We start from the raw sequence: 56053 nt of genomic DNA on the forward strand, positions 1-56053 counted from the left end.
TGAAATGCAGGACGTTCTCGCAGACTGGGGCTGGAACGGACCAGCCGAAGAAAAGCCCGACTGGCTGACGATCTGATTTATGGGTTCACAGCCTAGGTCCGCTTTCGCCCATTTGCGGTCATTCCGTTGCGCCAGTAGATCGTGACTAGCCGCGTCGTTCGAACACGTAGTCGCGGCTATCATCCAAGCCAATGACGTGAAGCGATGTCGGATTTCCGATGGCTGGCAACGCGGTGCTGTCCCTGTTGAAATGCACGAACACGTAATTTCCGCCGAACTCGACCGCTCCATTACGAACACCAATACCAGCGGCAACGGTAATCTGATTTCCGAACTTGCTCTCTGACACGACGTAATTCGTCGCCCTGTTAGCTGTCGTGACTTTTCCATCACGCAAAAGCAGGGGCGCGCAACAAGCGTTGATGTAGGTGCCGTTCGCCCACGACTGCGACGGTAGTATATGGCGGGGCGAAACGGCGTAGATCAGCCCAAAAACAAAAAGCATCCCGGGAATTAGGATCAGACTGCTCCACCCCATAAGGGATGAGCGCATCGCTTCGTCAGCGGCTCTGCCAGAAGAAACCATGCACATACGATGACGGAAATACTCGGACGGAGCAATGTCTGGTTTCCACCAGACTCGGACTTTCGCTCGGCCGTCTCCCTTTTGGAAGCCGGGGCCTTGGAATGGCTTGGCGGGCGGTGGGGCACCACAAGGGAGGCCCCGGCCTGCGCCGGGGCGACGTATAGGCGTTAGGGCCGTTCCACCACATCCAGCCATTACGCCACGCGCCCGAGATTACCGCCGACGCCACACCGCGCGCACGCCGAGCGTCACCACGCCGAGCGTCAGCGCCGCCAGGATCGCCCAGCCGGCCATCACGCCGATGCCGCGCGCGAGTGCCCAGAGCAAGGCTTCGAAGAACCGTCCGATCGCGACGGAGAGATGTACCATGCTGTCCGCCTGTATGTCCGGTCCGGGAGTGGGATGGCGCAGTATCGCGGCCGACGATGGCGAAGTCGAGGCGGCTGTCCCTCGCGGTACGCGGACCGAGCGGTCGCACAACAGCGTTTCCGCAATCTTTCCGCACGCGTATGAGCGGGTGCCATGACCTCCGCTGATCGCCTCCCCGCCGACCTCACCCCCGATACCGAGCATCGCGGCCTCGTCGGGCTGCTCCCTGCCGCCGCGCGGCCGTTCGCGCTGCTCGCGCGGTTCGACCGGCCGATCGGGTGGTGGCTGCTGTTCTGGCCGGGCGCGTGGGGCGTGGCGCTCGCAGGCGGCGCGGTGACGCGCTGGGACCTGATCCTGTGGCTGTTGCTCGGCAGCATCGCGATGCGCGGGGCGGGGTGCGTGTTCAACGATATCGTCGACCGCGATCTCGACCGGCAAGTCGCGCGCACGCGCAGCCGTCCGCTGGCGAGCGGCGCGGTGTCGCTGAAGGCGGCGTGGGTGTGGCTGGTGCTGCTCAGCTTGATCGGGCTGGTCGTCTTGCTGCAGCTCAGCCTCTCTGCGGCGGTGGTTGCGGTGGCGAGCCTTGCGCCCGTCGCCGCCTATCCCTTCATGAAGCGGATCACCTGGTGGCCGCAGATCTGGCTCGGGCTGGTCTTTTCGTGGGCGGCGTTGGTCGGGTGGAGCGAGGTCACGGGCGCACTGAGCGCGCCGGGGCTGCTGCTCTATGCCGGGTCGATCTGCTGGGTGGTCGGCTATGACACGATCTATGCGCTGCAGGACCGCGAGGACGATGCGCTGATCGGCGTGCGATCGTCGGCGCTGCGGATGGGGCGGCGGGTGCGGCTGGGCGTCGGTCTGTTCTACGCCGCAGCACTGGTGTTGTGGGCGGCGGCGATCTGGGTGCTGCGGCCCGATGCGCTGGCGCTCGTCGCGCTGTTGCCGGTGGCGGGGCATTTCGTGTGGCAGGTGGCGACGCTGGCGCCCGACGATGGCGCGGGGGCGTTGCGGCGGTTTCGCTCGAACCGGTTTGCCGGGCTGCTGGTGTTTCTGGCGTGCGTCGTCGTCGGGACGCCGTGGCCGTATTGACCTACGTCAGTCACCCTCGCTTTCGCGGGGATGACGGGGGTGGGGTCGTGCCGCGGAGGCTTCGCCCGGTCCGAAGCGCCGGAGCGGGCATCGAGCCCGCTCCGGCGCTGCTCCACCCACCCCCGGCCCCTCCCCTGAAGGGGAGGGGAGCAGCGAAGGTTGCACGCGTGGCCGCCCGCACCTAAGTCCGCAGCTATGCTGACCCCAGACCAAGCCCGCGATCGCGCCGCCGATATCGTCACTCGTGCCAAGGCAGCGGGCGCCGACGCGGCCGATGCGGTCTATGCCGCCGATACCTCGCTCGATGTGGCCGTCCGGCTTGGTGCGCTCGAGGATGTCGGGCGATCGGAAAGCGCCGAGCTCGGCTTGCGCGTGTTCGTCTGCAAGCGCTCGGCGAGCGTCTCGACCTCGGACCTGTCGGTCGATGCGCTCGCGGCGCTGGTCGAGCGCGCGGTGGCGATGGCGCGCGAGGCGCCCGAGGACGCCTGGGCCGGGCTCGCCCCCGCCGACCGGCTGATGCACGGCGCGCCGCCACTGCTCGACCTCGACGATCTCGCGCACGGCGGCGAGGAAGCCTCGCCGAGCGCTTTGCGCGATGCGGCGCAAGCGGCGGAGGATGCCGCGCGCGCGGTCGCCGGCGTCACCAACAGCGAAGGCGGATTGGCGAGCGCGGCGCGCTCGATCTGGGCGCTTGCCACCAGCCACGGTTTCGCTGCGGCCTATGCGACGACCGGCTACGGCCTGTCGGCGAGCGTGCTCGCCGGCGAGGGCGGCGCGATGGTGCGCGATTACGCCTATAGCTCGAAGCGCCACCGCCGCGCGCTCGAGGATCCGACCGAGATCGGCACGCGCGCCGGCAACCGTGCGGTGGCGCGCGTCAATCCCGGACGGCTCGCCAGCGGTCCGATGAGCGTGGTGTTCGATCCGCGCGTCGGGTCGAGCTTGCTCGGGCATCTGATCGGCGCGATTGCGGGCCAGGCGATCACGCGCAAGACGAGCTTCCTGCTCGATGCGCTCGGCACGCAAGTGTTTTCGAGCGGCGTCACCGTGCTCGACGATCCGCATCTCCCGCACGGGCTGCGCTCGCGGCCGTTCGATGGCGAGGGGCTGCCGGTGTCGCCGATGGCGATCATCGAGGCGGGGATGCTCGAGAATTGGCTGCTCGACAGCGCATCGGCGCGGCAATTGGGGCTCGAGCCGACGGGGCACGCCGCGCGCGGTGTCGGCGGTGCGCCGGGCGTGTCGACGAGCAACCTCCACATGGCGGCGGGCGACGTTCCGCCCGCGACGCTGATTGCGGACATCGTGAGCGGCGTGCTCGTCACCGAGCTGATCGGGATGGGCGTCAACGGCGTGACGGGCGACTATAGCCGCGGTGCGGCGGGCTTCCGCATCGAGCATGGCGTCGTCACCGGGCCGGTCGCGGAATTCACGATCGCGGGCAATTTGAAGGACATGTTCCGCGAGCTGATGCCAGCAAACGACCTCGAATTCCGCTACGGGATCAACGTTCCGACGATCCGGATCGACGGGATGACGGTGGCGAGTGGCTGACGCGAAACTCGCCGATGCGGTGGCGGCGGTCGCGGCCGAGGCGGGCGCGCTCGCGCTGCGGCATTGGCGGACCGATTTCCATCGCTGGGAAAAGGCGCCCAACGATCCGGTCAGCCAGGTCGATCTCGACGTCAACACGCTGCTCCACACGCGGCTCTCGGCGCTGTTGCCCGATGCGGGATGGCTGTCCGAGGAGACCGCCGACAATGCCGACCGGCTTGCCTGCGGGCGGGTGTGGGTGGTCGATCCGATCGACGGCACGCGCGATTATATCCGCGGGCGCGATGGCTGGGCGGTGTCGGTGGCGCTGGTCGAACAGGGCCGCGTGACGATCGGCGTGCTCGATGCGCCCGCGCGCGGCGACATTTTCCGCGCGGCCTTGGGTCAGGGGGCGACACGCAACGGCGTTCCGATCCGCGTTGGTGACCGGCGCGAGTTCAGCGGGTCGCGCGTGCCGACCGACGGTTTGCCCAAGGTGGACAGCGATCTCGTCGTGGTCGCCAAGCCCAATTCGATCGCCTTGCGGATCGCGATGGTCGCGGCGGACGAGGCCGATCTCGTGGCCACCCTGCGCTGGGGCTATGAATGGGACATCGCGGCGGCGGCACTGATCGCCGCCGAAGCGGGCGCGAGCGTGACCGACGCGTTCGGCGCGCCGCTCGTCTTCAACACGCCGAGTGCGCAGGCGTTCGGCGTGCTTGCGACGACCCCCGGGATCCACGCCGCCGCGGTCGCGCGGTTGAGCGATCGCGCGCGGAGGTTGTCGGCGTGAGGCGGTCTGGCCCGGCGCTGTTGGTAGGTGCCGTCGCGCTCGTGCTGACCGCCTGTTCGTCGGGCGACGACAAGGAAGCGCGCCGTCGCTCCGCCGGGCCTTCACCTTCGCCCGCGGCGCTGTTGCGCGTCGCGAGCGCGTCGGCGGGCGAGACGGTGTTCGGTCAGTGCAGCGCGTGCCATTCAATCGGACGCGACGCCGCCGACCGGAGCGGGCCGAACCTGTTCGGGGTGATGGGCGCCGAAGTTGCCAACCGCCGGCCGCGTTTTCCCTATACCGGCGCGCTGCAAGCGTTCGGCGGGCGCTGGACGCCCGAGCGGATGGATGCCTGGCTCACCAACCCCAAGCGGCTGGTGCCCGGCACCGCGATGGGGTTTGCCGGGCTGGCCGATCCGCTCGATCGCGCCGACGTGATCGCCTATCTGCAGACGCAGCACTGATGGTGGCGCCCGTTACAGCGAGCGCCCGATCAACTCCTTCATGATCTCGTTGGTGCCGCCGAAGATCCGCGTGACGCGCGCGGCGCGCCACGCCCGCGCGATCGGATATTCGTTCATATAGCCCGCGCCGCCGTGGAGCTGGAGGCAAGCGTCCATCACTTCCCATTGCAGGTCGGTGTGCCACAGCTTGGCCGCAGCGCCTTCCTCGTTGGTGAGCTCGCCCTTCAAATGCCGCGCGATCGCCCAGTCGAGATGCGCCCAGCCGACCTGCAGCTTGGTCTTGAGATCGGCGAGCACGAAGCGGGTGTTCTGGAAATCGAACACCATGCCGGCAAAGGCTTTGCGCGTCTTGGTGAATTCGACCGTCTCGTCGAACGCCTTTTGCGCAGACGCCTGCACCGACACCGCGATCGACAAGCGTTCCTGCGGCAGCTGGCTCATCAGATAGATGAAGCCCTTGCCCTCTTCGCCGAGGCAATTTGTCATCGGCACGCGGACGTCTTCGAAGAACAGCTCCGAGGTGTCGGCGGCTTCCTGCCCGATCTTGTCGAGCTTGCGGCCCTTGCTGAAGCCTGCCCGGTCACTTTCGACGAGGATGATCGACATGCCCTTCCAGGCGGGCTTGGCGTCGGGATCGGTCTTGGCGACGACGAGCGTCAAATCGGTGTTCTGGCCGTTGGTGATGTAGGTCTTCGAGCCGTTGATGACGTAGTGGTTGCCGTCCTTCTTCGCTGTCGTGCGGATCGCCTGAAGATCGGACCCGGTACCCGGCTCGGTCATCGCGATCGCGGTGATCACGTCGCCCGACACCATCTTGGGGAGCCACTGCGCCTTCTGCTCTTCGGAGCCATAGGTCTCGATATAGCCAGCGACGATGTCCGACTGGAGCGAAAAGCCCGCGGGGACGCCGTTATACGCCATCTCCTCGTCGACGATGGCGTTATAGCCGAAATCGAGCCCGAGCCCGCCATACGCCTCGGGCGCGGTCGGGCAGAGCATGCCGATCTCGCCCGCCTTGCGCCAGAAATCCTTGGGGACGAGCCGGTCCTCCTCCCACTGCGTGACGTGCGGCACACCTTCCTTCTGGAGGAATTGGCGGACGGTCTGGCGGAACGCCTCATGATCCTCGGTATAGGCAAAGCGGCCGGCGACGGTGTCGAGCGAGGACATTTCGGACTCTCCTAGGTTTCACGTTGCAACGCGTTTTTTGACGGTGTGCGGTGTCTTTACGCGAGCGTCAATCCCTGGCGTCATCCGCACGAAAGCGGGATTCCCGCTTTCGCGGGAATGACGAAGGGGGCTATGGTCGGCGAAATTGTAGGAGAGCGCATGTGAAACTGGCCAGCCTCAAATCCGGGCGTGACGGCAAGCTCGTCGTCGTATCGAACGATCTCGCCTGGTACGCCGATGCCGGCCACATCGCGCCGACGCTGCAGGCGGCGCTCGACGATTGGGACCGCGTGCTGCCCGATCTGCAGAACCTCGCGATCGACCTCGAGCATGAGACGATCCCGATGCAGCGCTTCCACGAACACAAGGCGGCGGCGCCGTTGCCGCGCGCGTATCAATGGGCCGATGGCTCGGCCTATGTGAACCATGTCGCGCTGGTGCGGCAGGCGCGTGGTGCCGAGATGCCCGAGACCTTCTGGCACGATCCGCTGATGTATCAGGGCGGGTCGGACGGGTTCCTGGGGCCGCGCGACGCGATCCCGCTGGCGGACGCTGCCTGGGGCTGCGATTTCGAGGGCGAAGTCGTCGTCGTGACGGGCGACGTGGCGCTCGGCGCGAGCCGCGAGGACGCGCTGGCGGCAGTGCGGCTGATCGGGCTGACCAACGACGTGTCGCTTCGCAACCTGATCCCGGGTGAACTGGCGAAGGGTTTCGGCTTCTTCCAGTCGAAGCCTGCCAGCGCCTTCTCGCCGGTGTTCGTCACGCCCGATTCGCTTGGCGACTGGTGGCAGGAGGGCAAGCTCCACCGCACGCTGATGGTCGATCTCAACGGGCAGCCGTTCGGGCGCGTCGCGGCGGGGGCGGACATGACCTTCGATTTCGGCACGCTGATCGCACACGCCGCGAAGACGCGCGCGCTGGGGGCGGGGACGATCGTCGGGTCGGGCACCGTGTCGAACCGCGACGCCGATGGCGGGCCGGGCAAGGCGATCAGCGCGGGCGGGGTCGGCTATGCGTGTCTGGCCGAGCTGCGCACGGTCGAGACGATCGTTGGCGGCGCGCCGAGCACGGGGTTCCTCAAGGCCGGCGACACCGTGCGGATCTGGGCCGAGGACGACAAGCATCATCCGATCTTCGGGGTGATCGAGCAGACGGTCGGCGGCGCGGCGTAAAGCGCAAGGTGTCTGCCCCCCTCCGTGCGCGTCGGCGAGGGGGACTTCGACGGGCTCAGCCCGAACGGGCAGGGGCGGCGTCCTGGCAAGGGCTGCGCGAGATCAGTGCGCGCGGGTCGGCGCGTCGATCCGCTCGTACGGGAGCAGCAGCGGTTGCTCCCCCGTCGTCCCGCGCCAGGCGGTGATGCCATAGACGCTCGCGAGCGCTGCATCGGTGAGCACGGCATCGGGCGTTCCGTCGGCGACGAGGCGACCGGTGTCGAGCAGGAGCAAGCGATCGCAGAAACGCGCCGCGACCGACAGATCGTGCAGCACCACGACGATTAGCGCGCCACCGCGGGCTTGAGCGCGGAGCAGCGCCATCACGTCGAGCTGATGCCCCGGATCGAGCGCGGTGAGCGGCTCGTCGGCGATCAGCGCCGGCGCGCCGGTCGCAAGCGCGCGCGCTAGCATGACGCGCGCGCGCTCGCCGCCCGACAGATCGGTCGCGGTGCGATCGGCGAGATGCGCGGTCCCGGTATCGCGCAAAGCGGCGTCGATCGCGGCCTGATCGAGCAGACTAATCCGCGAGAACGGCCCGAGATGCGGCAACCGCCCGAGTCCGACGAGCCGCGCGACGCTGAGCGGCCAGTGCAGCGCATAGGCTTGCGGCAGATAGGCGATGTGGCGCGCGATCGCGGCGCTGCCGAGCGTCGCCACGTCGGTGCCGTCGATCGTCACGCGCCCCGCCGCGGGCGGCAGCAGCCCGAGCAGCGCGCGTGCCAGCGTCGATTTGCCCGCGCCGTTGGGGCCGATCACGCCGATCAGCGCGCCGTGCTCGAGCGTTACGTCGACCGCGTCGAGCACGCGACGTCCGCCGAGCTCGACCGACAGCGCCTGGGTCGCGATCGTCACCACAAGCGGCGCTCCCGCAGCAAATAATGGAGGAACACCGGCACGCCGAGGAACGCGGTCAGCACGCCGAGCTTGAGCGGCGCCGACGTCGGAACGAGTCGCGTGCCGAGATCGGCGAGCGTCAGCAGCGCCGCGCCGGCGAGCGCCGAGGGGATGAGGATCGCCGACGGGCTGCGATCGGTACGCGGGCGGACGAGGTGCGGGACGATCAGCCCGACGAAGCCGATGCTCCCCGCGACCGCCACGACGCCGCCGATCCCGATCGCGATACCGAGCATCAGCCGCAGCCGGACACGCGCGAGATCGACCCCGAGCGTGCGCGCCGCATCCTCGCCGAGCGACAGCGCGTCGAGCGCGCGACCGTCCCATAAGAGCAACGTCATGCCGATCACGACGCACGGCAGCGCGATCCAGACATCGCCGAAGCTGCGATCCTCGAGACTGCCGAGCAGCCAGGTGGTGATCTCCATCGCCGCGAACGGGTTGGGCGCGAGGTTGAGCGCGAGGTTGATCCCCGCGCCCGACACCGTCGCGACCGCGACCCCTGCGAGGATCAAGCTCAGCGTGCTTTCGCCACGCCGCGACAGCCACATCAGCGGGAGCAGCGACAGCAAGCCGCCGGTGATCGCCAGCAGCGGCAGCACGAACGGATGCGCGGTCGCCAATTGCCAGTAGATCGCGATCACCGCGCCGAGTGCCGCGACGCCCGACACGCCGAGCACCCCCGGATCGGCGAGCGGATTGCGCAGATAGCCCTGCATCGACGCGCCCCCCATGCCGAGCATTGCGCCGACCAGCAGCCCGAGCAAGGCGCGAGGTAAACGGAGCTGGAACAGGATCGCGCGGACGATCGGATCGCCGTGGCCGGTCAGCGCGGCCCACAGCGCGGCGAGCGACAGCTGCGCCGGCCCGACGAGCAGCGAGGCGATCCCCGCGACGATCGCGAGCGCCAGCAGCAGCGGGAGAAGCCACACGGCATTGCGCGCGGGCAGAAGGTTCGGCACGGCAGACCTCGCTCAGGATCGGTCGGGCCCGTCGCGCATGGTCGGGGCGCCTCGTCCCAGCCGTAGCCGGGCGGCGAGCGAAAGCGAAGGAAATCGAACGTGCGGAGCTCTCGGATCGTGCTGGCCCTCGCAAGCCTCGTGCTGCTGGGCGCGGCGCGTCCCGCACCGGTGCCGCGGCGGATCGTCTCGCTCAATCTGTGCGCCGACCAATTGCTCGTCGGTCTGGCGGATCGGGGCCAGATCGTCGCGCTGACCGAATGGGCGCGCGATCCCGAGCTTTCGGCAATCGCCCGGCAAGCGCGCGACCTGCCGTTTACGCATCGCAGCGCCGAGGAAGTGATGGCGCTGCGGCCCGATCTGGTGATCGGTGCGCCGTTCCAGACGCGCGCGGTGCTCGCGCCGCTCAAGGCGCAGGGGCTGACGCTGCTCGAGTTGCCGCGCGGCGAGGGGGTGGCGGCGATCGAGGCGTCGGTCACCACGCTCGCGGCGGCGGTCGGCCATCCCGAGCGCGGCACGCGGATGATCGCGCAGATGCGGCGCGCGCTCGCGGCGGTCGGGCCGCCGCCGGGGCGGGGGCGCGTCGCGGCCTATTATCAGCGGCAGGGGTATCTGACGGGGACGGGAACGCTCGTCGACGAGATGTTCGCGCGGGTCGGGCTGGTCAATCTGGCGGGGCGGCTCGGGCGGCCGGCGCTGTCGCAGCTGTCGCTCGAGGAGATGGCGCTCGCGCGGCCCGATTTCCTGATCCTCGAGACGGGGACGCGCGCGGTTGCCGATCGCGGGACGGCGGCGTTGCATCATCCCTTGCTCGATACCGCGGTGCCGGCGGCACGGCATCTGTATATCGAGCAGGCGCAAACCGTGTGCGGCAGCCCGGCGTTTGCCGATGCGGTCGCGTCGCTTGCCGCGCAGGTGCGGGCGGTGGACCGGGCAGCGGCGCTGCGGCGCTGACGCTGCGCCGCGCCTTGTCACCCCGGGTTAGTCCCGGGGTTCACCGGGAGGCCAAGCCTGTTCCCGCAGCTATCGCGGCACGGTGGGCCCCGGCACAGGGCCGGGGTGACGTGGGGGGAGCTCCTAGAACTCGATTCCCTTTTGCGCCTTCACGCCCTGCTCGCGGAAGGGGTGCTTCACCAGCGTCATCTCGGTGACGAGATCGGCCATGTCGATCAGCGCTTGCGGCGCGTTGCGGCCGGTGACGACGACGTGCGTGTCGGCGGGCTTCGCCGCGAGCACTTCGAGCACTTCCTCGACCGGCAGATAGTCGTAGCGCAGGATGATGTTGAGCTCGTCCGCCACCACCATCGCATAGGACGGGTCGGCGATCATCCGCTTGACCTCGTCCCAGCCTTCGCGCGCGACCGCGATGTCGCGCGCGCGGTCCTGCGTGTCCCAGGTGAAGCCTTCGCCCATCGGCTTGAATTCGATCAGGTCGGGGAAGCGGTCGAACACCGATTTCTCGCCCGTCTCCCACGCGCCCTTGACGAACTGGATGACGCCGACCTTCATCCCGTGGCCGATCGCGCGGACCACCATGCCGAGCGCGGCCGAGGTCTTGCCCTTGCCGTTGCCGGTGTGGACGATCAGCAGGCCCTTTTCCTGCGTCTTGCTTTCGACGAGCTTGTCGCGCGCGACCTTGATGCGCGCCATCTTGGCATTGTGCTCTGCGTCGGTCCGTTCGGCCATCAGGGTGCTCCGGGGGATGAGATGCGGGTCGGGTACCGCATCGCGGCGCGCGACGCCAAAGCCAAAGCGTGCGCGCCGTTGCGTTCACCAGCTGCCGCGATCGTCGTCGTCATCGCCGCAATTGTTGATCACGACATTCTCCTCGCCGCCGCCGCCAAAGCCTTCCGGGCGCTTCGTGACGCGGATTTCATCCGGGCGGCTAGGCGACCCACGGCAAGGTGACGCCGAACGCTGTCGCGATCGCCGTCGCCACGCCGATCGCCGCGAGGCAGGCCGCCCCGAACACGATCGGGCGCGAGCGCGCGATCAGCGCGATCGACAGCAGGACGATCGCGAGCTGGAGTGCGGTCTCGCCGAGTTCATAGCCTTCGCCGGCGCGCGCGGCATGCGCGCCTTCCGCGCGCAAGGCATCGCCCTTGGCCTGGAGTTGGCCGATGCCGTGGCCCGCTGCGTCGGGCGCCCGAAGGCGAGCGGCCTCGGCGGCCCAGTCGCGCCGATCGGCGGGAGCGCCACCGACGCCGTGCGCGGCGGTCTTGAGCACCGTCTCGCGGACGATCTTGGCTTGCATATAGGCGAAGGTGTCCGACGCCTCGATGCCCTTCAACAGGCTTTCGCGCGCGCTGCCCGCCGCGGCCATGTGGATCACCGCCAAGCTGACCGCAAACCCGCCGACCATCAGCGACACGCGGTCGCGGAAGGTGCGTTCGGCGGCGCGCTCGACCCGCTCGCCCGCGTCGCGTTCGGCCTCGGCGCGCTCGATGGCGTCGTCGATCAGTTCTTTTGCGTCGACAGCTTCGACCATGAGACGGTTCCGGGTGAGAGCGAAGCCGTGCCTTCTACGAGCAACGCGCCGCGCGACTCGCGTGAATTCGCTGTCATGATCGAGCGCGCCGACATTCTGCAACAATCGCGCTGGAAATCGCCGGACGCGTCGCTTATAGGCCTGCGCTTCGCCGAACGGGTGCGGGTGCACCGCCTCGATCGGCCAAGCGGGCGTGGTGAAATTGGTAGACGCGCGGGACTCAAAATCCCGTTCCTTAATCGGAGTGTCGGTTCGAGCCCGACCGCCCGCACCATCAGAACAAGGCGCGCCCGGTCTGCGCTGCGGTGGAACGTCCGAGATCGACGACGTGCGCTGCGGTGATTTCGGGCTGGTTGAAGCTCTGGCTCTCCCATTGCGAAACGATGCGTTCGACTTCGGCCGGAGTGCGCTTGCGCTTGGCGAGCGCAAAGTCGATCCACGCGCATCCCGGATTGTAATCGACCAGGCCATCCTCGAGCACGGCGTCGCCGAGCACGATCGCCACCGCATCCGCCACACTGTGGCCGCCAGCGACGAGGCTCAGCGCCGAGAGGCTCTGATCGTCGGACCAATCGCGCGTGCTGGCGCCGCTGCGTGCTGCGATATCGAGCCGGGCTGCGATGAGCCGCGCGCGCAGTGGTGGCGAGAGTTTCATAGGTGGTGCCTCCCCGAACATGATCTACGTCAATCGATAGACGACACGACGGGAGGATTCCCGCCTTTCGCAGGCAGGATCGTTATCATTCCGTAAAGAAAGGTAAACAAGCCAGGTTAAGCGGCTGCCATCTCCAGCGACTCGCTGATCTCGAACCAAGCCGCTTCGGCAGTGTCGAGCTTCTTCGAAATCTGCGCGTGTTGCTTGACCAGATCGGCGGGGGACAGTCGCGCGAGCCAGGCTTCGGCGGTGCTCGGATCGAGCATTGCGCGGTCGATCGCATCGCGCTGCTTGGTCAGCTTGGCGACGAGCGCCTCGGCCTCGTGCGCCTTCTTCTGCAGCGCGACCGCGGCGGCGCTCAGCTGCGGCTTGTCGTCCTTCTTGGCGGCCTTGGTCTTGGCGCCTTCGCCGCCGCCGTCGCCCGAAAGCACGAAGGCGATGTAGTCCTCCATGCTGCCGGCATATTCCTTCGCTGTGCCGTTATCGACCAGCACGAGCCGGTCGGCGGTGAGTTCGACCATGTGGCGGTCGTGGCTGACGAGGATGACCGCGCCGTCATAGGCGTTGAGCGCCTGGACCAGCGCTTCGCGCGCATCGACGTCGAGATGGTTGGTCGGCTCGTCGAGGATCAGCATGTGCGGTGCGTCGCGCGTGATGAGCGCGAGCGCGAGCCGCGCGCGTTCGCCGCCCGACAGCTTGCCGACCTTCTGCGTCGCCTTGACGCCCGAGAAGCCGAAGCGGCCGAGCTGCGCGCGGACCGCGCCGGGGGTCTTGCCCGACATCATCCGCGTCATGTGCTCGAGCGGGGTGTCGTCGCCGTCGAGTTCCTCGACTTGATACTGGGTGAAATAGCCGACGCGCATCTTGCCGCTGGCGTTCATCGCGCCGTCCATCGTCGGCAGCTGCGCGGCGAGCAGGCGCGCGAGCGTGGTCTTGCCATTGCCGTTGCGCCCCAACAGCGCGACGCGGTCGTCGGGATCGAGCCGCAGGTTGAGCCGCTGGAGGATCGGCTTTTCCGCGTATCCAACGGCCGCCATGTCGAGCGTGATCAACGGCGGGCGGAGTTCTTCGGGGCTCGGGAATTCGAACGACAGCGTCGGATCCTCGGCCATCGATGCGATCGGCTGCATCTTGGCGAGCATCTTCTGGCGGCTCTGCGCCTGCTTGGCGGTCGAGGCGCGGGCCGAGTTCTTGGCGATATATTCGCTGAGCTTTGCCCTTTGCGTATCCTGCGCGGCCTTGGCGGCGGCGAGCTGCGCGACGCGTTCGGCGCGCTGGCGCTCGAAGCTGTCGTAACCGCCGGTGTAGAGATGGACCTTGCCGCCCTCGAGATGGAGGATCGTGTCGACCACATTGTTGAGCAGATCGCGCTCGTGGCTGATGACGACCATCATCGCCGGATAAGATTTGAGGAAGTTCTCGAGCCACAAAGTCGCTTCGAGATCGAGATGGTTCGAGGGCTCGTCGAGCAGCAGCAAATCGGGCTCGGAGAACAGAAGTGCTGCGAGCGCGACACGCATCTTCCAGCCGCCGGAGTAGGAATCGAGCGGACGACCCTGCATTTCCTCGTCGAAGCCGAGGCCGACGAGAATCCGCGCGGCGCGGGCAGGGGCGGTGTAGGCGTCGATCGCGGTGAGGCGCTCATAGATCACGCCCATGCGGTCGGGATCCTGGCAGGTCTCGGCCTCTTCCAGCAGCGACGCACGCTCGGTGTCGGCGGCGAGCACGGCCTCGACCGGGGTGGTCGTGCCCGAGGGGGCTTCCTGCGCGATATAGCCGATGCGCGTGCCGCGCGGCATCTCGATCTCGCCGAGATCGGGCTCGAGCTGGCCGATCATGACCTTCATGAGCGTCGACTTGCCCGCGCCGTTGCGCCCGATCAGGCCGACGCGGCTCTTGGGCGGCAGCGCCGCGCTCGCACCGTCGAGGATCGCGCGCCCACCGAGGCGCACCGTGATACCATTGATATTCAGCATCGGCGGCCCGTAGCAGATTGTTGCGTTGCACCCAAGTGTCCGCCAAGACGTTGTGCAACAAAGCCTGTGGAGAGCCTGAATGAGCGTCGCCTTCCGCCGCGAGAGCGACGAAGAACATCTGGAACCCAAGTTCGAACGGCCGATCGCGCCGGGCCCGAACCTGGTGACGCCGCGCGGGTTGGCGCTGATCGGGGCGAAAGTCGTCGAGCTCGAGGCGGCGGTGGCGGCGGCGTCGGGAGAGGACCGCGATGCGGTGCTGCGCGAGCTGCGCTATTGGCACACGCGCCAGACGACCGCCGAGGTCGTCGCATCCGCGGCCGAGGGTGAAGTCGGGATCGGCAGCCGCGTGACGTATCGCCTCAACGGCGTCGAGCGCAGCGTCGAGATCGTCGGCGGCGACGAAGCCGATCCGGCGGCGGGCAAGATCGGGTATCAGGCCCCGCTCGCGCGTGCGCTGATCGGCGCGGAGGTCGGCGAGCGAGTCGATTTTGCGGGGAAGGACGAGGCGATCGAGGTGGTTGCTGTCGCGGTGACTGGCGTCGCTTAGTCGGCGGACGCGAGCCTTTCGCGCAGTCCATACCCGTCACCCCGGGCTTGTCCCGGGGTCCACCATGGGGCGTGAAATGCCGGGGCCATGGGTGCATCCCGGTGGACCCCGGGACAAGCCCGGGGTGACGGCGGAGGGGGCGTGTGGTCTCCCGATCAGCGCAAAACTGGCTCCGGGGCCTTCACCTCACCCGCCTGCAACCCTGCCTCAGCCTCCGCCATATACCCCCGCGTCAGCGGCAGCGCGCGGCGGTCGCGGATCAGTTGCACCTGATAGTTGCACATGACGCCATGCTTGAACGCCGCCATCGCGCCGGCGAGGTAGAACACCCACATTCGGTAGAAGCGCGCATCGAACATCGCCTCGATCTTGTCGCGGTTGGCGACGGCGCGATCATACCAGTGGCGGATCGTCAGCGCATAATGGACGCGCAGCGTCTCGACATCGGCCGCGATCAGCCGGACCGATTCGCTCGCGCCGACGATTTGCGACAGCGCCGGATTGTAGCCGCCGGGGAAGATATATTTCGCGGTGAACGGATCGGTCTGGCCCGGGCCGCCCATCCGCCCGATCGTATGGAGCAGCATCACGCCGTCCTCCTCGAGCAGCGCGCGGCATTTGTGGAAGAAGGTGCGATAATTGGGCACGCCGACATGCTCGAACATCCCGACCGAGACGATCCGGTCGAAGCGGCCCGTCAACTCGCGATAGTCGATCAGCTCGAACTTCACCCGATCGGCGACGCCGGCTTCCTCGGCGCGGCGGCGGGCGGTCTTGAGCTGTTCTTCGGACAGCGTGATGCCGAGCACGTCGACGTCGGCGACGCGGTTGAGATACAGCGCCATCCCGCCCCAACCGCAGCCGATATCGAGCACGCGCTGGCCCGGCCGTAGCTGCAGCTTGGCGGCGATATGCGCCTTCTTGTCGAGCTGCGCTTGCTCGAGCGTATTGTCCTCGTCGGTGAAATACGCGCAGCTATATTGCCGGTCGGCGTCGAGGAAGAGATCGTAGAGCCGGTCGCCGATATCGTAATGGTGCGCGACGTTCTCCTTCGATTTGCCGATGCGGTTGAGCTGGCGCAGTCGCGCGGTGCTTGCCGCCCAGGCGAGCTTGACCGGGTTCTTGGTGCCGATCGTGCTACGGCCGTCTTCCCAGCGGCCGTTGCCGCGGATCAGGTCGATCATCCCGGCGATGTCGTCGTTATCGACGAGCAGCCGCCCGTCCATCCAGGCGAGCGCCGCGCCGAGCCGCGGATGGCGCGCGATATAGGTCGCGACGTTCTTGTCGGCGAAGCGCAGCGTGACGGGGCGGAACGCGGGATCGGGCGTGCCGTAGTGATAACGCGTGCCATCGGCATCGATGATCGTCAGTTCGCCGCGCTTGACGAGATTTTTCGCGAACCGGTCGAACAGCCACATCGCACACACGCTCCACACCCTGACACCCTGACACCCTGACACCCTGTCGCCTGGCGCGTCGCGGCACCGGATGGGCGGCGCGGCGAAGGTCAGGCGCGGGCTGGTTGGATCAACCGTGCCCGTCTCGGCTGGCCCGCGCAAGGCGGCGTACGCCGCTGATCACCGCGCGAGCGTGATCCGGGCGACCAGCCCGCCGCCGTCGCGATTGGCGAGCGTGATGTCGCCGCCGGCATCGCGCACGATCGTCCGGGCGAGCGCGAGACCCAGGCCGATGCCCCCGGTCGCCTTGTTGCGCGACGTCTCGAGCCGCGTGAACGCCTCGAACACGTCGCCGAGGCGGTCGGCGGGAATGCCGGGGCCACGGTCGCACACCAGGATCGCGACCGACTGCGCGCTCGCGGTGACGCTGACTTCGACCGCGCCGGCATATTTCAGCGCATTCTCGATCAGGTTGCGCAGCGCGCGGCGCATCAGGCCGGGGCGCAGCCGCATGCGGATGCGCTCGCTTTCCTCGAACACGACCTCGTGGCCGATCTCGCGGAAATCCTCGACGACGGCATCGACCAAAGCCGCGAGATCGACTTCTGTCGGCGGCTCGCTCGGGCGGCCGAGCCGCGCGAGCGACAGAATGTCGTCGAGCATGCGGTTCATCTCGGCGATCGTCTCGGCCATTCTGGCGCGATCGGCATCGTCATCGACCGATTCGACGCGGACGCGCAGCGAGGCGAGCGGCGTGCGCAGATCATGCCCGATCGCGCCGAGCATCCGGTCCTTCTCGTCGAGCATCGCGGTGACGCGCAAGCGCAGCGCGTTGAACGCCGCGATCACGTCGCGCACGTCCTGCGGCCCGGCGGCGGGGACGGGATCGGCCGTAGCACCCGGCTGGAAGCTGCGCGCTGCCTCGGCAAGCCCGCGCAACGGCCGCGAGATCCGCCGCCCGGCCCACAGCAACGGCACCAGCACGACGATGTAGAGGATCGCGGTCTGCGCCATCAACCGCCAGAAGATATCCGAATCGTCGCGCGTCCACGGCAGGTTGAGCACGAACCACTGTCCGCCCGGGCGCTCGACCGCGACTTGCAGCTCGGCGCCGCCGCGCAGCAGACGCTCGACGCGCTGTGCGCTGACATAGCGCAGCCGCGGATCGTTGCGCTGGATCGGCAGGACTTGCGTCTGGATGCGCGACGCCTTGACCCCGGCCTCGGCAAGCGCGGCGCGAAGCGCGGTTTCGACTTCGGCGACATGCTCGCCGCCAGGCTGGATCGGCGAGCGCGGCGCGAGATGGATCCGGCTCCAACCCGAACCGCCGCCGACGCGGCGCCCCGCGGCGATCCGCTCGTCGGCATCGATGATCCGCGTCACTACGGGCCCGGTCGCCTGGTCGAGCCGCGCGCGGCGACGGTCCTGCAGCGCGAGCGTGAAGTTGATCGCCTGCGCGACGAACAGTGCGATCGCGATGAGCAGCGCCATCTGCCCCGACAGGCTGCGCGGGATCGCCCGCAGGCGCGTGATCCTCAAAGGCGCGTCACTTCGGCGGCGAGCGTGTAGCCGCCACCCCACACCGTCTTGATCAGCTCGGGCGCCTTGGCGTCGGCCTCGATCTTGCGGCGCAACCGGCTGATCTGGTTGTCGATCGCACGGTCGAACGCGGCGGCCTCGCGGCCTTGCGTCAAATCAAGCAACTGGTCGCGCGTCAGCACCTGGCGCGGGCGCGTGACGAGCGCGTGGAGGAGGTTGTACTCGCCGGTCGAGAGCGGCACCGACACGCCCTCGCGGTCGACCAAGGTGCGCTCGCCCGATTTGAGCACCCAGCCGGCAAAGGCGAACGATCCGCTTTCGGGCGCATGCTGGCGCGTTCCGCCCGCCGCCGCCCGCCGCAGGATCACCTTGACGCGCGCCGCCAGCTCGCGCGGCGAGAACGGCTTCACGACATAATCGTCGGCGCCCATTTCGAGCCCGACGATACGGTCGGTCTCTTCGGTCCGCGCGGTGAGCAGGATCACGGGCACTTCGCCGCTCTCGCGGATGTGGCGCGTGAGCGACAGGCCGTCTTCGCCGGGCATCATGATGTCCAGGATGACGAGGTCGATCGCATAGGCCGTCATCCGTGCGCGCGCGCCCTCGGCGTCGCCGGCTTGAGTCACGCGGAAACCCTGCCGCGTCAGATATTGCGCGAGCGGTTCACGGATCGAGCGTTCGTCGTCGACGAGCAACAGATGCGGCGTGTCTCCCATCGGTTCGCTGCTTAGCATGGTGTGGCGCTCTTGAAAGGGGATGCCGGGCGAGCAGGGGGGAGGCTCGCCCGGCGTCCGGGCCAAGGGGAAAAGGCCCGGATCAGTTGCCCGGCGCGGCTGGCGCGGGGGAAGGGGGCGCCGGTGGCGGCGCGATCGCGTCGGCGGGATCGGCGCGGCCGCCGGGACCGCCGGGGCGCATCGCGCGCGCGCGGTCCATCCAGGCGGTGAGCTCCTCGCGCGAGATCTGGCCGTCCTTGTTGGCATCGATCCGGTTGAAGCGCGTATCGGCCTGCGCGAGGAATTCGGCGCGCGAGATCTTGCCGTCGCCGTCGGTGTCGCCGCGCGTCATCATGCGGGCGCCCGGGCCCTGCATTTCGTCGGCGGTGAGGAAGCCGTCCTTGTTGGCATCCATCGCGGTGAAGCGCGTGGTCGCCTCGGCGGTGGCCTCGGCGCGCGAGATCAGCCCGTCGCCATTGCTGTCGGCGGTGCGGAACATGCCGCCGCCGCCTTGTGCCACCGCAGCGGCGGTGGCGAGCGCGGCGACCGTCGTCGCGACGAAGAAGCGCGTGAGGGACATGGCGGTAAACTCCTGTGCTGGCTGGGCGGGGCGCCGTTCCTTGACGCCGGTTATGCGCGGGGATCTGTCGCGTCGCTGTGCCGGAAGATGCGGCAAAGTGTCGCAATTTGTCGCAACGCTTCTCCCCTCCCTGGAAGAGCGTTGGGTGAACAGTGCCCCGCACTGTTCAGGTCGTGCCGGGGGCACGACCGACCCAACGCTGGGCCGGGGGTGGGTCGGCCCGTGGAGAGGTCGACGCCAGCATTAGGCCGACCCACCCCCAACCCCTCCTTTCCAGGGAGGGGAGGAGAAGGCGGTGCGGCGCGCCCTATCCGAAGATCGCGACGCTCTGCATGCCTTGCGCGATCGGCACGCCGTCGGCGTTCCACAGCATCATCGTCTGGCTCGATCCGCCGTTGACCGCATGCTGCGACTCTGCCGAGAGCAGCCACCAGCCGTCGGTCGTCGCGGGCGTCGGCGTGAGCAGATTGACGATCCACGTCACCGAACTCAGCGGTACGAACTCCTTGCCGAACAGCTTGAACGCCGCGGGCGGGAGCGCGTCGGCGAGCGCGAGCACTTCGACCATCGGGTCGATCCCCGCATAATCGCGCAGCCGCGCCCAGCGCAGCCATTCGGCCTCGCCCGGCGCTTCGGCCTTGAGATCGAGGAAGTTGAAGTTGCCGGTGAAGAATTCGTCGGGGCCGGTATAGAGTTTCGCATCTGCGGCAGGCGGCGGCAGCGTGGCGGCGAGCCCGCCACTGAGCGCGACGCGCGATGGCTGCTCGGCCATGAACACGAACACCGCGCGATAGCCGAGCCCGGCGTCGGAGACGATATCGGCCTGGATGAAGGCGGCGGTGCGGCCGCGGCGCAGCTTGGTCGCGGTGACGCGCACGTCGCCCGACAGCGGGCCGATGAACGACACTTGCGCCGAGCGCAGCGGTGGCAGATCGGGCTCGATCCCCTGCGCGGCGTGGAGCGCGAGTGCGCTCGACAGGCCGCCATAAGCGGTGCGCCCCTGCAGCCAGTCGCTCGGGATCTGCGCGCGGAAGCCGCCCTCGATCGGCGTGGCAGCAGCGAGGATCTCGCGGATCGGGGTCATGCTGCGGTCTCCGCCAGACGATCGCGCAAGTCGCGCTTGAGCACCTTGCCGATCGCGCTGCGCGGCAATTCGTCGATCGCGTGGAGCGCCGACAGCCGCTGCGTCTTGCCGAGCTGGCCGTTGGTCCAGTCGAGGATCTCGGCGATGCTCGCATCGACCCCGGTGTGCGGCACGTAGAAGCCGACCGGCGTTTCGCCCCACGCCTCGGACGGAACGCCGATCACGCTGCAATCGGCGACCGCGGGATGGGTGCGCAGCACCGCCTCGAGATCGGTCGGATAGATGTTGAAGCCGCCCGAGATGATCAGGTCCTTCTTGCGGTCGAGCAAGGTGAGGAAGCCGTCGGCGTCGAAGCGCCCGACATCGCCGTGGCGGATGTAGCGGTTGCCCTCGGCGTCGTACCATTCGGCGGCGGCGGTGGCATCGCTGCGGCCGTGATAGCCCGTCATCATCGCCGGCGAGCGGCCGACGACTTCGCCCATCTCGCCTTGCGGAACTTCGTTGCCGTCGTCGTCGATCAGGCGGATGTCATGGCCCTCGATCGGGCGACCGACGGTATGGAGCTTGTCGGGAAAGCCGTTCGCGACGAGCAGGCAGGTGCCGCCGCCTTCGGTCATCCCGTAATATTCGACGAGCAGCCCGGGCCAGCGTGCGAGGATGTCAGCCTTCAGCGCGGCGGAGAAGGGCGCCGAGGTGCAGGTCTTGAAGCGAAAGCTCGCGAGGTCGAAGCTGTCGAAATCGGGGAGCGCCATCAGCCGCTGATACTGCACCGGCACGAGCATGGTGTGCGTCGCGCGGTGACGCTCGGCGAGCGTGAGATAGCCGCGTGCGTCGAACTTCTTCATCAACACGACGGTGCCGCCCCAGCCGAGCGTCGGCAGGAAGCTGACGAGCGTGGTATTCGAGTAAAGCGGCGTTGCGATCATCGTCACCGCTCTCGCAAAGCCCGCGGCTTCGTTGCGGCTGATATGCGCCCAGCGCATCGCGTGGCTCTGGACGATGCCCTTCGGCGTGCCGGTGGTGCCCGACGAATAGATGATGTTGAAGCCGTCTTCGGGCCGGATCGTCACGGGCGCGTGGTGCGCGCCCTCGGGCGCGAGCCAGCTGCCGAGCGATTTGAGGCGGACGAGCTTGCCGGGGATGTGCTGTCCGGCGAGCGCGGTCGCGGCGTCGGCATCGACGAAGGTGATCGGCGCGGCGCAATCGGCGATCATCGCGACGATGCTCTCGGGCGTGCCCGATGGCGCGAGCGGCGTCGCGAGGCAACCGGCGCGGAGCGCACCGAGAAACACCGCGGCATAATCGATGCTCGCCGAGGCGACGATCGCGACCGCCTGACCCTGTGCCACGCCGTCACGCTGGAGCGCCGCGGCGATGCGGTCGATCAGCGCGTCGAGGCTGACATAATCGAGCTCGCCGTCGGCCTCGGCGAGTGCGACCTTGTCGCCTTGCTCGGCGGCGTGCGCGCGGATCAGGTCGGGCAGCGCGGCGAAGTCGCCGGCAAGCATCTCGGCAGCGGTCATCGTGTCTCTTTTTGCAAGTCCATGGCTTCGATTCGCTAGTCTAGCTGACGGAAAAACGCCATACGCGATCTTCGAAAAGAGATTTGGGGGGATGCCATCATGCTGTTCTACGACGCCGCCAACCCGGCGCCCAATCCGCGGCGCGTGCGGATCTATCTTGCCGAAAAGGGCTTGAGCGTGCCGAGCACGACGCTGTCGATCCGCGACATGGAGCATAAGGGCGCGGCGTTCCTCAAGGTCAATCCGCTCGGGCAGATCCCTGCGCTGGATCTCGACGACGGCAGCGTGATCACCGAGAGCATCGCGATCTGTCGCTACTTCGAATGTCTTCATCCCAAGCCCGCCATGTTCGGCCAAGGCGCGCGCGGCGTGGCTGCGGTCGAGCAAGCGCTGCGGCGCGTCGAATTGCGGATGGGGTCGCCGTTGACGCAGGTGTGGCTGCACACCCACCCCTTCACCGCGCGCGTCGTAAAGCCGCAATTCCCCGATTATGGCAAGACGCAACGGCCGCGCGTGCTCGAGGCGATGCGCGAGTTCGATACAGTGCTGACCGGACGCGAATGGCTCGACGGAGCGGACTATTCGATCGCGGATATCGTGCTGCTGACGACGATCGATTTCGCGGGGTTCGTGGGGATCGCGGTGCCCGAGGAACTGGGCGCGTTGCGCGACTGGCATGCCCGGGCGAGTGCCCGCCCGAGCGCCAGCGCGTAACGCTTCCGGTCCCCCCGGCTTGAGGCCGCGGGGGGGCGTCTTACCCGAGCACCTTCGCGGTCTGCCCGAACAGCACTTTCTTCGCTTCCTCGGTCATCGGCTTGTTCTCGCTGATCGCCGCGCCCTTGGCATAAGCGGCGACGGTCGCGGGCCGCGCGGCGATCGCGTCGAACCAGCGCTTGAGATTGGGCGTGTCCTCGAGCGTCTGGCCCTGGCGCTCGTACGGCACGATCCACGGGTAGCAGGCCATGTCGGCGATCGAATATTCACCTGTGATGAAGTCGCGGCCCGCGAGCCGCCGGTCGAGCACACCGTACAGCCGGTTGGTCTCGTTGACGTAGCGGTCGATCGCGTAGGAGATCTTCTCGGGCGCATAGCCACTGAAATGGTGGTTCTGGCCGAGCATGGGTCCGAGGCCGCCCATCTGCCACATCAGCCATTGCACCGTCTCGGTGCGGCTGCGCAGGTCGGTGCCGATGAACTTTGCGTATTTGTCGGCGAGGTAGAGCAGGATCGCGCCCGATTCGAAGATCGCGATCGGCGCGCCGCCACCGGCGGGATCATGATCGACGATCGCGGGCATGCGGTTGTTGGGGGCGATCTTGAGGAAATCGGGCTGGAACTGCGCGCCCGCGCCGATGTTGACCGGCACGATGCGATATTCGACCCCGGCTTCCTCGAGGAACAGCGTGATCTTGTGGCCGTTCGGGGTGGGCCAATAATGCAGGTCGATCATGCGCTTGCTCCTATGGTGTCGCGCCTCAGATGGGAGAGCCGTTACGCGTCCGCAACTGCCGCGGTCGCAGCCGGCGCACGGTTCGACACTTTCCAAGCGACGACGCCGAGCGCGCTTGCCGCAAGCGCTGCGGCAAGCAGGAAGGCGGCGCCGGGAAAGCCGTGCTCGACCCCGGCGGCGAGCGTCTGCGTCATCAGCAGCGGACTGACGATCGCGGCGACGCTGCCCAGACTCGCGAGCCCGCCCTGCAACGGGCCCTGCCGATCGGGCCCCGCCATCCGCGACAGCAGACCGTTGATCGCCGGCCCGATAAAGCCCGACAGCGCGGCGAGCAGCATGATCGCATAGGCCTGCCATCCCGCTGTGATGAAGGCGAAGGCGAGAAAGCCGCTCGCCCCCGTCGCAAGCCCGATCACGAGCGCGCGCCGGTCGCCGATCCGCCCGATCACCGGTGCGACGAGCAGGCCCTGGACCAGCGCCATCACCAGCCCGACATAGGCAAGGCTCAGCCCGATCGCGGTGGGGCTCCAGGCGAAGCGAATCGTCGCCCAGAACGCCCAGGTCGCGGGATAGACCATGTGCGCGAGTTGCCACAGGACGCAGACGATCAGCAGCGGGATCGCGCTGCGAGTCTCGAACAGGGGTTTGAACGCGCCGACGATATGCGCGTCGCGCCAGCGGAACGGGCGGCGATGCTCGCGCGCGAGCGACTCGGGCATCGCAAACGCCATTGCCGCGGCGTTGGCGAAGGCGAGCATCGCGGCGGCGATGAACGGTGCGCGCGGCCCGAGCCCGGCGATCAGCCCGCCGAGCGCGGGGCCGATCACGAAGCCGATGCCGAACGCCGCACTGACATAGCCGAACGCCGCGCTGCGCTTTTCGGGCGGGGTGACGTCGGCGATCACCGACGACGCCGGGCCATAGACCGCGCCCGCCACCCCCGCGATCGCACGGCCGAGGAACAGCCAGGCGAGCGTCGGGGCGAGCGCCATCAGCGCGTAGTCGGCACCGAAGGCGAGCATCGAGGCGATCAGCACCGGGCGGCGGCCGAACCGGTCGCTCAAATTGCCGAGCACCGGCCCCGCGACGAACTGCGCGAGCGCGAAGGCGACGAGCATATAGCCGGCGATGCGGGTGGCATCGTCGATTCCGACATGGCCGAGCCGGGTGATCAGCGCCGGTAGCACTGGGAGCACGATGCCGAAGCCGATCGTGGCGATCAGCACGGCCGCGAGCACGATCGGCACGGCGCGGTTGGCGAACGGCATCGGACAAGCCCCCTCTGGAGAGAGCTTACCGCGATTTGGAGCAGGGTAAACACCGCTTCTCGCGTCGGTCGTCGTCGCTTTAGCCCTCTCCCGCTTGCGGGAAAGGGTTGGGTGAGGGTCTTCTTCTGCCTGCGTGCTTCCGGGGGCGAAAAAGAAGGACCCGCATCGACTGCGACTAGGGCCACGCTGAAGGAGCGCGACCCAAGTCTCCGTTGCCTCTCCCGCTTGCGGGAGAGGATATGCGCATGCCGATCGCATCAATCGCTCTTCCCATCGGCTTCATTCTGTCGTATCGCGCCGCCATACCCGATCTTCAGATTCTTTCTGAAAGGATAGCTTTCATGGCAACCGCGCCCGAACTCGACGCTCCAGTAGCCCCGCTCGACGCGTTCCGCGCCGAGGTGCGCGAATGGCTCGCCGCCAATTTCCCGGCATCTCTGAAGGGTCACGACATCAGCCTGTCGGTGCTCGAAGGCCCGACCGATCTTTCGCCCGACCAGGCCGCATGGCAGGCGGCGATGGGCGAGAAGGGCTGGGGCGTGCCGAGCTGGCCCAAGGCGTATGGCGGCGGCGGGCTCGACAAGGCGCAGATCCGTGTCCTCAACGAGGAAATGGCGCGCGCTGGCGCGTGGAACCCGATCGGCGGGATGGGCGTGATGATGTTCGGGCCGACGCTGCTCGAATATGGCAACGAGGCGCAGAAGCAGGAGCATATCCCCGCGATCGCCAAGGGGCTGGTGCGCTGGTGCCAGGGTTATAGCGAGCCCAATGCCGGCTCCGACCTCGCCAACGTCCAGACCTTCGCCGAGGATGCCGGCGACCATTATATCGTCAACGGCCAGAAGACCTGGACGAGCGGAGGACAATGGGCCGACAAATGCTTCGCGCTCGTCCGCACCGACAAGAGCCAGAAGCATGGCGGCATTAGCTTCCTGCTGCTCGACATGACTGCGCCCGGCGTCGAAGTCCGGCCGATCGCGATGATCTCGGGCCAGTCGCCGTTCTGCGAGACCTTCTTCACCAACGTGAAGGTGCCCAAGGAAAACCTTGTCGGACGCGAGGGGCAGGGCTGGGAAAGCGGCACGCGCTTGCTCCAGCACGAGCGCAGCAGCCTGTCGGGCGGCGGCAGCGCATCGCGGCTGTTCGCGGGCAAGCCGATGGGGAAGCTCGCCAAGGAATATCGCGGCGAGGATGATAAGGGCCGCGTTCCCGACAGCGATTTGCGGATGCGGATCGTGCGGCACGAGATGGACAGCCGCGCCTTCGCGCTGACGCTGCGCCGTGCCGCGCTCGAGGCGAAATCGAACCAGGGTCCGTCGGCCGCCACCTCGATCATGAAGAACGTCGGTGCGCGCATCACGCAGGATCGCGCCGAACTGTCGATCGAGATCATGGGGATGGCCGGGCTCGGCTGGGAAGGCGAGGGCTTCAGCGAGGACGAGCTGACGCAGACGCGCACCTGGCTGTGGGGCAAGGCCGTGTCGATCTACGGCGGATCGACCGAGATCCAGAACAACGTGATTTCGAAGCGCATCCTCGGGATGCTCGACCACCAGTAATGCAAGGATAGGCTGCCGCGTGTGACGCGCGGCGGGCCGGAGAGGGGCGGGGTGAAGGATGGCTGAAGCCATCCTCCCCCGTTTTCCATTCAGACGAGGGGATAGCGCGATGGCCGTACTCAACGACGAACAGACGATGCTCCGCGACATGGTGCGCGAATGGTCCGACGAGCAATCGCCCGTCAGCGCGTTCCGCAAGATGCGCGCGGCGGCGCCGGCCGAGGGGTATGATCCCGCGGCCTGGGCGACGCTTGGCGAGATGGGCCTGCCGGGCATCGTCATCCCCGAAGCGCATGGCGGCACGGCATTCGGCTATCTCTCGCTCGGGCTGGTGCTCGAACAGCTCGGTCGCAACCTCGCGGCGTCGCCTCTGGCGTCGACCTCGGCGGCGGCGACCGCGATCCTGATGGGCGGGTCGGATGCGCTGAAGGCGCAGTGGCTGCCGCAAATCGCCAGCGGCGCGGTCGTCGCGACGCTCGCGATCGACGAGGGGCCCGTCCACGATCCAGCGAAGATCGCGACCAGCGTCGTTGACGGCAAGCTCAGCGGCACCAAGGCGTTCGTCGCCGAGGGTGACAGTGCGGGCGTGTTCGTCGTCGCGGCGGTCGATGGCCTGTATCTCGTCGCGGGTGACGCTGGCGTGACGCGCTCGCCGCGCCATATGGCCGATTCGCGCAGCCACGCGCAGGTGACGTTCGACGCCGCGCCCGCCGAGAAACTGGGCGACGCCTCGCTGACCGCGCAGGTCATCGATCGCGCGACCGCGGCGGTGTGCGCCGAGATGCTCGGCATGGCCGAACAGGCGTTCAACACCACCAACGATTATCTCAAGACGCGCGTCCAGTTCGGGCAGCAGCTCTCGACCTTCCAGGCGCTCCAGCACCGCATGGCGAAGATGTTCACCGAGCTCGAGCTGATGCGCTCGGCAGTCGAAGGTGCGCTCGAGGCGATCGATGCCGGGCGATCCGACATCGACCAGGCGGTCAGCCTCGCCAAGGCGGTGGCGAGCGACACGCTCCATCTCGTCAGCCGCGAGATGATCCAGCTCCACGGCGGGATCGGTATGACCGACGATTACGACGCCGGCTTCTACATCAAGCGCGCGCGCGTGCTCGAAGCGATGTGGGGCAATGCGGCGTTCCACCGCGAGCGTTTCGCGCGGTTGAACGGCTACTGAGCCGCAACGCGGGCGCGCCGCGTCGCGTCCGCATCCATCAGACCTGCAACGATAAAGGGCGGTGGCCGGCTTCCTGACGTGGAAGCGGCGCCGCCCTTTTGCAATGCGGCGCGGTGCGACCCTGGTTCGGATCGTCTCCCACGCGGGTGTTTCGAGAATCGGTTCTGGCCGTCGCGGCCCGAGCGGGGACCCTTAGGGGTTAGTACTTATGCGCTAATGCGGCGATTTGCGCGCATATCCGGCTTGACATTAGGGCCGTTTCGGAGTCACTTCGAGCTTCGGGTACGGAGCCGATCAGTGCTCTGACCTTTAGGGGAGAGATGCTATGCCTCGTTCGCGGCATTTGACGTCGTGTGCCTTTTTTGCCTTGTCGATCGGCCTTGCTTCGCCTGTCGCGGCGCAGGAGGGGGCGCCGCGACCGAGTGCGCCCGCCGACGAACAGACCGGCCCCGATATCGTCGTCACCGGATCGCTGATCCGCGGCACCCCCGAGGACGCGGCCATTCCGGTCGATGTCATTTCAAGTGAGGAACTGTCGCGCCAGGGCACGCCGAGCGCGGTCGACTTGCTCAAGAACCTGCCGACCTCGAGCGGCGTGATCGGCGATGCCAACCAGTTCGACAGCCGCAGCCAGGGCAATGAAGGCGTCGCCTCGGTCAATCTGCGCGGCCTCGGCCCGCAGCGCACACTCGTTCTGCTCAACGGCAAGCGCCTCGTCGCGGTCGGCGGCGGTATCCCGATCGTCGACGTCAACCTCATCCCGTCGGGTGCGATCGGCCGCGTCGAAGTGCTCAAGGACGGCGCGGCGGCGACCTATGGGTCGGATGCCATCGCCGGCGTCGTCAACTTCATCACCCGCACCGACCAGAAGGGCTTCCTCGCCTCGGGCGATTATCGCTACATCCGCGGATCGTCGGGCGACTACACCGCCAATCTGAGCTTCGGCCACAATAGTGGCCCGCTGCATGTGCTCGCCTCGGTCGGCTATCAGCACCGCTCGGAATTGCGCACGACCGATCGCGATTTCACGGTCCAACCCTATGCGAACAATCCGCAAGGCGGCTATACCGGCGGCGGCAATCCGGGCAATTTCGGGTTCGGCGGGACCGCCAATTTCGTCCGCGACCTCGGGTGCGAGGGCCTTGGCGGCTTCCGCAGCCAGGCCGGATCGACGACCGATCGCTGCTTCAACAATTACGGCCAGTTCGGCAATCTGGTCGAGCCCGAGGATCGCCTCCAGGCCTATGTCGACACGTCGATCCAGCTGGCCGACACGCTCAAATTCTCGGCAAGCGCGCTGTACGGCTACAGCTCGACGCGGATCACCACCTCGCCGACCTATCTGCCGACCTTGCCGCCGTCGGTGAACGCGGCGAGCGGCGGGGGAGGGCTGTTCGTCATCCCGACCTATGCCCCGGCGCTGCGCGATTATTGCACGCTCTATGGGGCGGCATCGGGCTGCGTCACCGCGGGCGGCGTGCCGCTTGCCCCGGCGATCGCTTTCCCGGTGCTGTTCCGGCCGGCCTTGCTCGGCGGGAATCCGCTGTTCCGCGGCCGGAATGGCGATGACCGCGGCTCGGCATACTCGAAGCGCGTGTCGGAAGAGATGCGCTTCACCGCAGATCTATCCTATGATGTCACCCCCGATCTCAATCTGACCGGTGGCTTCACTTATTCCGAATATTATCGCGAAAGCGAAGGCACCGACACGTTCGGCGACTTGCTGCAGAACGCACTGGCGGGCTTTGGCGGGGCGAATTGCGCCTATGCCACGCCGCAGTCGCGCGCCGGCCTGTCGACGGCCCAGATCACGGCACTCGCCGGGACCAACGGCTGCACCTTCTTCAACCCGTTCTCGACCGCGGTCGCTGCGAACGGCGTGAGCAATGCGGCGAACCCCAATTATGCCGGAACGCGCAATCCTACCGGGTTCAGCCTGACCCCCGGCGCGGGCCTGATCAACGATCTGCCGACGTTCGACAATTTCTTCCGCACGACCAACACGCGCTACACCACGCGGCTGCTCGTCGGGGATCTCGTGCTCAGCGGCAAGACAGGGCTGCGGCTACCCGGCGGCGATTTGAGCTTCGCGGTCGGGGCGCAATATCGCCGCAACGACTATTCGGTGCTGTACAACAACGACAGCAACATCGCGGTCAATCCATGCCCGGGCTCGCCGCTCAACCCGGCGGCGACGTGCACGCAGCAGACCGGCGCGCTCGGCTTCCTCGGCACCAATGCCAATCTTTCGACCAGCAACGACATCAAGGCGGTGTTCGGCGAGTTGCAAGTGCCGCTGCTCGACCGGCTCAACCTGCAGCTTTCGGCGCGGTATGAGGATTATGGCGGGCGCGTCGGCTCGACCTTCAATCCGCAAGGCCGCATCCGGCTGCAAGTGACCGACTGGCTCGCGCTGCGCGGTGGCGCGGGCACGACCTTCCGCGGGCCTCCGGCGCAGCAGTTGTCGGGCAATCTGACCGCGCTGCAGATCATCGGGACGTCGTTCCGTGCGGTCGACATCAACGGCAACCCCAACCTCTCGCCCGAAAAGGCGACGACCTACAGCGCAGGCATCCTGCTCCACAGCGGCGGGTTCAGCGCGAGCCTCGATTATTATCGCTACAAGCTGAAGGGCCCGATCGAGGGCGAGCCGATCCAGGGCATGGTCAATGCGCTGTTCGGTGCGACCGGCACCGCGAATTGCGGGAATGCGGCCTTTGCCGCGTTGCAGGCACGCTTCACCTTCACGGGGGCCGGCTGCGGCATCGGCAACGTCCAGCGGCTGCGCACGCAGACGATCAACAGCGCCAACGTCACGACGTCGGGGCTCGATCTGCAGGCGGCGTATCGCTTCGGGCTCGGTGCGGCCAATCTCGAGTTCGGCGGCAGCGGTACCTATGTGATCGAGTACAAGACCAAGGACATCACGGTCGAGGGCGTCGTCGTCCAGCCGACCTTCGATGGCGTTGGCCTGCTCAACTATCAGACGACCGCGTATCCGATCCCGCAGATCAAGGGGACGGCCTATGTCCAGGGAGCGGTCGGCGGGCACAGCCTGCGCGTCCAGTACAATTATATCGACGGCTATACCGACCAGCGCGGGACCGCGATCTTCGGTCCCAATGCCGGGGCGCTCGCGGGGGCTTCGGTCACCGGCGGCAAGAATATCAAGCCGTTTGCGACCTTCGATGCGACCTATCGCTTGTCGCTGCGCGGGACGGGGTCGACGCTGACGCTGTCGGCGCTCAACATCTTCGACAAGGCGCCGCCGTTCGCGCGGCTCGACCAGAATTACGATCCGTTCACGGCGAACCCGCTCGGCTTCACCGCCAAGGTCGGCTTCTCGCAGAAGTTCTGAGACTGGGGGGCGGAGGGCGCGGCGTCCGGGTCGGACGCCGCGCCCTTTGCCGTTTGGCGCTGGGTGGCGTATCGCTGATCCGATGCCCAAGCCAACCAAGCGCACCCCCGGTCTGCCCAGCCGCGACCAGATCCTCGCCTTTATCGCCGAAAGCGACGTGCCTGCGGGCAAGCGCGAGATCGCGCGCGCCTTCGGGCTGACCGCGCAGGACAAGATTTTGCTGAAAGCGCTGTTGAAGGGCATGGCCGATGAGGGGCTGATCGACAGCGCCCCCGGCCGCGCGTTTCACAAGATGGGCGGGGTGCCCAAGGTGACGGTGCTGCGGATCGTCGATGTCGATGACAGCGGCAACGTCTGGGCGGTGCCCGAGCGGTGGGAAGCCGCCACCCCCGCGCCGAAGCTGCGCGTGCGCGAGAAGAAGAATGGCGCGCTCGGCGTCGGCGACCGCGTGCTGGCGCGGACCGAGGAGGCCGGACAGGGCCTGATCGCGCATCCGATGAAGACCTTGCCCAAGGGCGAGGAGCTGGTGCTCGGCGTGCTGCGCCAGGAGGGCAAGGCGCTCTGGCTGCAAGGCGTCGAGAAGAAGGAGCGGCGCGAGTTCCAGGTGTCCGACGCGGGCGAGGCGCAGGTCGGCGATCTGGTGCTTGCCGAGATGGCGGGACGGCCGCCGCGGATCACGGTGCGCGTGACGCAGGTGCTCGGCGATCCGTTCGCGCCGCGCAGCTTCTCGCTGATCGCGATCCACAAGCTTGGTATTCCCGACGTGTTCTCGTCCGAGACGCTCGACGAGGCGGTGCGCGTGGCCGCGCAGCCGCTCGGCGACAAGCGCGAGGATCTGCGCCATCTGCCGATCGTCGCGATCGACCCGGCCGATGCGCGTGACCATGACGATGCGGTGTGGGCGGCGCCCGATGACGATCCCGCCAATGATGGCGGGTGGAAGGCGATCGTCGCGATTGCCGATGTGTCGTTCTACGTGCGACCGGGGGCTAGCCTCGATCGCGAGGCGCGGCGGCGCGGCAATAGCGTGTATTTTCCCGACCGGGTCGTGCCGATGCTGCCGGAGAGTTTGTCGGCGGAGATGTGTTCGCTGAAGGAGGGCGTCGATCGCGCGGCGCTGGCGTGCCATTTGCGGATTGGGAAGGATGGGGCGCTGAAGTCGTGGCGCTTCACGCGCGCGGTGGTGCGGATTGCGGCGAACCTGGCGTATGAGGATGCGCAGGCGATGGTGGATGCGCATCACGCTGCCGCCGTTTCTTCCTCTCCTGCTTCCTCCCCTAACCCCTCCCGCAAGCGGGAGGGGGATTCGGGCAGCGATGAAATTCTCGCCGCCCTTCTCCCGCTCTGGTCGTGCTGGCACGCGCTCAACAAGGCGCGCACCGCGCGCGCGCCGCTCGATCTCGACCTGCCAGAACGCCGCGTCATGCTCGACGAGAAGGGCCGCATCCTCTCGGTCGCGCCGCGCGAGCGGCTCGATGCGCACAAATTGATCGAGGATTACATGATCGCCGCCAACGTCGCCGCCGCCAAGGCGCTCGAGGCGAAGAAGGCGCCGGTGATGTACCGCGTCCACGAACAGCCCGGCCGCGAGAAGCTCGTCGCGTTGAAGGACTATCTCAAGACCTTCGGGATCGAGTTTGCGCTCGGCCAGGTCGTCCAGCCGCGCACCTTCAATCACATCCTCGACAAGGTGATCGACCGCGACGAACGCCCGCAGATCATGGAGCAAGTGCTGCGCACGCAGACGCAGGCGTATTATAGCCCCGCCAATATGGGCCATTTCGGGCTCGCGCTCGGCAGCTACGGCCACTTCACCTCGCCGATCCGGCGATATGCCGATTTGCTCGTCCACCGCGCGCTGGTCGCGGCCTATGATCTCGGGCCGGGCGGGCTGACCGAGGGCGAAGCCGCGGCGATGGGGAAGATCGGCGAGAGCATCTCGATGCTCGAACGTCGCGCGATGGAGGCCGAGCGCGACACGATCGACCGCTATGTCGCGGCGTTCTTGAGCGAAAAGGTCGGCGAGGTGCTCGAGACGCGGATCACCGGCGTGACCAATTTCGGCTTCTTCGCGACGGTCGAGGGCATCGGCGGCGACGGGCTGATGCCGGTGCGCGATATCGGCGGCGAATATTTCCGCTTCGACGAAGCCAGCCGCACGCTGATCGGCGACCAGAGCGGGACGGTCTATGCCAGCGGGCAGAAACTGCCGTTGCGGCTGGCCGAAGCCAACCCGGTATCGGGGGCGCTACGCTTCGAGATGGTCGAGGGCAGGGGCGCGCGCGTCGACAGCGACGAGCGCCGCCCGAAGCGCGTGATCAAGCATCGCGGGCGCCCGACGAACATCCGGCACCAGGGGAAGAAGCGCTAGCGGCCGACCGACCATCGTCGCCCCGGCGAAGGCCGGGGCCGGCCCGATTGGGGCGTGCTCGGGCGGGGCGCGCATCCGAGCGGGCCCGGCCTGCGCCGGGGCGACGGCGCGAGCTCATCCGGCGCGGAAGGTCAGCCCCGCTTTCGCCTGCAAGCGGTCGGCGAGCACCTTCCCCATCAGCGCGCCCGGGGTCCAGATGCCGCCTCCCCCCGCAACATCTTTGACCAGGCACAACGCCGTCTCGGCGATCATCTTGCTGGTCGAGCCATAGCCGGGATCCTTGTCGCCGGTGACGACGCAGTCGATCCGCTCGCCGCCCGCGCCTTCGCCGATGAAGAGCAGGTCGTAGAAGCCTGCGTCGCGTTCCTCGGGCGAGGGGCCCTCGCCGGGCTTGGGGCCCTTGTCGCTGCTGAGCGGGTTCATCCGCGCGATCGCCTCGGCGGCGGCCTTGCCCATCTCACCGATCCCCGGCGCGACCATCATTTCGTCATAGACGAAGTCGGCGCCATACGCCTCGCCGAGCAGGAAGTTGGTGCGGTGGACGTTCTTGGTGTTGATCGGCGCCATGATGAAGGGCGCGACCCATGCTTCGATCGCACGGTCATATTCGGGGAGCAGCCCCTTGGGCTGTGCTGGCCCCTCGAAGCCGGGGGTGAGCGCGAACGGATTGATGAGCAGGCAGAGGATCGAGGGATGCTTGGCGGCGGCGGCGAGCGTCGCCTTGAGGCTGGCGACTGTGCCGCCCGACGCGCCGCCCTGCATCTTCCGCACACGGCCCTTCACGCGCGGCATCGGATGCCCGAACTTGGCCTTGGCAGCGTCCTGCAGCGCGAGCACGCCGAGATCGAACGGGATCGAATCGAACCCGCAGGAGAAGACGATCCGCGCGCCGGTGCGCTTGGCGGTCTCGTGATGCGCGTCGATCATGTGGCGCATCCACGCTGGTTCGCCGCACAGGTCGACATAGGCGGTGCCGGTTTCGGCACAGGCCGCGACGAGGTCATTGCCGTAGAGCTGGTATGGGCCGACCGTGGTGAGCACGACCTTGGTGCGTTCGCACAAGCTGCGCAGGCTGGCGGCGTCATCCGAATTGGCGGTGACGAGCGGGGTGTCGGCGGGGGCGCCGATCAGGTCGCGGACTTCCTGCAGCTTCGACAGCGAGCGGCCCGCCATCGCCCAGCGCTGTGCGCCGCTCTGCGTGAGATATTCGGCGACGAGGCGGCCTGTGAAACCCGTGGCTCCATAAACGATGATGTCGAAGTCGCGCATATCTCTCCCCTCCCGCTTGCGGGAGGGGTCGGGGGAGGGCCCGTCCGTCCGCGCGGTCGCCTCGGATCATGCCCTCCCCCAGCCCCTCCCGCAAGCGGGAGGGGAGTAGAAGGTGCCCCTCCCGCAAGCGGGAGGGGAGTCAGAGGACTTACGCCGCTTCGCTGAACTGCAAGCTCGCGAGTCGCGCGTACAGGCCGCTCTCGCCGATCAGCGCGGCGTGGTTGCCTTGCTCGACGATCCGGCCCTCGCGCATCACGATGATCCGCTCGGCGGCGCGCACCGTCGCTAGGCGATGCGCGATGACGAGCGTGGTGCGCTCTGCCATCAGGCGCTCGAGCGCTTCCTGGACGAGCCGCTCGCTCTCGGCATCGAGCGCGCTGGTCGCTTCGTCAAGCAGCAGGATCGGCGCATCGCGCAGCAGCGCGCGCGCGATCGCGACGCGCTGGCGCTGGCCACCCGACAGCCGCGCGCCACCCTCGCCGAGGAAGGTGTCGAGCCCTTCGGGCAACTTGTGGAGGAATTCGGCGGCATTGGCCGCCTCGGCAGCCGCCCACAGCGCGTCGTCGGGCGCGTCCCAGCGGCCGTAGCGCAGATTGTCGCGAGCCGACGCGCCGAAAATCACCGTCTCCTGCGGCACCATCGCGATGCGGGCGCGGACCTCGGCGGGGTCGGCGTTGCACAAGTCGACGCCGTCGATGCGCACGCTGCCTGCCTCGGGGTCGTAGAAGCGCTGGATCAGCTGGAACAAGGTGGTCTTGCCAGCGCCCGACGGGCCGACGATCGCGACGGTTTCGCCGGGTTTCACCGATAGCGAGAAATCGTGCAGCGCGGCGACATCGCGCCGCGTCGGGTAGCGGAACTCGACATGATCGAATTCGAGCGTGCCGCGCGCGGGCACGGGAAGCGTGGTCGGCTGCGCAGGCGCGCGGATTTCGGGGACTTCGGCGAGCAACTCGGACAGCCGCTCGGCGGCGCCCGAGGCGCGCAGCAGATCGCCATAGACTTCGGTCAGCGAGCCGAACGACCCCGTCACCAGCGTCGCGGTGACGAGGAAGCCCGCAAGCGACCCCGCCGACAGCCGCCCGGCGGCGACATCGCCGACGGTCGACCACATCAGCAGCGTGACCGCGCCGAACAGCAGCCCCATCACCAGCGCGGTCATGATCGCGCGCGTCGCGATTCGGCGCTTGGCGGCATCGAGGCTGCGATCGACCGCGGAGGCGAAGCGCGCTTCCTCGCGTGCTTCCTGGCCGAAGGCTTGCACGATCTTCATCGCGGTGAAGGTCTCGACCGCCATCGACCCGATATCGGCGATGCGGTCCTGGCTCGCGCGCGACTGGCTGCGCACGCGGCGGCCGAGCAGCATGATCGGCAGGATGATCAGCGGCACGCCGATCACGATCGACAAGGCCATTTTCGGCGCGAAGACGAACAGCAGGATCACGCCGCCGATCCCGGTGAGGCCGTTGCGGAGCGCGACAGACACCGTCGTGCCGACCGCACCTTCGATCAGCGCGGTGTCCGAGGTCAGCCGCGAGGCGACTTCGGACGGACGGTTCTCCTCGAACCAGCGCGGCGCGAGCCGCAGGAGGTTGGCCTGAACGGCGATCCGGATGTCGGCCACGGTGCGTTCGCCGAGCCACGACACGAAGTAGAAGCGGATCGCGGTTGCGATCGCGAGGACGACGACGAGGCCGAGCAGATCGTAGAAGACATGGTCGATATGCGCGATGTCGCCGGCGCCGTGCGTGAAGCCGCGGTCGATCACCGACTTGATGCTCCACGATGTCGCGAGCGTCGTCGTCGACGTGACGAGCAGTGCCACCAGCGCGATCGCGAGCTGGAGCGGATAGCGCGAGGTGTAGCGCCACACCATCGCCAGGCTGGCGAGCTTTCGCCCGCTCGGCCGGGGCTGCGCGACGGGAGGATCGATCGGGACGGCGGCGGGTTGTGTTTCGACCATCTGCGGTGCGTAGCAGGCGCCAGACCCTGCCTCAATCCGCTACGGAATTGCAGCAAACCCGGCATTGCTGTTTGCCGCAGCGCAGCATAGACAGTATTTTGACATTTACGATTGTCTGCTAGAAAGTCCGGTATGCTCTACAACGCTTACGAAATGCAGAAGTCGATGCTGGCAGGCGCTAGCGCCATGGCCGATTTCAGTGCCGGACTGCTCAGCAACCCTGCCAATCCCTTTGCCTATTTCGGCGGGGGGGCGGTGCTCGGCTCCGCGCTCGAGGTGTTCGCGCATGCCGCGGCACCCCGCGGCAAGCCCGCCTTCGGGCTCGACAGCACGACGATCGACGGCGCCGAGGTGGCGATTGTCGAAGACGTGGTATTGCGCAAAGCCTTCGGACAACTCAAACGCTTCCGGCGTGTCGGTATCGAGGGCGGCCCCAAGCTGCTGATCGTCGCGCCGATGTCGGGACACTATGCGACGCTGCTGCGCGGCACGGTCGAGCGGATGCTGCCCGTTGCCGACGTCTACATCACCGATTGGCGCGACGCGAAGCTCGTGCCGCTGAGCGACGGCAAGTTCGATCTCGACGATTATGTCGATTATTTGATCGAATTCCTCGAGGCGATCGGCGCGAACGAAGGGCAGGGGGGCACGCACATGCTCGCGGTCTGCCAGCCGTCGGTGCCGTGCTATGCCGCTGCCTGCGTGATGAGCGCCGACAACAATCCGTGCCGCCCCAAGACGCTGACGATGATGGGCGGTCCGGTCGATACGCGCGAGGCGCCGACTGCGGTCAACACGCTGGCGACCGAGCGGCCGCACAGCTGGTTCAGCCAGAATGTGATCGCGACGATCCCGGGCAACTATCCAGGCGCGGGTCGCCGCGTCTATCCGGGGTTCCTGCAGCTTGCTGGCTTCATGTCGATGAACCTCGGCAACCACATGATGTCGCATTACGAGCTGTTCAAACATCTCGTCCAGGGCGAGGACCTCCAGGCCGACTCGACCAAGGCGTTCTACGAAGAATATCGCTCGGTCTGCGACATGACCGCCGAATTCTACCTGCAGACGATCGACGTCGTGTTCCAGGATCACGCGCTGCCCAAGGGCACGATGACGCACCGCGGGCGTGTGGTCGACCCTGCCGCGATCACCGACATCGCGATCCTGGCGATCGAGGGCGAGAAGGACGATATTTCGGGGCTCGGCCAGACCAAGGCTGCGCTGACGATCGCGACCAGCCTGCCCGAGGACAAGAAGCGCTATTACATGGCCGAGGGCGCCGGGCATTACGGCATCTTCAACGGCTCGAAGTGGCGCAACAAGGTCGCGCCGGTGGTCGAGGAATGGATGAAAGCGCACGGCTGACGCCGCACGCTTCATCGCCAGTACTGGATCGGCCCTGTCTTCGGTGAAGACAGGGCCGAAATGTTTTGGTTAGGCTGCGGTCGTATTCACGACGGCGTGGCTGCCACTTTCGTCGGACTTGATCGTGCCGCCGAACAGCATCTTGAGGCGGCCCGACAGCGAGATGTCGGTTTCCCACAGCTCGGCATTGTCGATCTTCAAGCGCAGCAGCGCGAGGTTGGGATCTTCCTTGCCGCCCGGAAACCAGGCCTCGACTTGCTTGTTCCACAGCTTGTCGATCATCGCGCGATCATTGTCCTGCGCGATCGTGCCGGCGATGCAGGCGAAGAAATCGTGACCCTTGGACACGAACTGCGCCATCACCTTGCCGCCGCCGATCAGGCGATTGTCCTTGCCGACGAAGAAGAACAGCGTGTCGACCAGATCCTTGTCGAGCTGTGCGGTAAGCGGCTCGCTGTGCGACGATCCATCGGCCAGACCGACCATCAGGAACGGGCTGTCGGCCATTTTCTTCCAGAGCGTCTGGGTGATTTCGTGCGTGTCGGCCATGTGGGTTTCTCCTGAAGGATGGTTCGGGAGAGAAACGACGGAACGCGCGGTTGGTTGCCGCGCATCTTAGGCAATGAACGGCGGTGAATGACGGTCGCGCGCCGCTGAGCATTAGAGGATTATCTCATGCTGCTTCACCCGCTGACTGCGGTTAGCTCTGTCGACATTTGCGGACCGCAAAAATCGATATTATTCACATCGTTGGCGGCAATTCGGCCGCCTAGATGAGAGGTGTACCTATGACGGTCGCCGATCTGTGCCTGATCCTGGGCGTGCTCTTCGCCTTCGGGACGTTAGTCCTGAAGATCATCGAGGTAGCCCGCAAAGACTAGGGTGCACGGGCGGGGCTCGGTCTGACAGCCGAGCCCCAAACGCATTGAGCCCCGGCCGCTGACACGACCGGGGCTCGTTATGAGAGGCGCCTATGACATCGCCAAAGCCGATATAGCCGAATCCGGCGCCTATTTCAATTACAGGACCTCGAACAGCCCGGCCGCACCCTGGCCGCCGCCGATGCACATCGTCACGACGACATACTTCGCGCCGCGACGCTTGCCTTCGATCAGCGCGTGGCCGGTCGCACGCGCGCCGGTCATGCCGTACGGGTGACCGATCGAGATCGCCCCGCCCGAAACGTTGAGCAGCTCGTTCGGAATGCCGAGTTTGTCACGGCAATACAGCACCTGCACCGCGAACGCTTCGTTAAGCTCCCACAGGCCGATATCGTCCATCTTGAGGTTGAAGCGCTCGAGCAGCTTGGGGATCGCGAAGACAGGGCCGATGCCCATCTCGTCGGGCTCGGTGCCGGCAACCGCCATGCCGACATAGCGGCCGAGCGGCTGGAGGCCGCGCTGCGAGGCGATCTTCTCTTCCATCAGCACCGACGCCGACGAGCCGTCCGAGAGCTGCGAGGCGTTGCCCGCGGTCACGTTCATGCCCGGGCCCATCACCGGCTGCAGCGCCTGCAGGCCCTCGAGCGTCGTTTCGGGGCGATTGCCCTCGTCCTTCGACAGCGTGACGTCCTTGTAGGTGACCTCCTTGGTCTCCTTGTTGGTGACGGCCATGCTTGCGCTGGTCGGGACGATCTCAGCATTGAAATAGCCGGCGGCCTGCGCGACGGCGGTGCGGCGCTGCGATTCGAGCGCATATTCGTCGCACGCTTCGCGGCTGATATTGTAGCGCTTGGCGACCGTCTCGGCGGTGACCAGCATCGACATGTAGACGTCCTTGTGCATCGCGATCAGCTCGGGATCGGGTGCGACGCGCATCTGCGGGGTCTGGACGAGGCTGATGCTCTCGACGCCGCCACCGATGGTGATGTCCATGTTGTCGGTGATGATCTGCTTGGCGGCGGTGGCGATCGCCATCAGGCCCGAGGCGCACTGGCGATCGACCGACATGCCCGGCACGGTGACGGGAAGGCCGGCGCGCAGCAGCGATGTGCGCGCGATGTTGCCGGCCTGGTGGCCCTGCTGGAGCGCGCAGCCGAATACGACGTCGTCAACGAGGCCACCCTCGATCCCGGCGCGCTCGACCGCAGCGCGGATCGAATGCGACGCGAGCGTCGGGGCGGGGGTGTTGTTGAAGGCACCGCGGTACGCGCGGCCGATCGGGGTGCGGGCGGTGGAGACGATGACGGCGGAACGCATGAGTTTCTTCCTTCTTGCAACGCCTCTCCCGCTTTCGCGGGAGAGGCTACGGAGACTTGGTCCGCCGTCTTCCAGCGGGCCTAGTCGCAGTCGGTGAGGGTCTTCTTCTCTTTCTGGCGTCGACGAGAAGAAGGCCCTCACCCAACCCTCTCCCGCGAAGAGCGGGAGAGGGCCAAAGGCCGCGACCGTTCAAACGAAAATCTGCGACATCCATTCGGCGATCATCGCGGGCTTTTCCTCGCCCTCGATCTCGACCGTGAATTCGTTGGTCTGCTGCCACTGGCCCGGGCGCTTCTCCTCGAAGCTCAGCAGCTTGAAGCGACCGCGCACGCGCTTGCCCGAGCGGACCGGCTGGAGGAAGCGGACTTTGTTGCCGCCGTAATTGATCCCCATCTTCACACCCTCGATCGTCACCGGATCGATGATCTTCGACGACAGCAGCGGCATCAGCGACAGCGTGAGGAAGCCGTGCGCGATCGTCCCGCCGAACGGCGTCATCGCCGCCATTGCCGGGTTGACGTGGATGAACTGATGATCGCCCGTTGCATCTGCAAACTTGTCGATCATCTCCTGGCTGACCTCGACCCAGTCGGACACCTGTTCGGTGCCGATCCGGCCGGTCATTTCCTGAGCTGTAACGGTCGTCACGGCATTCCCCTGAAAGCAAATTCGTCGCATAGGCGACGTCGCGCTGGCAAATGGCACTCACGCACGCCGCGCGCAAGTCTCACCCTGACCGGAAACCGGAACATGACCTTTGACGTAGCGTCCACAGCCCGCAAATCCATGGGCGCTTTGCACCGGGCGAGCGAACCCGATGTTCTAAAGTCGCTTCTGGACCGTGCCGCGCTCACGCCCGATTCGCGCGAGCGCGTAATGGGACATGCGCTGGGCCTGCTCGCCGACCTGCGCGCGGCGCAGGGAAAAGGGTGGGTGAACCAGTTTCTACAGGAGTATCGGCTCAATTCGTCCGAGGGTGTGGCGCTGCTGTCGCTCGCCGAGGCGTTCCTGCGCGTGCCCGATCCCGAGACCGCCGATCTGCTGATCGCCGACAAGCTCGGCGATGCCGACTGGCGCGCGCACACGGGCAAGTCGAACTCGACGCTCGTCAATTCGGCGACCTGGGGGCTGGTGGTCGGCCGTGCGCTGGTCGGCGACGGGCAGACGCAGAGTTCGCTCCGCCGTCTCATCAGCCGCGCGGGCGAGCCGTTCGTGCGCCAGGCGGTCGGCGCGGCGATGCGGATGATGGGCGAGATCTTCGTGATGGGCCGCACCATCGACGAAGCGATGAAGCGGATGCGCAAGCCCGAGAACAAGGGCTTTACCGCAAGCTTCGACATGCTCGGCGAGGCGGCGCGGACGCACGACGACGCCCAGCGCTATTTCCGCGCTTACACCGATGCCGTAGACGCGGTCGGGCGTGATCCGGCGGCGGGGCATTCGATCTCGGTCAAATTGTCGGCGCTGCACCCGCGCTACGAAGTGTCGCGCTGGGACGAGTGCGTGCCGGCGCTGACCGAGATGCTCGAGGCGCTTGCGTTGCAGGCGGCGAGCAAGGGCATCGCGCTGACCGTTGACGCCGAGGAGAGCGAGCGGCTCGAGATGAGCCTCGACATCATCGGCACCGTTGCCGCGCTGCCGAGCCTCAAGGGCTGGGACGGCTTCGGCATGGCGGTGCAGGCGTACGGCAAGCGCGCGCGGCCGGTGGTTGCGTGGGCGGGCGCGCTCGATCGCATCATGAACGTGCGGCTGGTCAAGGGCGCCTATTGGGACAGCGAGATCAAGCGCACGCAGGTCGAGGGGCTGGCGGATTACCCGCTGTTCACGCGCAAGGCGGCGACCGACGTGTCGTATCTGGCGGTGGCGCGCGACATGCTCGATGCGCCGAACATCCGTCCGGCCTTCGCCAGCCACAATGCGCTGACGGTCGCGACGATCATGGAGTGGGCCGGCAACAGCCGCGACTTCGAGTTCCAGCGGCTGCACGGCATGGGCGACGGGCTGTACGAGCGGATGGTGCGCGAGAATGGCTATCATTGCCGGGTCTATGCGCCGGTCGGCGGGCATCGCGATTTGCTGGCGTATCTGGTGCGCCGGTTGCTCGAGAATGGGGCGAATTCGAGCTTCGTGCATCAGCTGGCGGACGAGCGGCTGACCGAGGCGGAGATCCTCGCGGACCCAGTGGCGAAGATTGCCGCGGTCGGCGGCGCGCGGCATCCGAGCATTCCGTTGCCGGTTGATCTCTTCGGCGCGGGGCGGCGGAACAGCGCCGGGCTCGATCTGGCGGACCGGGTGGTGTTGCGCGAGACGGTTGCGGCGGTCGAATCCCCCTCCCGCTTGCGGGAGGGGCTAGGGGAGGGGCGTGCCTCAGGCGCGACTCCGACCGTTTCGCACTTCCCTCCCCCAACCCCTCCCGCAAGCGGGAGGGGAGATGAGGTCGCGCGTGCGCATGCGGCGTTCCCAGCCTGGTCGGCCACCCCCGTCACCCAGCGCGCCGCGTGCCTCGATCGCCTCGCCGACTTGCTCGAGCAGCACCGCGACGAACTGATGGCGATCTGCGTCCAGGAAGCCTTCAAGACGATCCCCGATGCGCTCGGCGAAGTGCGCGAGGCGGTCGACTTCTGTCGCTACTATGCGCAGCAAGCACGCGATGGTCTCCAGCCGATCGAACTCCCCGGGCCGACCGGCGAGCGCAACGTGTTGCGCTTCGACGGGCGCGGGGTGTGGGCGACGATCGCGCCGTGGAACTTCCCGCTCGCAATCTTCCTCGGCCAGACGGTCGCCGCGCTGGTCGCGGGCAACAGCGTCGTCGCCAAGCCCGCGCCGCAGACGCCGCGCATCGCCGCGCGCGCAGTCGAGTTAGCGCATGAAGCGGGTGTGCCGCAGGACGCGCTGATCCTGCTCCCAGGCGGCCCCGAAGTCGGCGCCGCGCTCACCGCCGATCCGCGCGTGATGGGCGTGGCCTTTACGGGTTCCACCGCCACCGCGCGGAAAATCGCGCGGTCGCTGCTCGAGGACGACAGCCGTCCGATCGTCCCGCTGATCGCCGAGACCGGCGGGATCAACGCGATGATCGTCGATTCGACCGCGCTGCCCGAGCAAGTCGTGGCGGACGTGGTGACATCGGCGTTCCGCTCGGCCGGGCAACGCTGTTCGGCGCTCCGCCTCCTGCTGTTGCAGGAGGAGATCGCGGGCACGACGATCGAGATGCTGAAAGGCGCGATGGACACGCTGCGGCTCGGCGATCCGGCCGATCCGGCGACCGATGTCGGCCCGGTGATCGACCAGGCGGCGTACGACAAGCTGATGGCGTATCGCGCGCGCGCCGGTGTGGTGAAGACGCTCGACGCGCCCGCCGAGGGGCTCTTCGTTCCGCCGACTTTGGTGCAGCTCGATCGGATCGAGGATTTGACGCAGGAATGGTTCGGCCCGATCCTGCACGTCGCGACATGGCCGGCGGGCAAGCTTGCGGAGACGATCGCGGCGGTCAACGCCAAGGGCTATGGCCTGACGATGGGGCTCCACAGCCGCATCGCGCGCGCTGCCGACGAGACCGAGGCGCTGGCGCAAGTCGGCAACCTCTACGTCAACCGCTCGATGATCGGCGCGGTGGTCGGGTCGCAGCCGTTTGGCGGCGAGGGGCTTTCGGGGACGGGCCCAAAGGCGGGCGGGCCGCATTACCTCCACCGCTTCGTGGTCGAGCGCGCGGTGTCGATCGATACGACCAGCGCGGGCGGCAATGCGACGTTGCTGAGCCTGGACGAAGGCGGGATCTGAGCCGTTACGTCACCCCGGCACAAGGCCGGGGTGACGGCGGGTTAGCTGTGGCCTGAATCGCCATCGACCGCCGAGTCGCTCGGCGTCGCGCCCGTTCCCTGGCGGTGGGCGGGGACGGGCGTCGGCTCGGCCTTCTCCGCAGCCGGGCGCGGGTCGGTCGCGGCATACGGCAGCACCATCTCGCCGTCGGGCGCGGCGGTGAAGCTCGTCTGCGTGGGATAAGCGAGGCTGATCCCCGCATCGTTGAGGCAGCGGATGATCGCCAGCCCGACCATATGGCGCGCGTCGTAGAATTCCTGGAACGCAGCGCTCGGCGAATCGAATTCGACGTCGAAATCGTAGCTGCTCGCGCCGAAGGTGGTGAAGCCCGCGCGGACGAACTTCATGCCCTTGTCCTCGACCACCGCCTTGATCATCGTCGGCAGCGCCTCGAGCGTCTCGATCGGCGTCCATTGCACGAGCCCGAGCGTGAACACGACGCGGCGATATTCGCGCTGCGTGTTGTTGATGATCTCCTTCTCGAGCAGCTGCTTGTTGGCGACGATCCGCTCCTCGCCGGTGACGCCGCGGATGCGCGTCGACTTGAGGCCGATCGCCTCGACCGTGCCCGACGATTTGTCATAGCTGATCGCGTCGCCGCGGCGGAACGGGCGGTCGAAGATGATCGCCAGCGCCGCGAACAGATCGGCAAAGATGCCTTGTGCTGCCAGACCGATCGCGATGCCGCCGACGCCGAGACCCGCGATCAGGCCGGTGACGTTGACCCCCAGATTGTCGAGCACGACGATCGCGGCGATCGCGAACACGGCAAAGCCGACGAGGATGCGGATGATCCCCATCGCGCTGCCGATCGCCTCGCCCGAATAATGCTCGTCGGCGGTGCGATATTCGATCGCACCGATGATGATCTCACGCGCCCAGATCGCGCCTTGATAGCCGGCGGTGAGGATCCAGACGAAGTTGATCGTCGCGCGCACCTCTTGCGGCGTGCCGGCGAAATTGCCCGCGCTGACGAGCTTGACCGCCGCCACCACCATGAAGGTGTTGCCCGTCGCCAGCACCGCCCGCGCGACGATCGCGCCCCAGCGTCGCGATTGCCTGGGGTGCGCACAGTATTTGCGCGCGATACGCCGCACGAAATGCATCGCGAACACGAGCAGACTGGCCATCCCGACAGCAATGATGAGCTGGAGCCAATGTGTCGCGGCCCAGCGATAGGTCGTGCCGATCAGGCTGCGGAGTTGTTCGTCGAAATCCTGGACGCGGATCGGCGGCAGGATCGAAGTGCTATTCTTGACGGTCATTTAAAACTTCTCAGGCGACTTTCGCGGAAGACGGCGGCGTGCCCTGTTCGAGGAAAGCGAGCAAGCCGCGTTCGGCGCGGCTCAGATGCTGCGTGCTGCGCGGCAGGCGGAGTGTTGCGCGAAACGCGGACTGTCCGTCCTTGGCGAGCGCGAGCAAAGCGGGGTGGACGTAGGATTTGCGCGCGATCGCGGGCGTGTTGCCGAGCGCTTCGCTGACGGGGAGCAACATCGTCTTGAGGCTGATGTCGTGAGTCGCGCCGGCGAGCGCCTCGAACGCGAGCACGCTCGCGCTCCACGTGCGAAAATGCTTCGCGGTGAAATCGGCGCCCATCGCCTCGCGGATATAGGCGTTGACGTCGGACGAGGTGACCGGGTGCGCCTCGCCGTCGCTGTCGACCCAGCGGAACAAGTGCTGCCCGGGGAGATCCTGGCAGCGCTTGACGAAGCGGCTGAGCGATCCGTCGGTGATCGTCAGCACGCGGAGCTTGCCCGACTTGGCCTTGAACTGGAGTTTCAGCGACTGGCCCTTCAGCGCAGCGTGGCGCTTGCGCAAGGTGGTCGCGCCGAAGCTCTTGTTCGCCTTCACATAGCCTTCGTTGCCGATGCGGACCTTGCCGAGATCGAGCAGCCGGACGACTGCCGCGACCGCGGTATCCTTGCCGATCCCGCGCTTGGCGAGGTCGGCGGCGACGCGTGTGCGCAGCTTGGGCAGCGCATGGCCGAAGGGCGCGCACAACTCGTACTTGGCCGCTTCCTGCGTCTCGCGGAAATCGACGTGATAGCGATATTGCTTGCGACCCTTCTCGTCCCAGCCGACCGCCTGGATATGGCCGGTCGGGCTCGGGCAGTACCATGCATCGCGATAGGCGGGGGGCAGGCCGATCGCGTTCAGCCGGTCGATCTCGTCGCGATCGGTGATGCGCGCACCATCGACATCGTAATAGCCCCAGCCATGGCGCACGGCCTTGCGTGTAATACCAGGGTCACTGTCGTCGTGGTAAGAAAGCTTCGTCATGGCCCTTATGAATGCACGGGCCATCGCAACGTTCCGGAACGGGCTGGCCCTCCCGATGGTTAAGCCGCCGGAACACTTAGCCGGAGACTCCCCATGGCCGATCTTTCAAACGTCCACGTGCTCATTCTCGCAACCGATGGTTTCGAGCAAGTCGAACTCTTCGAACCGCGCCAGGCGCTGCTCGACGCCGGCGTCAAGGTGACGCTCGCCTCGGAGAAGATGGACCCGATCCAGGGCATGAACCATGACGAGAAGGGCGACACGATCACCCCCGACATGCTGCTCGACGACGTCGATACCGAGGATTACACCGCGCTGCTGCTGCCGGGTGGCGTCGCCAACCCCGACACGCTGCGGATGAACGACCGCGCGATCGAGATCATCGAGGAATTCGCTGACGACGAGAAGCTGATCGCCGCGATTTGCCACGCGCCGTGGCTGCTGATCGAGGCCGATGTCGTCGACGGTCGCCGCATGACGAGCTGGCCGTCGGTGCGCACCGATCTCGCCAATGCCGGCGCCGATGTGGTCGACGAGGAAGTCGTCGTCGACGGATCGTTCATCACCAGCCGCAAGCCCGAGGATATTCCTGCCTTCAACAAGGCGATCCTCGCGGCGCTTCAGGAAGAGCTGGAAGACGCCTGACCCGAGATCCTCGCTCGCCGCAAGCGGGCGGGGATTTGGTTCATCCAGCTTTGCGCGGGGCGCTCGACCAAGTGGTGGAGCGCCGCCGACGTGCCGAGGACGAGCGCGAGATACAGCGCGACCAGGACCGGGGCGATGCTGTGTACGTCGTCGACCAAGGCGAGCTTGAAGATGACGAACAGCAGGAAGTGGCTGAGATACGTCGCGTAGCTGATCTCGCCGAGATAGTGCAGCGCGGGGATTTCGAGCGGGTTGCCGCGCAGTCCCGAGGTAAGGGCGAGCGCCAGCAGCGCGGCAGCAAAGGCGGCCGGCACCGTCAGCGTCTCGGGCTGGCCCGATAGCTTTGCGGCATACGCCACCACCGTACAGCCGATCGCCACGAGCGCAGGCACGATCGGTGCATCGCGCCACCGCTCCCATAAAGAGCACAGCGCGCCGCCGACCGCGAATTCGATCAGACAGCGCCGTAGCCCGTAGGTCCAGATCTCGGATCCAAGCGTCGGCGATCCCGCCATGGCGACGTGCAACAGCCCAAGCAAGCCGACGATCGCGGCGACCACGCCCAAGCTCGGTATGCGCCGCCAGTCGAGCGCGAAGGCGACGAGCGGGAACAGCAGATACGCCGCCCATTCGGTGCTGATCGACCAGCTCGGATCGTTCCATGCGAGGCGATCGGTGAACCCCCATGTCTGCATCAGCAGGACATGGAGCGGCAGTTCGGCATAAGGGTAATGCGCCGCGTCGTGCCGCCCGGTCGCGGCAAGCGCGAGCACCAGCGCGAGCGTCGCGCCGAGCACGACGGTGTGCAACGGCCAGATCCGTGCAAGCCGGCGCCACAGGAAGGACGGCACCGCGCGGACCCCGCCGTGCCGCAGCCGCGTGCTCCAGCTCAGCCAGATCACGAAGCCCGAAAGCAGGAAGAAGAAATCGACCGCGAGATACCCCTTGGCGAACACGGCCAGCAGCGTTGGCGGCAGCCAGTCGAGCGACAGCCGAATATGATAGAGCACGACGAACCACGCGGCGATCCCGCGCATCCCGGTCAGCGCGCGCAGTTCGTGGCGGTGGACGGCGGCGGTTGGGGCGGGGGCCGACATCAGGCGGACGCGGGTTCGACCGTTCGCACCGCCCGGCGCGGCTGCCACGGCGCGCCGGCGCGCTTGCGTGCGAGATAGGTATCGAGCCCGATCTGCGCGCCGATCAGCATGTAGACGAACGGCTGGAAGGCGATGCCGATGAACGCCGCGCCGAGCAGATAGACAATATGCGCCGATTGCAACGCGCCGGCGAGCGGCGTGACCCACGCCATATCCGCTGCCGCCTTGCGATAGCGGTGGCGCAGCACTTCCATCCGGAAAATGCCGATCAGGCTGATCGAAAGCCATAGGATCAGCCCGGGAAAGCCTTGTTCGCCGAGCATCTCGAAATAGGCGCTATGGAAGGCGCGGGCCTGATCGACCGTCAAATGGCGGTCGACGGTAGAGTTCGCGGCGGTCCCTTCGACGCGTTCGGTATCGTAGCGGATCTTGTTCTGGCGGTACATTTCGAAGCCGCCGCCCATCGGATGCTCCTTGGCATAGTCCCAGGTCCAGCCCCACACCGCGAGCCGCGTCGAGGCGGATTCGTCGCCCTTGTAGGTCCTGATCGTGCTCATCCGGTTGGTGAACGACGAGGGCAGGAAGGGCACTGCGATCATCCCCGCCACGCCGAGCAGGCATAGATACAGCACCTTGCGCTTGGCATCGCGCAGCATCAGCACCGCGACGAGGCCGATGCACAGCAATCCGGTGCGCGTCGAGGTGCCGACCGGGATCAACAGGCACGAAAAGACGAGCGCATAGCAGAAGCTCTTCACCTTCCAGTCGGGCGGGAAGATCGTGCCGTGCCGCGTGAACCACAGGATCAGCGGGATGATCGCGACCGCGACCGTCGAGATGGTCGAGCCTTCGTACAGCCCCGAATTGTTCGACACCATCAAGTTGAGCGAGCCATAGCCGCCGCCGCCGCTCGCAATCGTCTTGATCCCGCCGACGATGATGATCGATGCCGCCGAGGCGACCATCACCAGCAGCAGCGCTTCGATCCGGAGCTTGGTGCGCAGCGTGAAGGGCAGGAAGGCGGCAAACGCCAGGCACTTCCATACCCAGCCCCATTTATCGAGCGCCTCGACCGGGAAATCGGCGGTGAGCGTGGTGCAGTAGCAATAGATCATCAGCACGACGATCAGGCCCTGCCGCGGCGCGACGCGCGTGCCGGTCTTGTCATCGGCCACGAGCCATCCGCCAACCGAAAGCACCACCGCGATGAGCGAGATCGGGATGCTGTTGAGCAGGAAATACGTCAGCCGCTGCGGCGCGACGACGTCGATATAGACATAGGCAAGGACAAAGATGAACGGCCGGCGAAACCCCGCCGCAAAGAAGGCGGCGAGAAAGGCGACGAAGACGAGATCACGCAAGCGGGCGGCCCTTCCGCTTTCGGGCGGGGGCCTCGCCGGGCACGCTTTCGCGGTCGAGATCGGGCCGGCGCAGCAGCCGCCAGATCGTCAGCGCGATCAGGCCGTGGCTGATCGCCAGCGCGAGATTGTCGATCATGCCGTCGCGCTCCTTTCCGCTGCTCGCATCCGCCCTATCGCCGGGTGGCCCGAACGGGCACAGCCGCTCTACGTGCGTTCAAGTTGAGGCTCCGTTAAGCACTCGTGCGTTAGGGCGATAGCATGCGTATTCTTCATCTTCTGGATCACGGCCTGCCGTTGCAAAGCGGCTACACCTTTCGCACCCGCGCGATCCTCAAGAGCCAGATGCGACGCGGCTGGACGATCGCCGCAGTCACCGGGCCGCGGCATGCATCGCCAGCGGCAGGGCTGGAGAGCGTCGATGGCATCGACTTCTACCGCACCGCTGCGGTCAAGCGCTTGCCCCCGCCGTTCGGCGAACTGCGCGAGATCGCGGCCTTCGCCAAGCGAATCGGCGAGGTGGTCGAGCAGTTCAAGCCCGATATCCTCCACGCGCATTCGCCCGTGCTCGATGCGCTCGCCGGCTTGCGCGTCGCGGGCAAATACAAATTGCCGCTGGTCTATGAGATCCGCGCTTTCTGGGAAGACGCCTCGGTCGGCAACGGGACGGGGCGCGAGGGCTCGCTGCGCTATCGTGCGACTCGCGCGCTCGAGACCTGGGCGGTCAAGCGCGCCGATGCGGTCGCGGTGATCTGCGAGGGATTGCGCGACGATCTGATCGCGCGCGGGATCGATCCGGGCAAGCTGATCGTCTCGCCCAACGGCGTCGATCTGGCGATGTTCGGCACGCCGCTGCCGCACGACGCCGCGCTTGCCGCAACGCTCGGCGTGACGGGCAAGGAAGTGATCGGCTTCATCGGTAGCTTCTACGATTATGAGGGGCTCGACGATCTGATCGCGGCGATGCCCGCCCTGGTCGCTGCGCGCCCGCAAGCGCATCTCGTGCTCGTCGGCGGCGGTCCGATGGAGGCGGTGTTGCGCGCGCAAGCCGCGGCATCGCCGGTGGCGGCGCAGATTCATTTCGTCGGGCGTGTGCCGCACGGCGAGGTCGAATGCTATTACAGCGTGATCGACGTGCTGGCCTACCCGCGCAAGAAGATGCGGCTGACCGATCTGGTGACGCCGCTCAAGCCGCTTGAGGCGATGGCGCAGCGCCGACTCGTCGCCGCGTCGGACGTTGGCGGGCACCGCGAGCTGATCAGCGATCCCGAGACGGGCACGCTGTTCGCGCCCGGCGACCCAAGCGCGATGGCGCAATCGCTCGCCGATCTGCTCGCGGATCGTGGGAGCTGGGAAGGCCGCCGCGAGCGCGGGCGTACTTTTGTCGAGGCAGAGCGTAACTGGGCCGTTAACGTGGCGCGTTACGCTCCCGTTTACCAAAAACTTACTGATAGTATGGCAGATCAGAGTGCATGGCCGTCTCCTCCAATCCTCAACGCCTGACCCTCCCGCTGGCCCCGCTCGTCGCGGGGATAATCGGGGTGCTGACCGCGGCGATGTTTGCGCTGATCCCGACAGCGCTGCTCGAATCGATGGTGGTCGATAGCGGCATCGCCGCGGTGATCTCGGCAGCCGAACCGCCCTTGGGGCTCACCGCGCGCGCCGCTTTGGTGCTGCTGTGCGGTGGTGGTGTCGGCGTTCTCGCATGGTTCGCGTTGTTCCTGACCTTCGGCGGCCGCACGATCGCGCTGCGCCGCCCGGTTTCCGACGGCGACAACGCCCCCGTGCTGCGTCGCGCCGACGCGCATCCCGATGCGCCGGCGCGCCGTCCGCTGTTTGCCAATACCGATCTCGGCACGCCGTTCCTCGAAGTCCGCGCACGTCCGGTGCATCTCGATGCCGACGACGTTGCGCCGCTGGTCGAACGGCCGCTGCCGGTTGATCTCGACGAGCCGCTTTCGGCCTATGATTCAAGCTTCCTGCGCGAACCTGGGGTGCTGGCGTCCGATCCCGACGACCAGCCCAAGCCTGACGTGGTGGCGAGCGCGCCGCTGCCGCTGCCGCTGCCGCTCCCACGTCGCCAGACCTATGATCCGAGCGAGCGCTTCGAAACCTTCCCGCTCGGCCCGATCGACGCTCCCGTCCCGGCGCGCCGCACGCCCAGCCCGATCTCGCGTCCGGCTCGCCCTGCCGAGAGCGCGGGCGATCCGTCGGAAACGATCCACGCCTTGCTCGACCGGCTCGAACGCGTCGTCGGCCGCCGCGACCCGGCTGCGGCCTCGCCCGAGACGATCGAGGGGGCGCTCGGCAGCTTGCGGCAAATGGCGACCGATCCGCGCTGACTCGCGCAATCGCCGGTGACGGGCGCATCGGTCAAACTTCGACGGTCAGCGCTTCGAGTGCTACCACGAGCTCTTCGTCATGCCGAGTGGCCGACAGGATGACGATGTCGGCGACGAGATGCCCGCGAATCGGCAGGTCTGCCTCGGCGAGCGCCTTTAGCCATAGTCCGCCCGTCGGATCGTCGGGCAGCGTAAGCGCCACGGTGTGACGCGCGCCGGCAAAGGTCGCGCTCGCCCAGCGGGTCGATTCCTCCACGCACACGCTGACATCGCATCCGGCCGCATCGGCATGGCGTTCGAGCGCGCGCCGCAGCAGCGTCGCGGCATCGGGGCCGCGGCTCACCGCGACACCCGCTGGTCGGCCAGGAACGCCTCGATCCGGCGCACCATACGGGCGCCCGGTTCGCGGCCCCGGCGCAAGTCGCGCACGAGGCGGGGGTCGCGCACGGCGAGCCGCCCGAACGTGGTTGGCGGCATCGCGCTCGCCCTCAGATAACGGTCGATCTTCTGCAACACGGACATGGCGGTCTCCTCGCGATTCGTCGGCGCCGATGGGCTTGGTGTTCACGATCCGTTCTATTTTCCAACTTGTCTAGGAAAATTCCTATGGCTATCATGGCGACGATGGAGGCTTCCGATCCTCGCGCGCGGCTCGCCGCGCTGATCGACGCGCACGGCGTCAGCTATGCCGCGCTGTCGCGGATGCTTCGCCGCAACGAGGCGTATCTCCAGCAATATGTCCGCCGCGGCACGCCACGCGATCTGGGCGAGCGCGACCGCGCCTTGCTCGCTGCCTATTTCCGCGTCGATGCGGCCGAACTCGGCGGCGTCGCGGTTCCGCGTATGGCGGCGATCCGTCGGCTCGATGTCGAGGCGTCGGCCGGGCCGGGCGCGCTCAGCGGCGATGCGCCGGGGGAGGGGGCGATGCTGCTCGACCCGCGCTTGCTCGAATCGTTGCGGCTCGGCGCGAAGGATGCGGCGATGCTGCGCGCGCGGGGCGATTCGATGCTGCCGACGATCGCCGATGGCGACCAGATCGTGATCGACGAACGCGACACGCGGTTGGGCACCGTGCCAGCAATCTTCGTACTGCGGCTCGACGGCGTCGTGCTCGTCAAGCGCGTGTCGAAGGCCAGGGATGGCATGCTGATCGAAAGCGACAATCCGGCCTATCCGCCGATCACCACGACTGCCGCCGCGATCATCGGCCGCGTGGTCTGGCTGTCGCGCGCGCTGCGTTAGCGCCGCAGGTCGCGCAGCCACATGACGAGCGAGATCGCCACCCCGACCCCAAGCCCGATCAGGAAGCCACGCGTCGGGCCGAGCGGCATGAACAGGCCGATGCCGGTTCCGGCGATCGCGCCGATCGCGATGAGCGCACCGCCGGCAAGCGGGGTGCGGGGAGGGGATGAGCGGACCATGTCGTGCGCTGTGCCATGTCCCGCCGCAGGACGCCAGCGTCCCATGCTGGGAGCCTTGGGGCGGCGCGCGGGGAGGCGTTAACCTTTGTCAGGCGCGGGCTTAGGGGGATGTCGCGGACTGGCACGAACCGTGAAGCGAGCGCGTGTCCGCAAGCCCGCGGTCGCGTAACGTGCGGAGAGTGCATGGTTGTTCCCTATCTCGCGGATTGCACCGAAGTGACGCACGCGACCGATCTTATCACGGTCTTCGGCGGCGACGCGGGGCTCGAGGCCGCCGCGCGCGCCAACCGCAGCCGCGATCTCGGCAACTATCTGCACTTCTGCCGCTGGCGGCAGATCGAGCGCTTGATCGCCTTGCTCTCGTTCGACCGCGCGATCGGCACGATTCACTGATTGCGCCGCCGGGCGCGCGCTAAACCCCTGTCGTTCGCCCGGCAGCCGGGCTAGGACGGCGTATGTCGTTATCGGTCGGGCGGCGGCGCGCGTATCGGGCGGCCGCTGGAATTCTTTGGTGTGTCGGTTGCGGCGCGGCGGCGGCGCAGACGCGGCCGTCGGCGAGCCCGATCGCGTCTCCCGCCGATCGGGGGCCGCAGCCGACGCTCCCGCTCGATCCGCAATCGCCAATGGCACCGTTGCCGGGGCTCGGGGTCGACTGGCCCGATCTGTCGAAAGCGCCGCAGGAACCCGTTGTCGCCGACACCCCGACCGCGATGACCGGCGAGACGCGCTACAGCTACCGCATCGACGGGATCGACAGCGTGGCGAGCACGCTGCTGCGCGATCGCTTCGTGCAACTCTCGACGTTGAAGGCCAATGACGGGCAACCCGCCAACGCCGCGCAGCTCGACCGCCGCGCGCGCGAGGATGCGACCTTGCTGACGACGCTGCTGCGCGGCGAAGGCTATTACGACGCGCGAGTCGGGACACGCGTCGAGCCTGCGGCGCGGCCGCTCGTGGTGCTCGATGCCGAACCCGGCACGCTGTATACCTTCGGCGGGGTGACGGTCGCCGGGGTCGATGCGGCAGGCGAAAAGGCACCAGCGCTGCGCGAGGCGTTCGGGCTCGACCCGGGCGACGCGGTCAATGTCGATGCGGTGCTGGCGGCCGAGACGAGTCTGCGCACCACGATCGGCGATCGCGGCTTCCCATTCGCGATCGTCGGCGATCCGCAGATCGTGGTCGATCGGGCCGCGCACACCGCGACGCTCGACTTGACCGTCGTCCCCGGCGGCGCGCGCCGTTTCGGGGCGATCACGATGACCTCGGGCAGCGCGATCTTCGATGCCGACCACGTCCAGGACATTGCGCGCTTCGTGCCCGGCCAGCCGTTCGACGCCTCGGCGCTCGCCGATCTGCGCCGTGCGCTTGTCCAGACCAGCCTGGTGTCGAGCGTCAAGATCACACCCGTAGAGGGCAAGGAACCCGGCACGGTCGACATCGCGGTCGGGCTCGAGCCCGCGCCAAAGCACACCATCGCCGGCGAGCTCGGTTATGGCACCGGCGAGGGCGCGCGCGCGGCACTCAGCTGGACCAACCGCAACCTCTTCCCGCCCGAGGGCGCGCTGACGCTGGCGGGGGTGCTCGGCACGCAGGAGCAATCGGCCAGCGCCACGTTCCGCCGCAATAACTTTAACGGGCGCGACCGGATCCTGACCTTCCAGACCGTCGCTTCGAACGTCAAGCGCAACGCCTATCAAGCACGCACGGTGTCGCTGTCGGGGAGCCTCGAGCGCCAGACCAACATCTTCTTCCAGAAGAAATGGACTTGGTCGCTCGGCGCCGAACTCGTCGCCTCGGACGAGCGCGACGTGATCCTCGACACCGGCGCGCCGCGGCGGCGAACCTATTTCATCGGCGCGCTGCCGAGCGTGCTGAGCTATGACGGGTCGAACGACTTGCTCGATCCGACGCGCGGCTTCCGCCTCAGCGGACGCCTGTCGCCCGAGATCTCGCTCGAGGGCAAAGCCTTTGGCTATGCGCGGATGCAAGTCGATGCGAGCGCCTACAAGAGCGTCGCCAAGGGCACCGTGCTTGCCGGGCGAATCCGGCTCGGCACCATCGCGGGTGCGCCGCGCGATGCGATCGCGCCGTCGCGGCGCTTCTATGCGGGCGGCGGTGCGTCGGTGCGCGGCTACGGCTATCAGGACATCGGCCCGCGCGATCCCAACAACGACCCCGTCGGCGGACGCAGCCTCGCCGAATTCTCGATCGAGGCGCGCGTCAAGACATTCGGCAATTTCGGGGTCGTGCCGTTCTTCGATGGCGGCAATATCTCGACCGGCCTGCTGCCGAGCCTCGGCGCGCTGCGCTACGGCGCGGGGCTCGGCGTGCGCTATTATTCCAACTTCGGGCCGATCCGCATCGATGTCGGCACGCCCGTCAATCCCGCGCCGGGCGATCCGCGCGTCGCGGTCTATGTCTCGCTGGGGCAGGCGTTTTGAGCGAAGCCGCGCCGCCCGTCGAACACGCTGCCGACGCGGCACCGATCGCGACGGTCAAGCCGCACGGCGCGCTGGGGCGAGTCGTGTTCGCGCTTCTCGCCGCGCTGGTCGTGCTCGTCGTCGTTGTTCTCGGGCTGATCGACACCGGCATGGGGCATCGCTTCGTCACCGACCGGATCGGTGCGCTGCGGCCGGCGAATGGGTTGCGCTACAGCATCGGGCGGATCGAGGGATCGATCTATGGCCGCGCGACGCTGATCGACGTGCGGGTGCGCGATGTGCGCGGGGTGTTCTTTGCAGCGCCACGCGCCGAGCTCGATTGGTCGCCGCTCCACTGGCTCGACAACCGGCTCGACATCACCAGCCTGCGGATCGCCTCGGCGTCGCTCGCACGGCTGCCGCAGACGCGGCCAACCCTCAACACCGGGCCGATCCTGCCAAGCTTTGATATCCATGTCGGCCGCCTTGCGGTCGACCGGCTGGTCGTCGCACCCGCGCTGGCAGGCGTCGAGCGGACCGCACGACTGCGCGCGCGCGCCGATGTCCACCGCGGCCGCGCCCTGATCGATCTCGCGGCGGTGGTCGCGGGGAGCGACGACATCCGGCTCCATCTCGACGCCGAGCCCGATCGCAATCGGCTCGAAGCGATGGCGCGCGTGCGCGGGACGGCGCGCGGGGTGCTCGCCAAGCTTTCGGGGTTCGGCAAGCCGATCGCGCTCGACCTCGCCGGCAAGGGAAGCTGGGCGGCGTGGCGCGGCAGCATGGTGGCGGACGTCGGCATGACGCGGCTCGCCGATCTCGCGCTGACCAATCGCGCGGGCAGCTACGCCGTGTCGGGTGTGCTCGTCCCGGCGCCGCTGGCGCACGGCAAGCTCCAGCGACTGACGGTGCCGCGCGTGCTCGTCCACGGTGCCGCGACGCTCGCCGAACGTCAGCTCAAGGGGACTCTGTCGCTGCGCTCGGACTCGCTCGATGTGTCGGGCGACGGCACGCTCGACTTGGCCGCAAGCGCGTTCCGCAACCTGCGCATCCACGCCGTGCTGACGCGCCCGAACGCGCTTTTCCCCAACATGACTGGCCGCGCGATCGAACTGCGTGCGATCCTCGACGGCCGCTTCGCGACGGCGGC

The 56053-nt window shown here is 67.4% G+C and carries 52 protein-coding genes and 1 tRNA gene (1 of these 53 cut by a window edge); 23 read left to right on the plus strand and 30 right to left on the minus strand.

The window, feature by feature from the left end; genetic code table 11:
* Window positions 1–145: 145 nt before the first annotated feature.
* Entirely contained in the window at window positions 146–586 is a 441-nt protein-coding gene (locus ABIB28_RS16920; protein ID WP_354289239.1) for a hypothetical protein, read from the minus strand.
* A gap of 213 nt (window positions 587–799) precedes the next feature.
* The gene (locus ABIB28_RS16925) at window positions 800–955 is read right to left on the minus strand and encodes a hypothetical protein (protein ID WP_322160014.1); all 156 of its coding nucleotides are present in this window, start codon (window positions 953–955) and stop codon (window positions 800–802) included.
* Window positions 956–1108: 153 nt separating this feature from the next.
* Between ABIB28_RS16925 and ubiA the strand changes: the two genes are divergently transcribed.
* From ubiA to ABIB28_RS16945, 4 genes are all read left to right on the plus strand, one after another.
* On the plus strand, window positions 1109–2041 hold the full coding sequence (gene ubiA / locus ABIB28_RS16930) for a 4-hydroxybenzoate octaprenyltransferase (protein WP_133186933.1): 933 nt from the start codon (window positions 1109–1111) through the stop codon (window positions 2039–2041).
* A 195-nt stretch (window positions 2042–2236) separates the two neighbouring features.
* Window positions 2237–3595: a TldD/PmbA family protein gene (locus tag ABIB28_RS16935; protein WP_354289240.1), complete on the plus strand. Its 1359-nt coding sequence runs from the start codon at window positions 2237–2239 to the stop codon at window positions 3593–3595.
* Entirely contained in the window at window positions 3588–4367 is a 780-nt protein-coding gene (locus tag ABIB28_RS16940) for a 3'(2'),5'-bisphosphate nucleotidase CysQ (RefSeq protein ID WP_354289241.1), read from the plus strand. Before ABIB28_RS16935 ends, ABIB28_RS16940 begins: the two co-directional genes overlap by 8 nt.
* Window positions 4364–4807 carry a c-type cytochrome gene (locus ABIB28_RS16945; protein WP_354289242.1) on the plus strand — a complete coding sequence of 148 codons (444 nt, stop codon included), beginning with the start codon at window positions 4364–4366 and terminating at the stop codon, window positions 4805–4807. The genes ABIB28_RS16940 and ABIB28_RS16945 overlap by 4 nt, the downstream gene beginning before the upstream one ends.
* Window positions 4808–4819: 12 nt before the next feature.
* Here the strand turns inward: ABIB28_RS16945 and ABIB28_RS16950 are convergent, their stop codons facing one another.
* Window positions 4820–5977: an acyl-CoA dehydrogenase family protein gene (locus ABIB28_RS16950; RefSeq protein WP_354289244.1), complete on the minus strand. Its 1158-nt coding sequence runs from the start codon at window positions 5975–5977 to the stop codon at window positions 4820–4822.
* A 161-nt stretch (window positions 5978–6138) separates the two neighbouring features.
* Here ABIB28_RS16950 and ABIB28_RS16955 point away from each other — a divergent pair, with 161 nt between their 5' ends.
* Window positions 6139–7149: a fumarylacetoacetate hydrolase family protein gene (locus ABIB28_RS16955; RefSeq protein ID WP_354289245.1), complete on the plus strand. Its 1011-nt coding sequence runs from the start codon at window positions 6139–6141 to the stop codon at window positions 7147–7149.
* A gap of 102 nt (window positions 7150–7251) precedes the next feature.
* Here the strand turns inward: ABIB28_RS16955 and ABIB28_RS16960 are convergent, their stop codons facing one another.
* A complete protein-coding gene (locus tag ABIB28_RS16960) occupies window positions 7252–8046 on the minus strand; it encodes an ABC transporter ATP-binding protein (RefSeq protein WP_354289246.1) in 795 nt (264 codons plus the stop codon).
* Entirely contained in the window at window positions 8040–9047 is a 1008-nt protein-coding gene (locus ABIB28_RS16965; RefSeq protein ID WP_354289248.1) for a FecCD family ABC transporter permease, read from the minus strand. The genes ABIB28_RS16960 and ABIB28_RS16965 overlap by 7 nt, the downstream gene beginning before the upstream one ends.
* 99 nt (window positions 9048–9146) lie before the next feature.
* On the opposite strand from ABIB28_RS16965, the gene ABIB28_RS16970 reads away from it, so the two are divergent.
* Window positions 9147–9998 carry an ABC transporter substrate-binding protein gene (locus ABIB28_RS16970; protein ID WP_354289249.1) on the plus strand — a complete coding sequence of 284 codons (852 nt, stop codon included), beginning with the start codon at window positions 9147–9149 and terminating at the stop codon, window positions 9996–9998.
* A gap of 123 nt (window positions 9999–10121) precedes the next feature.
* On the opposite strand, the gene cobO is transcribed toward ABIB28_RS16970, so the two are convergent.
* Window positions 10122–10730, minus strand: a complete 609-nt coding sequence (gene cobO, locus ABIB28_RS16975; protein ID WP_189675616.1) for a cob(I)yrinic acid a,c-diamide adenosyltransferase — start codon at window positions 10728–10730, stop codon at window positions 10122–10124.
* Between the two features lie 21 nt (window positions 10731–10751).
* On the opposite strand from cobO, the gene ABIB28_RS16980 reads away from it, so the two are divergent.
* Window positions 10752–10952, plus strand: a complete 201-nt coding sequence (locus ABIB28_RS16980) for a hypothetical protein (RefSeq protein ID WP_354289250.1) — start codon at window positions 10752–10754, stop codon at window positions 10950–10952.
* Here ABIB28_RS16980 and ABIB28_RS16985 read toward each other — a convergent pair.
* Window positions 10930–11532 carry a DUF4337 family protein gene (locus ABIB28_RS16985; RefSeq protein WP_354289251.1) on the minus strand — a complete coding sequence of 201 codons (603 nt, stop codon included), beginning with the start codon at window positions 11530–11532 and terminating at the stop codon, window positions 10930–10932. The two genes, ABIB28_RS16980 and ABIB28_RS16985, sit on opposite strands and share 23 nt — an antisense overlap.
* A gap of 187 nt (window positions 11533–11719) precedes the next feature.
* Between ABIB28_RS16985 and ABIB28_RS16990 the strand changes: the two genes are divergently transcribed.
* Window positions 11720–11806 (plus strand) — tRNA-Leu (locus tag ABIB28_RS16990).
* Here the strand turns inward: ABIB28_RS16990 and ABIB28_RS16995 are convergent.
* Both ABIB28_RS16995 and ABIB28_RS17000 read right to left on the minus strand, forming a co-directional pair.
* Entirely contained in the window at window positions 11807–12187 is a 381-nt protein-coding gene (locus ABIB28_RS16995; protein WP_354289252.1) for a hypothetical protein, read from the minus strand. It abuts the tRNA gene before it with no gap.
* A gap of 116 nt (window positions 12188–12303) precedes the next feature.
* A complete protein-coding gene (locus ABIB28_RS17000) occupies window positions 12304–14163 on the minus strand; it encodes an ABC-F family ATP-binding cassette domain-containing protein (RefSeq protein WP_133186957.1) in 1860 nt (619 codons plus the stop codon).
* Between the two features lie 79 nt (window positions 14164–14242).
* Here ABIB28_RS17000 and ABIB28_RS17005 point away from each other — a divergent pair, with 79 nt between their 5' ends.
* A complete protein-coding gene (locus ABIB28_RS17005) occupies window positions 14243–14710 on the plus strand; it encodes a GreA/GreB family elongation factor (protein ID WP_354289253.1) in 468 nt (155 codons plus the stop codon).
* 155 nt (window positions 14711–14865) lie between these two features.
* Here the strand turns inward: ABIB28_RS17005 and ABIB28_RS17010 are convergent, their stop codons facing one another.
* The 6 genes from ABIB28_RS17010 to ABIB28_RS17035 form a co-directional block, all read right to left on the minus strand.
* Window positions 14866–16128, minus strand: coding sequence for a class I SAM-dependent methyltransferase (locus tag ABIB28_RS17010; protein ID WP_354289297.1), 1263 nt, complete (start codon window positions 16126–16128; stop codon window positions 14866–14868).
* Window positions 16129–16287: 159 nt separating this feature from the next.
* Window positions 16288–17598 (minus strand): sensor histidine kinase, encoded by a 1311-nt coding sequence (locus tag ABIB28_RS17015; protein ID WP_206365680.1) that lies wholly within the window; start codon window positions 17596–17598, stop codon window positions 16288–16290.
* Window positions 17599–17642: 44 nt separating this feature from the next.
* Window positions 17643–18362: a response regulator gene (locus ABIB28_RS17020; RefSeq protein WP_133186967.1), complete on the minus strand. Its 720-nt coding sequence runs from the start codon at window positions 18360–18362 to the stop codon at window positions 17643–17645.
* 100 nt (window positions 18363–18462) lie between these two features.
* Window positions 18463–18939 carry an EF-hand domain-containing protein gene (locus tag ABIB28_RS17025; protein ID WP_354289254.1) on the minus strand — a complete coding sequence of 159 codons (477 nt, stop codon included), beginning with the start codon at window positions 18937–18939 and terminating at the stop codon, window positions 18463–18465.
* Between the two features lie 307 nt (window positions 18940–19246).
* A complete protein-coding gene (locus tag ABIB28_RS17030; protein ID WP_133186973.1) occupies window positions 19247–20023 on the minus strand; it encodes a thioesterase family protein in 777 nt (258 codons plus the stop codon).
* Window positions 20020–21546, minus strand: a complete 1527-nt coding sequence (locus ABIB28_RS17035) for a class I adenylate-forming enzyme family protein (protein ID WP_354289255.1) — start codon at window positions 21544–21546, stop codon at window positions 20020–20022. Before ABIB28_RS17035 ends, ABIB28_RS17030 begins: the two co-directional genes overlap by 4 nt.
* A gap of 99 nt (window positions 21547–21645) precedes the next feature.
* Here ABIB28_RS17035 and ABIB28_RS17040 point away from each other — a divergent pair, with 99 nt between their 5' ends.
* Entirely contained in the window at window positions 21646–22260 is a 615-nt protein-coding gene (locus ABIB28_RS17040) for a glutathione S-transferase family protein (protein ID WP_354289256.1), read from the plus strand.
* Window positions 22261–22300: 40 nt separating this feature from the next.
* On the opposite strand, the gene ABIB28_RS17045 is transcribed toward ABIB28_RS17040, so the two are convergent.
* Entirely contained in the window at window positions 22301–22996 is a 696-nt protein-coding gene (locus ABIB28_RS17045) for a glutathione binding-like protein (protein ID WP_354289258.1), read from the minus strand.
* 41 nt (window positions 22997–23037) lie between these two features.
* A complete protein-coding gene (locus tag ABIB28_RS17050; protein WP_354289259.1) occupies window positions 23038–24264 on the minus strand; it encodes an MFS transporter in 1227 nt (408 codons plus the stop codon).
* 341 nt (window positions 24265–24605) lie between these two features.
* On the opposite strand from ABIB28_RS17050, the gene ABIB28_RS17055 reads away from it, so the two are divergent.
* From ABIB28_RS17055 to ABIB28_RS17070, 4 genes are all read left to right on the plus strand, one after another.
* On the plus strand, window positions 24606–25823 hold the full coding sequence (locus tag ABIB28_RS17055; protein WP_354289260.1) for an acyl-CoA dehydrogenase family protein: 1218 nt from the start codon (window positions 24606–24608) through the stop codon (window positions 25821–25823).
* A gap of 109 nt (window positions 25824–25932) precedes the next feature.
* A complete protein-coding gene (locus ABIB28_RS17060; protein ID WP_354289261.1) occupies window positions 25933–27000 on the plus strand; it encodes an acyl-CoA dehydrogenase family protein in 1068 nt (355 codons plus the stop codon).
* A gap of 325 nt (window positions 27001–27325) precedes the next feature.
* Entirely contained in the window at window positions 27326–30358 is a 3033-nt protein-coding gene (locus ABIB28_RS17065; RefSeq protein ID WP_354289262.1) for a TonB-dependent receptor plug domain-containing protein, read from the plus strand.
* 82 nt (window positions 30359–30440) lie between these two features.
* Window positions 30441–32729, plus strand: a complete 2289-nt coding sequence (locus ABIB28_RS17070) for a ribonuclease R family protein (RefSeq protein ID WP_354289263.1) — start codon at window positions 30441–30443, stop codon at window positions 32727–32729.
* A 114-nt stretch (window positions 32730–32843) separates the two neighbouring features.
* On the opposite strand, the gene ABIB28_RS17075 is transcribed toward ABIB28_RS17070, so the two are convergent.
* Both ABIB28_RS17075 and ABIB28_RS17080 read right to left on the minus strand, forming a co-directional pair.
* Window positions 32844–33998 (minus strand): saccharopine dehydrogenase family protein, encoded by a 1155-nt coding sequence (locus ABIB28_RS17075; protein WP_354289264.1) that lies wholly within the window; start codon window positions 33996–33998, stop codon window positions 32844–32846.
* 148 nt (window positions 33999–34146) lie between these two features.
* The gene (locus tag ABIB28_RS17080) at window positions 34147–35961 is read right to left on the minus strand and encodes an ABC transporter transmembrane domain-containing protein (RefSeq protein WP_354289266.1); all 1815 of its coding nucleotides are present in this window, start codon (window positions 35959–35961) and stop codon (window positions 34147–34149) included.
* Window positions 35962–36093: 132 nt separating this feature from the next.
* On the opposite strand from ABIB28_RS17080, the gene ABIB28_RS17085 reads away from it, so the two are divergent.
* Complete coding sequence (locus ABIB28_RS17085) at window positions 36094–37326, plus strand: polyhydroxyalkanoate depolymerase (RefSeq protein WP_354289267.1); 1233 nt, start codon at window positions 36094–36096, stop codon at window positions 37324–37326.
* A gap of 69 nt (window positions 37327–37395) precedes the next feature.
* Here ABIB28_RS17085 and ABIB28_RS17090 read toward each other — a convergent pair whose 3' ends face one another.
* The 3 genes from ABIB28_RS17090 to ABIB28_RS17100 all read right to left on the minus strand — a co-directional run bounded on the left by ABIB28_RS17090 (window position 37396) and on the right by ABIB28_RS17100 (window position 40148).
* Window positions 37396–37875: a pyridoxamine 5'-phosphate oxidase family protein gene (locus ABIB28_RS17090; protein ID WP_133186995.1), complete on the minus strand. Its 480-nt coding sequence runs from the start codon at window positions 37873–37875 to the stop codon at window positions 37396–37398.
* 470 nt (window positions 37876–38345) lie between these two features.
* Entirely contained in the window at window positions 38346–39524 is a 1179-nt protein-coding gene (locus ABIB28_RS17095) for an acetyl-CoA C-acyltransferase (RefSeq protein WP_189676732.1), read from the minus strand.
* A 189-nt stretch (window positions 39525–39713) separates the two neighbouring features.
* Complete coding sequence (locus ABIB28_RS17100) at window positions 39714–40148, minus strand: MaoC family dehydratase (protein WP_322164097.1); 435 nt, start codon at window positions 40146–40148, stop codon at window positions 39714–39716.
* A gap of 162 nt (window positions 40149–40310) precedes the next feature.
* On the opposite strand from ABIB28_RS17100, the gene putA reads away from it, so the two are divergent.
* Window positions 40311–43301 (plus strand): bifunctional proline dehydrogenase/L-glutamate gamma-semialdehyde dehydrogenase PutA, encoded by a 2991-nt coding sequence (gene putA, locus ABIB28_RS17105; RefSeq protein ID WP_502958256.1) that lies wholly within the window; start codon window positions 40311–40313, stop codon window positions 43299–43301.
* Window positions 43302–43342: 41 nt separating this feature from the next.
* Here putA and ABIB28_RS17110 read toward each other — a convergent pair whose 3' ends face one another.
* A complete protein-coding gene (locus ABIB28_RS17110) occupies window positions 43343–44605 on the minus strand; it encodes a mechanosensitive ion channel family protein (RefSeq protein WP_354289270.1) in 1263 nt (420 codons plus the stop codon).
* Between the two features lie 10 nt (window positions 44606–44615).
* Window positions 44616–45620, minus strand: coding sequence for a DNA topoisomerase IB (locus ABIB28_RS17115; protein ID WP_354289271.1), 1005 nt, complete (start codon window positions 45618–45620; stop codon window positions 44616–44618).
* Between the two features lie 93 nt (window positions 45621–45713).
* On the opposite strand from ABIB28_RS17115, the gene ABIB28_RS17120 reads away from it, so the two are divergent.
* On the plus strand, window positions 45714–46265 hold the full coding sequence (locus ABIB28_RS17120; RefSeq protein ID WP_189676735.1) for a type 1 glutamine amidotransferase domain-containing protein: 552 nt from the start codon (window positions 45714–45716) through the stop codon (window positions 46263–46265).
* Here the strand turns inward: ABIB28_RS17120 and ABIB28_RS17125 are convergent.
* From ABIB28_RS17125 to ABIB28_RS17135, 3 genes are read right to left on the minus strand one after another with little or no spacing between them, the layout of a single operon-like run.
* A complete protein-coding gene (locus tag ABIB28_RS17125; protein ID WP_354289272.1) occupies window positions 46241–47362 on the minus strand; it encodes an acyltransferase family protein in 1122 nt (373 codons plus the stop codon). The genes ABIB28_RS17120 and ABIB28_RS17125 overlap by 25 nt on opposite strands.
* The gene (locus tag ABIB28_RS17130) at window positions 47362–48723 is read right to left on the minus strand and encodes a putative O-glycosylation ligase, exosortase A system-associated (RefSeq protein WP_354289273.1); all 1362 of its coding nucleotides are present in this window, start codon (window positions 48721–48723) and stop codon (window positions 47362–47364) included. The genes ABIB28_RS17125 and ABIB28_RS17130 overlap by 1 nt, the downstream gene beginning before the upstream one ends.
* Complete coding sequence (locus ABIB28_RS17135; protein ID WP_165954436.1) at window positions 48716–48859, minus strand: hypothetical protein; 144 nt, start codon at window positions 48857–48859, stop codon at window positions 48716–48718. Before ABIB28_RS17135 ends, ABIB28_RS17130 begins: the two co-directional genes overlap by 8 nt.
* A gap of 122 nt (window positions 48860–48981) precedes the next feature.
* Here ABIB28_RS17135 and ABIB28_RS17140 point away from each other — a divergent pair, with 122 nt between their 5' ends.
* Together ABIB28_RS17140 and ABIB28_RS17145 are read left to right on the plus strand one after the other, a co-directional pair.
* Window positions 48982–50223: a TIGR04063 family PEP-CTERM/XrtA system glycosyltransferase gene (locus ABIB28_RS17140; RefSeq protein WP_354289274.1), complete on the plus strand. Its 1242-nt coding sequence runs from the start codon at window positions 48982–48984 to the stop codon at window positions 50221–50223.
* Window positions 50193–51062 (plus strand): hypothetical protein, encoded by an 870-nt coding sequence (locus ABIB28_RS17145; protein WP_354289275.1) that lies wholly within the window; start codon window positions 50193–50195, stop codon window positions 51060–51062. Before ABIB28_RS17140 ends, ABIB28_RS17145 begins: the two co-directional genes overlap by 31 nt.
* Window positions 51063–51093: 31 nt before the next feature.
* On the opposite strand, the gene ABIB28_RS17150 is transcribed toward ABIB28_RS17145, so the two are convergent.
* Together ABIB28_RS17150 and ABIB28_RS17155 are read right to left on the minus strand one after the other, a co-directional pair.
* Window positions 51094–51405 (minus strand): hypothetical protein, encoded by a 312-nt coding sequence (locus tag ABIB28_RS17150; RefSeq protein ID WP_354289276.1) that lies wholly within the window; start codon window positions 51403–51405, stop codon window positions 51094–51096.
* Window positions 51402–51584, minus strand: coding sequence for a hypothetical protein (locus ABIB28_RS17155; RefSeq protein WP_133187017.1), 183 nt, complete (start codon window positions 51582–51584; stop codon window positions 51402–51404). The genes ABIB28_RS17150 and ABIB28_RS17155 overlap by 4 nt, the downstream gene beginning before the upstream one ends.
* 84 nt (window positions 51585–51668) lie before the next feature.
* Between ABIB28_RS17155 and ABIB28_RS17160 the strand changes: the two genes are divergently transcribed.
* Window positions 51669–52304, plus strand: coding sequence for a S24 family peptidase (locus tag ABIB28_RS17160; RefSeq protein ID WP_354289277.1), 636 nt, complete (start codon window positions 51669–51671; stop codon window positions 52302–52304).
* Here the strand turns inward: ABIB28_RS17160 and ABIB28_RS17165 are convergent.
* Window positions 52301–52528: a hypothetical protein gene (locus tag ABIB28_RS17165; RefSeq protein WP_354289278.1), complete on the minus strand. Its 228-nt coding sequence runs from the start codon at window positions 52526–52528 to the stop codon at window positions 52301–52303. The two genes, ABIB28_RS17160 and ABIB28_RS17165, sit on opposite strands and share 4 nt — an antisense overlap.
* A gap of 138 nt (window positions 52529–52666) precedes the next feature.
* On the opposite strand from ABIB28_RS17165, the gene ABIB28_RS17170 reads away from it, so the two are divergent.
* The 3 genes from ABIB28_RS17170 to ABIB28_RS17180 form a co-directional block, all read left to right on the plus strand.
* A complete protein-coding gene (locus ABIB28_RS17170) occupies window positions 52667–52876 on the plus strand; it encodes a hypothetical protein (RefSeq protein ID WP_133187019.1) in 210 nt (69 codons plus the stop codon).
* 62 nt (window positions 52877–52938) lie between these two features.
* A complete protein-coding gene (locus ABIB28_RS17175) occupies window positions 52939–54924 on the plus strand; it encodes an autotransporter assembly complex protein TamA (RefSeq protein WP_354289279.1) in 1986 nt (661 codons plus the stop codon).
* A protein-coding gene (locus ABIB28_RS17180; RefSeq protein ID WP_502958257.1) for a translocation/assembly module TamB domain-containing protein crosses the window boundary here: on the plus strand, window positions 54921–56053 show its 5' portion. The gene runs 3052 nt beyond the window's last position; the window shows 1133 of its 4185 coding nt (coding positions 1–1133); it begins with the start codon at window positions 54921–54923; its stop codon lies off the right edge, out of view. Before ABIB28_RS17175 ends, ABIB28_RS17180 begins: the two co-directional genes overlap by 4 nt.

This window comes from Sphingomonas sp. UYEF23 (genome assembly GCF_040546165.1).
GTDB classification, from domain to species: Bacteria; Pseudomonadota; Alphaproteobacteria; order Sphingomonadales; family Sphingomonadaceae; genus Sphingomonas; species Sphingomonas glacialis.

What these genes read in the sequence shown, in the direction of transcription:
- ABIB28_RS16920 (WP_354289239.1), bottom strand. Translation starts at nt 586, where the DNA reads ATGGTTTCTTCTGGCAGAGCCGCTGACGAAGCGATGCGCTCATCCCTT.
- ABIB28_RS16925 (WP_322160014.1), bottom strand. Translation starts at nt 955, where the DNA reads ATGGTACATCTCTCCGTCGCGATCGGACGGTTCTTCGAAGCCTTGCTC.
- ubiA (WP_133186933.1), top strand. Translation starts at nt 1,109, where the DNA reads ATGACCTCCGCTGATCGCCTCCCCGCCGACCTCACCCCCGATACCGAG.
- ABIB28_RS16935 (WP_354289240.1), top strand. Translation starts at nt 2,237, where the DNA reads ATGCTGACCCCAGACCAAGCCCGCGATCGCGCCGCCGATATCGTCACT.
- ABIB28_RS16950 (WP_354289244.1), bottom strand. Translation starts at nt 5,977, where the DNA reads ATGTCCTCGCTCGACACCGTCGCCGGCCGCTTTGCCTATACCGAGGAT.
- cobO (WP_189675616.1), bottom strand. Translation starts at nt 10,730, where the DNA reads ATGGCCGAACGGACCGACGCAGAGCACAATGCCAAGATGGCGCGCATC.
- ABIB28_RS16980 (WP_354289250.1), top strand. Translation starts at nt 10,752, where the DNA reads ATGCGGGTCGGGTACCGCATCGCGGCGCGCGACGCCAAAGCCAAAGCG.
- ABIB28_RS16985 (WP_354289251.1), bottom strand. Translation starts at nt 11,532, where the DNA reads ATGGTCGAAGCTGTCGACGCAAAAGAACTGATCGACGACGCCATCGAG.
- ABIB28_RS16995 (WP_354289252.1), bottom strand. Translation starts at nt 12,187, where the DNA reads ATGAAACTCTCGCCACCACTGCGCGCGCGGCTCATCGCAGCCCGGCTC.
- ABIB28_RS17000 (WP_133186957.1), bottom strand. Translation starts at nt 14,163, where the DNA reads ATGCTGAATATCAATGGTATCACGGTGCGCCTCGGTGGGCGCGCGATC.
- ABIB28_RS17005 (WP_354289253.1), top strand. Translation starts at nt 14,243, where the DNA reads ATGAGCGTCGCCTTCCGCCGCGAGAGCGACGAAGAACATCTGGAACCC.
- ABIB28_RS17010 (WP_354289297.1), bottom strand. Translation starts at nt 16,128, where the DNA reads ATGTGGCTGTTCGACCGGTTCGCGAAAAATCTCGTCAAGCGCGGCGAA.
- ABIB28_RS17015 (WP_206365680.1), bottom strand. Translation starts at nt 17,598, where the DNA reads ATGGCGCTGCTCATCGCGATCGCACTGTTCGTCGCGCAGGCGATCAAC.
- ABIB28_RS17020 (WP_133186967.1), bottom strand. Translation starts at nt 18,362, where the DNA reads ATGGGAGACACGCCGCATCTGTTGCTCGTCGACGACGAACGCTCGATC.
- ABIB28_RS17025 (WP_354289254.1), bottom strand. Translation starts at nt 18,939, where the DNA reads ATGTCCCTCACGCGCTTCTTCGTCGCGACGACGGTCGCCGCGCTCGCC.
- ABIB28_RS17030 (WP_133186973.1), bottom strand. Translation starts at nt 20,023, where the DNA reads ATGACCCCGATCCGCGAGATCCTCGCTGCTGCCACGCCGATCGAGGGC.
- ABIB28_RS17035 (WP_354289255.1), bottom strand. Translation starts at nt 21,546, where the DNA reads ATGACCGCTGCCGAGATGCTTGCCGGCGACTTCGCCGCGCTGCCCGAC.
- ABIB28_RS17040 (WP_354289256.1), top strand. Translation starts at nt 21,646, where the DNA reads ATGCTGTTCTACGACGCCGCCAACCCGGCGCCCAATCCGCGGCGCGTG.
- ABIB28_RS17045 (WP_354289258.1), bottom strand. Translation starts at nt 22,996, where the DNA reads ATGATCGACCTGCATTATTGGCCCACCCCGAACGGCCACAAGATCACG.
- ABIB28_RS17050 (WP_354289259.1), bottom strand. Translation starts at nt 24,264, where the DNA reads ATGCCGTTCGCCAACCGCGCCGTGCCGATCGTGCTCGCGGCCGTGCTG.
- ABIB28_RS17055 (WP_354289260.1), top strand. Translation starts at nt 24,606, where the DNA reads ATGGCAACCGCGCCCGAACTCGACGCTCCAGTAGCCCCGCTCGACGCG.
- ABIB28_RS17060 (WP_354289261.1), top strand. Translation starts at nt 25,933, where the DNA reads ATGGCCGTACTCAACGACGAACAGACGATGCTCCGCGACATGGTGCGC.
- ABIB28_RS17065 (WP_354289262.1), top strand. Translation starts at nt 27,326, where the DNA reads ATGCCTCGTTCGCGGCATTTGACGTCGTGTGCCTTTTTTGCCTTGTCG.
- ABIB28_RS17070 (WP_354289263.1), top strand. Translation starts at nt 30,441, where the DNA reads ATGCCCAAGCCAACCAAGCGCACCCCCGGTCTGCCCAGCCGCGACCAG.
- ABIB28_RS17075 (WP_354289264.1), bottom strand. Translation starts at nt 33,998, where the DNA reads ATGCGCGACTTCGACATCATCGTTTATGGAGCCACGGGTTTCACAGGC.
- ABIB28_RS17080 (WP_354289266.1), bottom strand. Translation starts at nt 35,961, where the DNA reads ATGGTCGAAACACAACCCGCCGCCGTCCCGATCGATCCTCCCGTCGCG.
- ABIB28_RS17085 (WP_354289267.1), top strand. Translation starts at nt 36,094, where the DNA reads ATGCTCTACAACGCTTACGAAATGCAGAAGTCGATGCTGGCAGGCGCT.
- ABIB28_RS17090 (WP_133186995.1), bottom strand. Translation starts at nt 37,875, where the DNA reads ATGGCCGACACGCACGAAATCACCCAGACGCTCTGGAAGAAAATGGCC.
- ABIB28_RS17095 (WP_189676732.1), bottom strand. Translation starts at nt 39,524, where the DNA reads ATGCGTTCCGCCGTCATCGTCTCCACCGCCCGCACCCCGATCGGCCGC.
- ABIB28_RS17100 (WP_322164097.1), bottom strand. Translation starts at nt 40,148, where the DNA reads ATGACCGGCCGGATCGGCACCGAACAGGTGTCCGACTGGGTCGAGGTC.
- putA (WP_502958256.1), top strand. Translation starts at nt 40,311, where the DNA reads ATGGGCGCTTTGCACCGGGCGAGCGAACCCGATGTTCTAAAGTCGCTT.
- ABIB28_RS17110 (WP_354289270.1), bottom strand. Translation starts at nt 44,605, where the DNA reads ATGACCGTCAAGAATAGCACTTCGATCCTGCCGCCGATCCGCGTCCAG.
- ABIB28_RS17115 (WP_354289271.1), bottom strand. Translation starts at nt 45,620, where the DNA reads ATGACGAAGCTTTCTTACCACGACGACAGTGACCCTGGTATTACACGC.
- ABIB28_RS17120 (WP_189676735.1), top strand. Translation starts at nt 45,714, where the DNA reads ATGGCCGATCTTTCAAACGTCCACGTGCTCATTCTCGCAACCGATGGT.
- ABIB28_RS17125 (WP_354289272.1), bottom strand. Translation starts at nt 47,362, where the DNA reads ATGTCGGCCCCCGCCCCAACCGCCGCCGTCCACCGCCACGAACTGCGC.
- ABIB28_RS17135 (WP_165954436.1), bottom strand. Translation starts at nt 48,859, where the DNA reads ATGATCGACAATCTCGCGCTGGCGATCAGCCACGGCCTGATCGCGCTG.
- ABIB28_RS17140 (WP_354289274.1), top strand. Translation starts at nt 48,982, where the DNA reads ATGCGTATTCTTCATCTTCTGGATCACGGCCTGCCGTTGCAAAGCGGC.
- ABIB28_RS17145 (WP_354289275.1), top strand. Translation starts at nt 50,193, where the DNA reads ATGGCCGTCTCCTCCAATCCTCAACGCCTGACCCTCCCGCTGGCCCCG.
- ABIB28_RS17155 (WP_133187017.1), bottom strand. Translation starts at nt 51,584, where the DNA reads ATGTCCGTGTTGCAGAAGATCGACCGTTATCTGAGGGCGAGCGCGATG.
- ABIB28_RS17160 (WP_354289277.1), top strand. Translation starts at nt 51,669, where the DNA reads ATGGCTATCATGGCGACGATGGAGGCTTCCGATCCTCGCGCGCGGCTC.
- ABIB28_RS17165 (WP_354289278.1), bottom strand. Translation starts at nt 52,528, where the DNA reads ATGGGACGCTGGCGTCCTGCGGCGGGACATGGCACAGCGCACGACATG.
- ABIB28_RS17170 (WP_133187019.1), top strand. Translation starts at nt 52,667, where the DNA reads ATGGTTGTTCCCTATCTCGCGGATTGCACCGAAGTGACGCACGCGACC.
- ABIB28_RS17175 (WP_354289279.1), top strand. Translation starts at nt 52,939, where the DNA reads ATGTCGTTATCGGTCGGGCGGCGGCGCGCGTATCGGGCGGCCGCTGGA.